The sequence below is a fragment of the Advenella sp. EE-W14 genome (genome assembly GCF_012923605.1).
GTDB lineage: Bacteria > Pseudomonadota > Gammaproteobacteria > Burkholderiales > Burkholderiaceae_B > Advenella > Advenella alkanexedens.
On sequence record NZ_JAAVNG010000010.1, the window covers coordinates 115344 to 164597 of the forward strand.

At 51.4% G+C, this 49254-nt stretch carries 41 protein-coding genes and 2 pseudogenes (1 of these 43 cut by a window edge); 19 read left to right on the top strand and 24 right to left on the bottom strand.

Going from position 1 to position 49254, the window contains the following annotated elements:
• Positions 1-304 carry the beginning of a pirin family protein gene (locus tag HCX92_RS10030; RefSeq protein ID WP_169294829.1) on the bottom strand. Its footprint begins 572 nt before the window's first position, so the window shows 304 of its 876 coding nt (coding positions 1-304); it begins with the start codon at positions 302-304; the stop codon falls past the left edge of the window.
• Between the two features lie 432 nt (positions 305-736).
• On the opposite strand from HCX92_RS10030, the gene HCX92_RS10035 reads away from it, so the two are divergent.
• The 4 genes from HCX92_RS10035 to HCX92_RS10050 all read left to right on the top strand — a co-directional run bounded on the left by HCX92_RS10035 (position 737) and on the right by HCX92_RS10050 (position 4673).
• The gene (locus HCX92_RS10035) at positions 737-1984 is read left to right on the top strand and encodes an MFS transporter (protein ID WP_169294830.1); all 1248 of its coding nucleotides are present in this window, start codon (positions 737-739) and stop codon (positions 1982-1984) included.
• A 34-nt stretch (positions 1985-2018) separates the two neighbouring features.
• Positions 2019-2180, top strand: a complete 162-nt coding sequence (locus HCX92_RS10040) for a hypothetical protein (RefSeq protein ID WP_169294831.1) — start codon at positions 2019-2021, stop codon at positions 2178-2180.
• A 126-nt stretch (positions 2181-2306) separates the two neighbouring features.
• Positions 2307-3521, top strand: coding sequence for a sodium/glutamate symporter (gene gltS / locus HCX92_RS10045; protein WP_169294832.1), 1215 nt, complete (start codon positions 2307-2309; stop codon positions 3519-3521).
• Positions 3522-3617: 96 nt separating this feature from the next.
• Positions 3618-4673 (top strand): AraC family transcriptional regulator, encoded by a 1056-nt coding sequence (locus HCX92_RS10050; RefSeq protein ID WP_169294833.1) that lies wholly within the window; start codon positions 3618-3620, stop codon positions 4671-4673.
• A gap of 46 nt (positions 4674-4719) precedes the next feature.
• Here the strand turns inward: HCX92_RS10050 and HCX92_RS10055 are convergent, their stop codons facing one another.
• Genes HCX92_RS10055 through HCX92_RS10065 form a run of 3 tightly spaced genes read right to left on the bottom strand, consistent with a single transcriptional unit; the run spans position 4720 to position 8163 of the window.
• The gene (locus tag HCX92_RS10055; RefSeq protein ID WP_169294834.1) at positions 4720-5574 is read right to left on the bottom strand and encodes a fumarylacetoacetate hydrolase family protein; all 855 of its coding nucleotides are present in this window, start codon (positions 5572-5574) and stop codon (positions 4720-4722) included.
• An 11-nt stretch (positions 5575-5585) separates the two neighbouring features.
• Entirely contained in the window at positions 5586-6530 is a 945-nt protein-coding gene (locus HCX92_RS10060; RefSeq protein WP_169294835.1) for a VOC family protein, read from the bottom strand.
• 10 nt (positions 6531-6540) lie between these two features.
• Positions 6541-8163, bottom strand: a complete 1623-nt coding sequence (locus HCX92_RS10065) for a bifunctional 3-(3-hydroxy-phenyl)propionate/3-hydroxycinnamic acid hydroxylase (protein WP_169294836.1) — start codon at positions 8161-8163, stop codon at positions 6541-6543.
• 180 nt (positions 8164-8343) lie between these two features.
• Here HCX92_RS10065 and HCX92_RS10070 point away from each other — a divergent pair, with 180 nt between their 5' ends.
• Positions 8344-9630 (top strand): arsenic transporter, encoded by a 1287-nt coding sequence (locus tag HCX92_RS10070; protein ID WP_169294837.1) that lies wholly within the window; start codon positions 8344-8346, stop codon positions 9628-9630.
• A gap of 85 nt (positions 9631-9715) precedes the next feature.
• Here HCX92_RS10070 and HCX92_RS10075 read toward each other — a convergent pair whose 3' ends face one another.
• Positions 9716-10666 carry an aldo/keto reductase gene (locus HCX92_RS10075; RefSeq protein WP_169294838.1) on the bottom strand — a complete coding sequence of 317 codons (951 nt, stop codon included), beginning with the start codon at positions 10664-10666 and terminating at the stop codon, positions 9716-9718.
• 639 nt (positions 10667-11305) lie between these two features.
• Between HCX92_RS10075 and HCX92_RS10080 the strand changes: the two genes are divergently transcribed.
• The 3 genes from HCX92_RS10080 (at position 11306) to HCX92_RS10090 (ending at position 13519) form a co-directional block, all read left to right on the top strand.
• Positions 11306-11854, top strand: a complete 549-nt coding sequence (locus tag HCX92_RS10080; RefSeq protein WP_169294839.1) for a sigma-70 family RNA polymerase sigma factor — start codon at positions 11306-11308, stop codon at positions 11852-11854.
• On the top strand, positions 11851-12564 hold the full coding sequence (locus HCX92_RS10085) for an anti-sigma factor domain-containing protein (protein WP_169294840.1): 714 nt from the start codon (positions 11851-11853) through the stop codon (positions 12562-12564). Before HCX92_RS10080 ends, HCX92_RS10085 begins: the two co-directional genes overlap by 4 nt.
• Before the next feature lie 163 nt (positions 12565-12727).
• Positions 12728-13519: a DUF4394 domain-containing protein gene (locus HCX92_RS10090; RefSeq protein ID WP_169294841.1), complete on the top strand. Its 792-nt coding sequence runs from the start codon at positions 12728-12730 to the stop codon at positions 13517-13519.
• Between the two features lie 81 nt (positions 13520-13600).
• On the opposite strand, the gene HCX92_RS10095 is transcribed toward HCX92_RS10090, so the two are convergent.
• Positions 13601-14485 carry a LysR family transcriptional regulator gene (locus HCX92_RS10095; RefSeq protein ID WP_246587173.1) on the bottom strand — a complete coding sequence of 295 codons (885 nt, stop codon included), beginning with the start codon at positions 14483-14485 and terminating at the stop codon, positions 13601-13603.
• A gap of 123 nt (positions 14486-14608) precedes the next feature.
• Between HCX92_RS10095 and HCX92_RS10100 the strand changes: the two genes are divergently transcribed.
• Positions 14609-15856: an alpha-hydroxy acid oxidase gene (locus HCX92_RS10100; RefSeq protein ID WP_169294843.1), complete on the top strand. Its 1248-nt coding sequence runs from the start codon at positions 14609-14611 to the stop codon at positions 15854-15856.
• On the opposite strand, the gene HCX92_RS10105 is transcribed toward HCX92_RS10100, so the two are convergent.
• From HCX92_RS10105 to HCX92_RS10130, 6 genes are all read right to left on the bottom strand, one after another.
• Positions 15792-17165 carry an LLM class flavin-dependent oxidoreductase gene (locus HCX92_RS10105; RefSeq protein ID WP_169294844.1) on the bottom strand — a complete coding sequence of 458 codons (1374 nt, stop codon included), beginning with the start codon at positions 17163-17165 and terminating at the stop codon, positions 15792-15794. The genes HCX92_RS10100 and HCX92_RS10105 overlap by 65 nt on opposite strands.
• A 30-nt stretch (positions 17166-17195) precedes the next feature.
• A complete protein-coding gene (locus tag HCX92_RS10110) occupies positions 17196-18140 on the bottom strand; it encodes an ABC transporter ATP-binding protein (protein WP_169294845.1) in 945 nt (314 codons plus the stop codon).
• A 36-nt stretch (positions 18141-18176) separates the two neighbouring features.
• A complete protein-coding gene (locus tag HCX92_RS10115; protein WP_169294846.1) occupies positions 18177-18998 on the bottom strand; it encodes an ABC transporter permease in 822 nt (273 codons plus the stop codon).
• Positions 18995-19762: an ABC transporter permease gene (locus HCX92_RS10120; protein ID WP_248290044.1), complete on the bottom strand. Its 768-nt coding sequence runs from the start codon at positions 19760-19762 to the stop codon at positions 18995-18997. Before HCX92_RS10120 ends, HCX92_RS10115 begins: the two co-directional genes overlap by 4 nt.
• Positions 19763-19862: 100 nt before the next feature.
• Positions 19863-20978, bottom strand: coding sequence for an ABC transporter substrate-binding protein (locus HCX92_RS10125; protein ID WP_371808409.1), 1116 nt, complete (start codon positions 20976-20978; stop codon positions 19863-19865).
• 111 nt (positions 20979-21089) lie between these two features.
• Positions 21090-22604, bottom strand: coding sequence for an amidohydrolase family protein (locus HCX92_RS10130; protein WP_169294848.1), 1515 nt, complete (start codon positions 22602-22604; stop codon positions 21090-21092).
• Positions 22605-22989: 385 nt separating this feature from the next.
• Here HCX92_RS10130 and HCX92_RS10135 point away from each other — a divergent pair, with 385 nt between their 5' ends.
• Positions 22990-23205: a molybdopterin-binding protein gene (locus HCX92_RS10135; RefSeq protein ID WP_169294849.1), complete on the top strand. Its 216-nt coding sequence runs from the start codon at positions 22990-22992 to the stop codon at positions 23203-23205.
• A gap of 141 nt (positions 23206-23346) precedes the next feature.
• Here the strand turns inward: HCX92_RS10135 and HCX92_RS10140 are convergent, their stop codons facing one another.
• From HCX92_RS10140 to HCX92_RS10185, 10 genes and pseudogenes are all read right to left on the bottom strand, one after another.
• Positions 23347-23565, bottom strand: a complete 219-nt coding sequence (locus HCX92_RS10140) for a hypothetical protein (RefSeq protein WP_169294850.1) — start codon at positions 23563-23565, stop codon at positions 23347-23349.
• 12 nt (positions 23566-23577) lie between these two features.
• Positions 23578-24711: a cytochrome d ubiquinol oxidase subunit II gene (gene cydB / locus HCX92_RS10145; RefSeq protein WP_169294851.1), complete on the bottom strand. Its 1134-nt coding sequence runs from the start codon at positions 24709-24711 to the stop codon at positions 23578-23580.
• 12 nt (positions 24712-24723) lie between these two features.
• The gene (locus HCX92_RS10150; RefSeq protein WP_169294852.1) at positions 24724-26307 is read right to left on the bottom strand and encodes a cytochrome ubiquinol oxidase subunit I; all 1584 of its coding nucleotides are present in this window, start codon (positions 26305-26307) and stop codon (positions 24724-24726) included.
• Between the two features lie 116 nt (positions 26308-26423).
• A complete protein-coding gene (gene poxB, locus HCX92_RS10155) occupies positions 26424-28157 on the bottom strand; it encodes a ubiquinone-dependent pyruvate dehydrogenase (RefSeq protein ID WP_169294853.1) in 1734 nt (577 codons plus the stop codon).
• A 138-nt stretch (positions 28158-28295) separates the two neighbouring features.
• Positions 28296-29798, bottom strand: a complete 1503-nt coding sequence (mqo, locus tag HCX92_RS10160; RefSeq protein ID WP_169294854.1) for a malate dehydrogenase (quinone) — start codon at positions 29796-29798, stop codon at positions 28296-28298.
• Between the two features lie 15 nt (positions 29799-29813).
• Positions 29814-30191 (bottom strand): hypothetical protein, encoded by a 378-nt coding sequence (locus HCX92_RS10165; RefSeq protein ID WP_371808410.1) that lies wholly within the window; start codon positions 30189-30191, stop codon positions 29814-29816.
• A gap of 126 nt (positions 30192-30317) precedes the next feature.
• Positions 30318-30701, bottom strand: coding sequence for a cupin domain-containing protein (locus HCX92_RS10170; RefSeq protein ID WP_169294856.1), 384 nt, complete (start codon positions 30699-30701; stop codon positions 30318-30320).
• Between the two features lie 177 nt (positions 30702-30878).
• On the bottom strand, positions 30879-31112 hold the full coding sequence (locus tag HCX92_RS15065) for an alpha/beta-hydrolase family protein (protein ID WP_371808411.1): 234 nt from the start codon (positions 31110-31112) through the stop codon (positions 30879-30881).
• Positions 31079-31514: pseudogene (locus HCX92_RS10180) on the bottom strand (alpha/beta-hydrolase N-terminal domain-containing protein); the annotation flags it as partial. The pseudogene HCX92_RS10180 and the gene HCX92_RS15065, both read right to left, overlap by 34 nt.
• A gap of 183 nt (positions 31515-31697) precedes the next feature.
• Positions 31698-33401 (bottom strand): IS1634 family transposase, encoded by a 1704-nt coding sequence (locus tag HCX92_RS10185; protein ID WP_169294859.1) that lies wholly within the window; start codon positions 33399-33401, stop codon positions 31698-31700.
• Between the two features lie 275 nt (positions 33402-33676).
• Here HCX92_RS10185 and HCX92_RS14780 point away from each other — a divergent pair, with 275 nt between their 5' ends.
• From HCX92_RS14780 to HCX92_RS10225, 9 genes are all read left to right on the top strand, one after another.
• Positions 33677-34018 (top strand): hypothetical protein, encoded by a 342-nt coding sequence (locus HCX92_RS14780; RefSeq protein WP_211182356.1) that lies wholly within the window; start codon positions 33677-33679, stop codon positions 34016-34018.
• 20 nt (positions 34019-34038) lie between these two features.
• Positions 34039-34161, top strand: coding sequence for a plasmid mobilization relaxosome protein MobC (gene mobC / locus HCX92_RS15070; RefSeq protein ID WP_211182357.1), 123 nt, complete (start codon positions 34039-34041; stop codon positions 34159-34161).
• A 145-nt stretch (positions 34162-34306) separates the two neighbouring features.
• Entirely contained in the window at positions 34307-35872 is a 1566-nt protein-coding gene (locus HCX92_RS10195) for a class I SAM-dependent DNA methyltransferase (RefSeq protein WP_169294860.1), read from the top strand.
• On the top strand, positions 35862-37196 hold the full coding sequence (locus HCX92_RS10200; RefSeq protein ID WP_169294861.1) for a restriction endonuclease subunit S: 1335 nt from the start codon (positions 35862-35864) through the stop codon (positions 37194-37196). Before HCX92_RS10195 ends, HCX92_RS10200 begins: the two co-directional genes overlap by 11 nt.
• On the top strand, positions 37193-38368 hold the full coding sequence (locus tag HCX92_RS10205) for an SIR2 family protein (RefSeq protein ID WP_169294862.1): 1176 nt from the start codon (positions 37193-37195) through the stop codon (positions 38366-38368). Before HCX92_RS10200 ends, HCX92_RS10205 begins: the two co-directional genes overlap by 4 nt.
• On the top strand, positions 38365-40113 hold the full coding sequence (locus HCX92_RS10210; protein WP_169294863.1) for an ATP-binding protein: 1749 nt from the start codon (positions 38365-38367) through the stop codon (positions 40111-40113). Before HCX92_RS10205 ends, HCX92_RS10210 begins: the two co-directional genes overlap by 4 nt.
• The gene (locus HCX92_RS10215) at positions 40110-41651 is read left to right on the top strand and encodes an RNA-directed DNA polymerase (protein ID WP_169294864.1); all 1542 of its coding nucleotides are present in this window, start codon (positions 40110-40112) and stop codon (positions 41649-41651) included. Before HCX92_RS10210 ends, HCX92_RS10215 begins: the two co-directional genes overlap by 4 nt.
• An 88-nt stretch (positions 41652-41739) precedes the next feature.
• A complete protein-coding gene (locus tag HCX92_RS10220) occupies positions 41740-43842 on the top strand; it encodes a DUF262 domain-containing protein (protein WP_169294865.1) in 2103 nt (700 codons plus the stop codon).
• The gene (locus HCX92_RS10225; RefSeq protein WP_169294866.1) at positions 43842-47039 is read left to right on the top strand and encodes a type I restriction endonuclease subunit R; all 3198 of its coding nucleotides are present in this window, start codon (positions 43842-43844) and stop codon (positions 47037-47039) included. Before HCX92_RS10220 ends, HCX92_RS10225 begins: the two co-directional genes overlap by 1 nt.
• 93 nt (positions 47040-47132) lie before the next feature.
• Here the strand turns inward: HCX92_RS10225 and HCX92_RS10230 are convergent.
• A pseudogene (locus HCX92_RS10230) lies at positions 47133-47279 on the bottom strand (helix-turn-helix domain-containing protein); the annotation flags it as partial.
• A gap of 185 nt (positions 47280-47464) precedes the next feature.
• Positions 47465-48997 carry an IS66 family transposase gene (locus HCX92_RS10235; protein WP_169294867.1) on the bottom strand — a complete coding sequence of 511 codons (1533 nt, stop codon included), beginning with the start codon at positions 48995-48997 and terminating at the stop codon, positions 47465-47467.
• Positions 48998-49254 lie beyond the last annotated feature (257 nt).

The window sequence follows — 49254 nt, forward strand, 5'->3', positions numbered from 1 at the left end:
GGCTAATACCTGCACCCGCTGTCATCCAGTTTAATTCACCAGGCAAGATAAGTTGCTTATAACCAAGACTATCCCGATGCGTCATTTCACCTTCGAACAGATAAGTCACGGTAGATAGACCAATATGGGGGTGAGGCCTAACATCACGCTCAAGTGGAATGGGCGCCACCATATCATGAGGCCCCATTCGATCAAAGAAAACAAAAGGACCTACCGATCGGCACTTGCGAAAAGGCAACACCCTGCCCACCTCAAATCCACCACCAAGATCATGGCGGCGTGTTTCAATTACGATTTCTGGCATGATGGTTTTTCCTGTAAAATCAAGGCATAATTCATGATAAATGAAATCCTTAAGCTTGACTTGTGGTGTTTTTACCCATTAGCCGAAAATCACAACCATTACTTACATATTCATATTTTAAGTATTAAGCAACTGGCATATAATCGCAGCACCTGAAAAGGTGGACGGCCCCGGGTTGATTGCAGCTTGGATACAATCAACCAAAGCAGTTGTCGCAAATTTTCTGGCTGCTTTGCCGTCCTTCATAAAACTGTCTCCCCTAGCCCAAACCATACATTAAAAGAAACTTTCACTTGCCACACCAGGACTTGCCCGGCCAACTTGAGTGTTGCGGCAAAATAACAAAAAAACAACTATCCAAACCGGTTAATTATTAATTATCATTAAACCTGTTACTCTCAAACAATTTTATTATTCATAACAAAAATATCAATGGACAAACAATTAAACCAACAATGGTATTACGGCTGGAATATTGTAGGCGCCGCGACTATTCTGACCTTGCTGACTGTGGGCATGCGATTGGGCATTGGCCCGTTTTTTTTACCCATTATCAATGACTTGCACTTTACCCGCAGTGAACTCTCGGGCGTTATTGCCATCGGCATGCTTTTTTACGGCCTTGGCATGCCCGTTGCCGGCTACCTGGTGGGCACCAAAGGCACCCGTTTTGTACTTTTGCTAGGTACGGCCATTGTCGTTGCGTCTTCCATCTGGACAACCATGGCAAGCAGTTTGACCAATTTTTTCTTTGCCTATGGTATTTTCCTTTCAATTGGATTGGCCTTTACCAGTCAGGTAGCGCTAACACCCGTCATCAGCCGCTGGTTTATCAGGCAAAGAGGCATGGCGCTGTTCTTTTTATCCACGGGTTCCATGGCCGGTATCGCCATCATGACCCCCCTGTTTACGTATACTAATGAAACTTTTGGCTGGAAAGAAACTATCCTTGGTTTTGCCGCCGTGTTTGCCCTTATTACTATTTTCTCTGCCCTGTTCATCATTCGCGAACACCCGCCAGAACATGCCGACCTGTTAAATAGCGCTTCAGCTAAAAAGACAACCGCTGCCAAACCAGCCACTCAAACAGCCCCCATCAGCCTGAAACAGGCCTTGCGCACCGGACCATTCTGGAAAGTAGTACTGGGACTGTTTGCCTGTGGCTATAGCATGAACCTGTTAGGTGCCCACGGTGTTCCCATGCTGATGGATCACGGTTTTGACTCGGCCAGCAGCGCACTGGGAATCGGCCTGATTGGCCTGATTGCCATTTTCAGCACTTTGGTACTGGGCCGTATTTCCGATACCCTGCCCCGACGCTATATGCTGGCCGTTATTTATTTTGTGCGCGGGCTGGGCTTTTTCGGGCTTGTCATGGTTGCCGTTAACTGGCAACTTTTTGGCGTCGCCACCGTGGGTGGTGTGGTCTGGGCTGGCAGCATTGCGCTTTCTTCCGCCATTCTGGCTGATATTTATGGGGTTAAACTGGTGGGCGTTTTATATGGCCTGGCCTATGTGGGGCACCAAGTAGGCGGCATGATCAGCTCATGGCTGGGCGGCTGGGCTTATGAAACGTTCCATACCCACTGGATTTCTTTCGGCTCAGCCGGTGTCTTCTTGCTGCTTGCCGCCATCATCTCATTAACGCTTCCCGATAAAAAGCAATTCCAGTCTGCCTAAAACACAACAGCCTGCCAACCTTACCTTGAAAAAAATGCATAAATATACATTAAAACTCAGCAATGGAAAAACGGTTCAGATCCTTGCCAAAAGCGGGGGTGATGCCATAAAAAAAGCGGTCAAGGCGTATGGCTGCCAGCCTGATGAAATTTTAGTTATTGCGGTGCAAAAAATAGAGGTTTACCGGCCCAAATAGCCACGCTTTGCAAGCCATTGAGCTGGCAAAATAACCTAAAACAAATTCTGAGGGCTATAATTCGTAACAAATTTATCTGGGTATCAAACAACTACCTGCAATTCTTATCTGTTAAAGGCAAATTCGTTGCAACACTCCTTAGAAATTAATGCCATCGCCAGTTTCACGCTGGCTATTCTGCTTTTGTTTATTGGCAAAGGCTTAAGCAATCGTATTACCTGGCTACAGAAATACAGTATTCCAGAACCCGTCATTGGCGGGCTGGTCTGCACCGTTATGGTTTGCATGGCTTATTATCTACTGGATCTGCGGATTTCCTTTACCCTTGGCGTACGCGACATGCTGCTCCTGTATTTCTTTGCGGCCATTGGTCTTAATACTAATATTCAAACGCTAAAACAAGGGGGCCGTGCATTAATTATCCTGGTGATTGTTGCCTCAATTTTCATGGTGCTGCAAAACCTGCTTGGCATGAGTATTGCGCAGTACTTTGACATGGACCCCAGAATTGGTTTAATGGCCGGTTCCATCTCATTAACCGGCGGGGTGGGTACCACTATGGCCTGGGCCTCGCATTTTGTTGACACCCTGGGGCTGGATAATGCCGTTGAGATTGGTATTGCGTCCAATATGGTGGGCATGATTGCAGCATGTATGATTGGCGGTCCGATTGCCAGCCTCCTGATCAAGCGACATCGCATACAAACGTCGGCTGACCCCGAACTTGATATTGGGATGCGCTACCAGGATGAGCCCTACAAGCGGCTTAACTACTACGGCGTACTAATGGCCATTTTCTGGCTAAATATCTGCCTGATCATGGGCCGTGTGATTATTCGCCTGATCGCCTTTACCGGCCTTAACCTGCCCGCCTTTGTGGGTTGTCTGCTGGCAGGCATTATTATCCGTTCGGTAACGGCACTGGTCGTTCCCAAAGGCGGCCGCATCTGGCGCTGGCACAGCATGCAACCTGGCATTGCACTAATCTCTGATTTATGCCTTGGTATTTTCCTGACTATGGCGCTAATGGGCTTGCAACTGTGGGTTTTGCAACCCATGATCACGTTCATTACCATCACCATGGTTCTACAAATTTTACTGGTGATTGCATTCATTCTATTGGTAGTTTTCAAAGTCATGGGACGTGATTATGAAGCCGCCGTCATGTGTTCAGGCTTTGGCGGCATCGCGCTGGGTTCCACGGCCACTGCCATTGCCAATATGAGTGCCGTTACCCGCGTATACGGTAACGCCCCACGCGCCTTTATTGTGGTGCCGCTGGTCTGCGGGTTCTTTATTGACCTGATTAACGCGCTGATTATTGGATTTTTGGCCCGATAAAATCCAGATACTCAACGCGCCTTCATTGGCATTTTTCATGCAATTGGGAGCAGTACCAATTGGAAACCCGGTTTCAACCATGGCATACTGCCCCGCATGAAAATCATCAAGCATTCCGACGAATACACCAAAGAGCGACAAAAAATCCTGCACAGCTATTTCACGGACACCATTGATATTCTGTCAGAGTCTCATACTCCGCAAGAGATTGAGCAGCTATTTGAATCCCTGTCTTTTCCCATTGAAGACATCACCAAAAAATTAACCAGCCTGTCTTTTGATGACTATTTAAGATTAATTGACAAAATCAACGAAGCCTGGGCGGTTCCGGGTTTGGGCTTGAAACTGGGGATCGTTAAATCAATACGGAATTTTGGCATTTATGGCTATGCCCTGATGTCCAGTACCACTTACGAACAATTTACCACTGTGGCCAACCGGATTTTCTATGCCATTTACGAGCCGCTTACCATACAGCACCACATCGTGGGTGACATGCTGGAAATTAGCTATTTACCCAAAGAACCTTTACCACGCAATATCCATACCATTTTGATGGAGCAGGTCGTGACCTGTGGTATTTCATTAATGAGCACGCAGCTTCCTGAAGAAATCAACTGGGAAAATTGCATCATTAACTGCGACTACGCGGCGCCTGACCATGCCCAGCTTTACAACGAATACTTTCCAGGGAAAATCCGCTTCAACCAGCCTGTCATGCAGTTGTGCGTCCCGGCCAGCTGGATGCAGCTGCCTTTAAAGGCAGGTAATCATTACATTTATTCTTTATGTGAAAACAAGATAGAGGATATATTAAACGGCCTTGGCACACAAAGCACCCTTTCAAACCGGATACGCCATATCCTGTTAACCAGTAACCTCAATCATCTGCCCAGTACCCCCCAGATCGCACAAAAATTTCATATTGCTGAAAGAACCCTGCACTTGCGCCTTTCCCGGGAAGGCACCTCCTATCGTACCATTTTAAATGAAGTCAGAAATGAACTGGCACAGCGATATTTGAATGAAAGCAGCCTGACCATACAGGAAATCGCTTTCCTGCTGGGCTATGAACACAGTCAGAATTTTTACCGCGCCTTTCTGAAAAACAACGGGATGACGCCGGCACAATACCGGAAGAACAAGCAATAAGCCATAACATAAACGGCTGCCTGTTCCTCCGTATACCAAACACCTATCAGGCAACGACGGCGTTTTCAATGGCCCCTATCTGGTCAATTTCGCATTTAACAACATCGCCCGGTTGCAGGAAAACAGGTGGTTCCATGGCCACACCCACTCCTTCGGGTGTACCGGTTGCAATAATATCGCCAGGCTCCAGCGTAAACGCTGTTGACAAATAAATTAATTGATCATTAATACCATGAATCATTTGTGACGTATTATTGGACTGGCGCAGCTCCCCGTTCACATAACAGCGCAGATCCAGGTTTTCAGGATTTTCTATTTCATCGGCTGTCACAATCCATGGGCCGATCGGGCCATGCGTATCAAACGATTTACCCATGGTAAACGTGAGCGTATGGAATTGCCAATCACGGGCAGACACGTCATTAACAATGAGATAGCCAAAAATGGCATCGCGCACATTGTCAGCAGTCAGCTTTTTCGAACGCTTGCCAATGACCACACCCAGCTCAACCTCATAATCCAGTTTTTCAGTGACGCCTTTTTCAATCTTGCCAAACGGGTCATTCACGCAGGTAATCTGTTTATTAAACCAGGTTTGGTGCTTGCGCTCATCAACACCCAGTTTACTGGCTTCTTCCACGTGTTTTTTATAGTTCATGCCAATGGCCAGGAATTTTCCGGGGCGAGGAATCGGTGCCAACAAAGTGACATCAGTCAATGGGTAATGGGCTGCGACCCCTTCACAGTGTTCTTTCAGCATGGCCAGGGCCTCTGGGCCTGCCTCAATCAACGACTGCAAATCGTGATGCGGAAAGTCTATTTTTTTAAAATCAATAATGCCGTTATCGGTCACCACACCACATGATATTTCATTATTAAATTCAAATCTTGCAAGTTTCATAATATGTCCTGTTAAATTATATTTTCTGACTCATAGTTATAAACAAAATCCACCGGTGGTTCGGGACCCCAGGAATGCAAAGCATCTTCAGGCGGCCAGTTTTTGGCCTCCCACTGTTCGCTGTCATGGATATAGTCCATGTCCGCATAATATTCCACATAGCTTCCCCAAGGGTCTGCCACGTAATGAAAAAAGTTGGAGCCAATCGAGTGCCGGCCAAATCCCCAACCTTTTTTGTGCCCCTTTTCAGCCATGCGCTGCCCGCCCAAACCCACTTCATCGGGAGAGGCCACCAAAAAACTGGCATGATGAAAGCCGATATGGCTGGATTTTGCAAAAGCAATCACATGATGCTCACTGCCACCGGGAAAGTGTGTGAACATCACGCCCTTACCGGAACGGTCGGACAACTCAAGTCCAATTGCCTTGTGCAGGAATTCGAAAGAACGGTCCACATCAGGGGTAAACATTAACACATGTCCCATACGGCGCGGCCGCACATCCGGCAAGACAGATTTGGGTGGCAAAGCCCCCTGGTTGATCCGGTTCTGATGGCCGGGGGCGTTAATTAAAAAAGGCGCTACCGGATTTTCCCTGTAAGTATCCTGGGCTTGGACAATATGGAATAAAAGACCATGCGGATCACGAATCCACACTCCCTCATTGCCATACCCTTGCGGTGCCTCAACCGAAGCAATCCCGTGTTGCCGCAGATTTTCCCTGATTTTATCCAGCCTCTTGCCAGAAGCCCCGATTTGCACATGGTGCAAGGCTTTTTTAGAGGAACCGGTCTTCAAAGTAATACTGGGGTGATCAATACCATCACAATAAGCCTCTATGGTTTGCGATTTGTCGGTTTCGAGCCGCAAACCGAAATCACCATAAAACTTGATGGCTGCTTCTTTATCCGTATCGGGAATCTCAAGCGCAACATGTTTAATAAACAAATCAGACATGATTTCCTCCTTAAGCGGCAAGCATTGCTTCAATACCAAACTGTTCCAGCTGCCGGGCAAGCAAGTCAAGTGCCTCATCCAATTGCGCTTTATGAACAACACCGGCAAAAACATAATGGTCGGGACGAACCAGCAAGGCATTCACACCATGGGTTTCCATGAACGGAAGAATCTGTCCCTGAGTATCGGCATACTCATTATCCTGGGCATTTATCCTGTCTGCCACCACCACAGTTTCAATATCCAGCAAAGCAAGCCTTTCCTGCGTATTTTCATCCAGACACTGCTCAGCAAAATCACGCGCCAGCAACAGCTTGAATTTATCGCAATCGGTAAACCTGTCCAAACGTGCGGTACGGCGTCGATACCGGACAGTTCCATGCGGCGACAGCATACCGGCGCAAGGCATTAACTGACCCGCTTCCTTCCGGGCAATCAAACCATCGGTCAATTGGGGAAACGGCTGCATTTCAGGTGGGTTATCAGACAGGAACAGCGCATCACGCTGGGCCGCTTTCTCGGGCTCGGGAATACAAATAATATTGCCCAGGAACATGGAAAGCTTGATGATATCCGTGACATGGGGCTTGCGCTCCTGTTCATAGGTATCCAGCAAAGACGCTTCAGCCTGGCCTTTCAGGACACGATCAAGCTTCCAGGTCAGGTTCCAGACATCACGCAGGCCGGCACACATACCCTGCCCCATGAATGGCGGCATTAAATGGGCGGCATCACCAGCCAGCAAAAAGCGGCCTTTGCGCCATTGTTCGGCAACCAGGGAACGGAATGTATACAGTGCATGACGCACCAGCTCACCCTGCTCCGGCTTGATCCAGTCACCCAGCAAGCTATGTACCTTTTCCAAGGTAACCATTTCTTCTTTGGTTTCATGAGGCAGACGCATGAATTCCCAACGGCGGTTTTCACGTCCACCCGCTATCTTACCCCCGGGAACGATGGTCGTTGGCCGCTCCGGGTTGCAATACTGGCCGCATTCAATCAAGCCCAAATCGGTGGCGGTAAGGCCATCGTTCAGCATGTAATCCACCACCAGCCAGTCTGCTTCAAAACCCAAATCGTGTCGCTTGATCTGCAACGATTCACGCACGAAACTATTGGCACCATCAGCACCAATCACATATTTCGCGGTATAGGTATTCTCCTGGAGGGAAACCAGATCCTGAACCGTCACACTGGCGTAATCGCTGTGCTGGCTGATACCGACACACTCGTGCTCAAAAAAGACGGAAATATTATTGCGACGCTTGACCTCCGCATCGAGCTCCCGCTCAAACGATGGTTGGTGAATGAAATTGACTTCACTGGTTCCTGACACCGAACCTGCGGGCCAGTCAAGGTGTAAAAGTTCTTTCCATTCAGCGTTGTACCAACGGTACATCGGTGCCCGCTCCACCACCCGATCCACCTGTGGCCCCAGGCCACCAGCATGTAACAGGCGATAGACCTCGTGATCAATACACACCGCCCTGGGTAAGGGGTACACTTCACCCCATCGCTCAAAAACACCGGTTTTCCAGCCCAGCCTGTCGAGCAATAAAGCGGCTACTTTACTGACAGGACCATAGCCCACCAAAATGACGTCAAAATCCGTATCCTTATAGGTTTTTTTCATATTGTCTCCATATGAATTGATTTTCAGGTTTTACTTACCATTTATTTTTACAATCCAATTATTTAATTGTTTTTATTAATTGGCTTTATTTAAGATAGCAATAAACCCCGAAAGAAAAAATATCATTTTCAGCAAGCTTGGTATCATTATCGGCATTGATTTTATTCAACAGGAAATAACGTGTTTACATCTGTAGTCATTTTTATGATGACCATTGCGTTAGTCATTTGGCAACCCCGTGGCCTGGGTATTGGCTGGAGCGCCTCTTTGGGGGCATTATTGGCACTTTTATTGGGTGTCATACAAATCAGCGACATTCCGGTCGTATGGGATATTGTCTGGAATGCCACCGCCACCTTTATTGCGATTATTATCATCAGCTTGCTGCTGGATGAAGCTGGGTTTTTTGAATGGGCTGCCCTGCATGTCGCCCGCTGGGGCGGTGGTCATGGCAAAGTCTTGTTCGGTCTGATCATTTTGCTGGGTGCGGCTGTTTCCGCCTTTTTTGCCAATGACGGTGCCGCCCTTATTCTTACTCCTATTGTTATGGCCATGCTGCTAGCCCTGGGGTTTGGAACGGGTGCGACCCTGGCGTTTGTCATGGCCGCCGGCTTTATTGCCGATACGGGCAGCTTGCCTTTGATTGTTTCCAATCTCGTCAATATCGTTTCCGCTGATTTTTTTGATATCGGCTTTGCCCGCTATGCCAGTGTCATGGCACCTGTTAACCTCATCTCGGTGGCGGCCACACTCCTGGTGTTGCTGTGGTATTTTCGAACCAGCATTCCCGCTACCTATGATCGCACTCAACTTAAACGCCCAAACGATGCCATTCGTGACCTGACCACCTTTCGGGCTGGCTGGTTTGTGCTGGCACTGCTGCTGATCAGTTTTTTTATTCTTGAAAACATGGGCATTCCGGTTAGCGTGATTGCCGGTATCGGCGCAGCTATCCTGTTAGTGGTGGCTGGTCGCGGACATGTGATTAGTACCCGAAAAGTCATGCGTGAAGCTCCCTGGTCTATTGTGATTTTTTCTTTAGGCATGTACCTGGTTGTTTATGGCATGCGCAATGCCGGGCTAACTGATCATATCGCAACACTTTTGAACTGGCTGGGTGGCCAGGGGCTATGGGTTGCGGCTATAGGAACCGGATTCCTCACGGCCTTACTGTCTTCCATCATGAACAACCTTCCTACCGTGCTGGTGGGAGCCTTATCGATTGAAGCCAGCCAGACGACCGGTACCATTAAGGAAGCCATGATTTACGCCAATGTTATTGGCAGTGATCTTGGACCTAAAATCACTCCTATCGGCAGCCTGGCTACTTTGCTGTGGCTGCATGTTCTGGCCCGGAAAAACCTGACAATCACCTGGGGCTATTACTTCAGGGTGGGCATTGTGATAACGCTACCGGTTTTATTGGCAACCCTGGCGGCCCTGGCCTGGAGGCTGAGCGCAGGGTAACGCAGGCAAGAACAGTTCCCAATGTCAGATCCCGGTATAACGGTCAAATGCGGAATCTGACATTATTCTTGTAGGATCCGGCTTTTTACATGGCACTGCTTTGATTCAGACAGGCCATGTCTTCGTCAGACAGCAGCAATTGCGTTGAACGGATGAGGCTATCCAATTGATCCAGGCTGGTTGCACTGGCGATGGGGGCAGTTACTCCTTCACGCGCCATCAACCAGGCCAGGGCCACTTCTGCCGGCGCCGCTGCATGATTGGCCGCCACCTTATCCAAGGCAGCCAGAATTTTCAAGCCCCGCTCATTAAGATAAGATTTGACACCGCCACCCCGTGCACTCTTTTGCAAATCATGAGTACTGCGATATTTTCCGGTTAAAAAACCACTGGCAAGACTGTAATAGGTAATCACACCCAGGCCTTCGGCAATGGCAAGATCACGCAAGGCACCTTCATAGCTGTCACGGTCATAAAGGTTATACTCGGGTTGCAGGACCTCGTAGCGGGGCAATCCGTTTTCAGCAGCCACTTTCAGGGCATGTGCCAACTGTTCTGCAGAATGGTTGGAAGCGCCAACAGAACGGATCTTGCCGGCGTTAAGCAAACGCTCATACGCGGCCAGCGTTTCTTCCACAGGCACGTCCCCGTCAAAAATATGTGACAGGTAAAGGTCAATATAATCTGTCTGCAAACGACGCAAGGAATTTTCAACGGCACGCTCAATCCATGCTGCAGAAAGGCCTTTCTGCCCTGGCCCCATTTCCAGACCCACCTTGGTAATAAGTATGATCCGGTCACGATTACCTCGCGTTTTCATCCATTCACCAATAATCGTTTCGGACTCTCCACCCTGGTTACCTGGCGCCCAGGTCGAATACATGTCAGCAGTATCTATGGTTTCAAAACCGGCTTCGGTAAAACGGTCAAGCAGCTCGAACGAGCGTGTTTTATCGGCCGTCCAACCAAAAACATTGGCGCCAAAAATCAGCGGTGAAACTGACATACCCGTATTACCCAGTGCTCTTTTATTCATTTTGTCTTCCTTTCCTTATTGATGCGATTGATGCTTTAAATTTTAGTTAAAGAATAAAATTTTTGTCAGAAAAAAACTTAAGATAGGAACAAAGCACGGAATTTTACCATTTGTTATATTTTGCATTTTTTATATACACAATGATGGTTGTGTACGATATAATCAGCCACCTGTTTTAATACTTAACTATTTTTAGAAATACATATGAATCACTTGATTGCTAAAACGTTTGGTGGCTTGTCGCTAACTTATTATTTTCGCCATTTTATTTTTGGACTTATTTTCCCTGCATTATTCCTGTTCATGCAATCCCAAACCACTCAGCCCACCTCAATCGGAATGATGGTTTTTATGGCCATTTCAACCCTGCTTTATCCTTATTCCCGCTTTGTTTATGAAAGCATCATTGACTTCATCATGGGGCAAAATGTTTTTTTCATTAATACCATTGTGATGCTCATTGCAAAATTGATAACGATGCTGTTATGCTGGGTATGCGCAGTTTTCATTGCCCCCGCAGGTCTGGTGTATTTGTATTTCTATCATAGCAAGCAACAAAATAATAGTTAACAATAACCAGACATAACAGGTAGTCAAGTAACATTACCGCCTCACTTCATATTTCAGGGATACCTTTTCATGGCGTCGTCGCTGTTTGATTATGAAAGCCATTTAGAAGCCTGCGCAAAACAGGATGAGCAGGCTTTCAAAACCCTGTATCAGCAGGAATCGGCACAAATGCTGGGGCTGGCCATGAGCCTGCTTGGCGATCGCGCACTGGCCGAAGATTGCCTGCATGACACTTTTGTACAAATCTGGCGGCATGCCCAGCGTTTCCAGCGTGCGCTGGGTAGCGGGCGTGCCTGGATCTACAGCATTTTGCGCTACCGTGCGCTTAACCACTTGCGCAACCATGGCCGCTACACAGAGCTGGATGATGACTTCATTGAACGCATTGCCGACGATAGCCCCCAGGCCAACGAGCTGTTTGAACAGAAAAGTGAAGAAAAACAGCTAAGCCGTTGTTTGCAAGGTATTGACCGTAACCGCAGGCACCCTATTTTACTGGCCTTTTACCATGGGCTAACCCATGAGCAAATTGCCAGCCGCCTGACCACCCCGTTAGGCACCATTAAAAGCCGTATTCGCGCCGGTCTTCGCGCCTTACAGGAGTGTTTGCAAGGATGAATAACCTGCCCACCGATGAACAGCGTACGCTAATTGGCGAATATCTGCTTGGCCTGCTTGATGAAGCACAAGCCAGGGAAATTCACGATCTGATTGAAAACGACAAGGACGCCGCCAAAATGGCCCTGCAATGGCAGCAACATTTCCTTGAACTGAGCGACCAGCTACCGCCCCAAACACCCACGGCACAGTTATGGCCGCGACTGCAAAAAAGCCTTGGCCTGGGCACACCCGTCCAACGGGCAAGCCAGTGGAAAACCTGGTGGCAAAGCCTGGCTACCTGGCGCTTGGCCAGTGCCGTGCTGGCCTTTGCCTTACTGATTGTTATTTTGCCAGAACCGTGGCAAAACGATATATCCGCCAACCGTTATACCGCCGTCTTGCAGCCGCCTGGTGAAGCCGCCCAGCCCGGCTGGGTGGTGCATATTGATCAAACAGGCGCCCTTCTGCTGGAGCCCCTGAATGATCAAGCTATTCCGGCCAACCGCTCTATCCAGTTCTGGACTTTGGTTGATCCTGCCCTTGGCCCCCGCTCTTTGGGTTTGGTTGAACCGGGCAAACCACTGCAACTGCCCGTAGAACAAATTGGGCCCGTACAAGCTGGACAGCTGTTTGAACTGACCCTGGAACCAGAAGGCGGCTCACCTATTAACCGACCAACAGGACAAGTACTTTATATTGGCCGGGCAGTCATGGCGTCCATCAACTAAAGCGGTTTATACAAAAAAAGTCGCGATTTGAAAATTTATTTTTAAATCGCGACATCCAACGCATTCTCTCGCGGGTATATATATCAGGTGCCCTAACAAAGTACCGGCAAGACTGGCATTTTTCAGTCTCGCATTCATATCTGAAAACACTGAGAGAAATTTTATGAACATGCGTAAATCCCTGCTTTCCATGGCATTAACCGCTGCCGCAAGCACCCTTTTGGCTGGTACAGCCAGTGCCGCAACCCTGCTTGCATTAACCGCCGATGGCCAACTTTATAAAATTGACAGCAACAACCAGAAAGTCACCGCCAACATGGCTGCCAGCAGCCCCACCCCCCTGCGTGGCATTGATGTACGTCCGGCCAATGGCAAGCTTTATGCTTTGGGCAACGACCATCAGCTATACAACATTGACCTGTCCAGTGGCGCCGCCAGCAAAGTCGTAAAACTGAACAAGGAATTGCCAGGTAGCGGTCAGGCCGTGGTTGACTTTAACCCCGCCGCTGACAAACTGCGTTTGCTGGCTAACGACGGTACCAGCTTTCGGGTTAATGTAGAGACCGGTGAAGTTGCCGTGGATGGCAGCACCAGCTATGCCGCTGATGGCCCCCATGCCGGTAAAAAGCCCAATATCGCGGCAGGCGCTTACACCAACTCATATGCTGGCACTAAAAGCACTGCCTTGCATACCATTGACTTGGCCAACAATAGCCTGATGTTGCAGAACCCGCCCAACGACGGCATTCAGCAACCTATAGGCAAAATTGCCGATGATCTGAAAACAGTGGCCATCGATATTCAGAGTGATGGCAAAGGTGGCAATACCGCCTATCTGCTAACAGGTTCCACCCTGCATGTACTGGATCTGGGCAATGGTCAACCCAAGACCTTGGGTAAAATAAACGGCCTGCCAGGCAATGTCATTGATATTGCCGTGCTGCCAGGCATGTAATTACCCAATATGTAAGTTTAAAACGGAAACGCCTTCGGGTGTTTCCGTTTACATTTTTCTGTGATCAGGAAAAAACAAATCTTAAAAAAACACGCCGCTTGCCTCAAAGTTTGCCGCCTGTAGACAGCTTTTGACTAATGCAGGAATAAGCGGCCTTGGATCATCATAACGATAATGCAGGCAATAATCCAATTTTTGCAACGCGTGACGGCTTTTGAGTAACACAATTTTTTGTTGATGCACCAACCCGTTTGCCAAGCCTTGAGGTAAAAATCCAATGCCGGCGCCTTCAAGAATAAGCCCTGCCACTACCCCCCACTGATTACACACAACGGTTTGGGCAAATTTTACGCCGGCACGTTCAAGCCAGCCATCCAGAATATGGGTAGCGCCCGAACCACGTGGCAACGTTATTAGCATTTGCTTTTCCAATGAGGCAAGCTCCAGTACCGGCAAATGCCGGGCAATATCGGGCCGGGCGCACCACACAAATGACGAACTGCGCAAAGGGATAGACGCCAGCCCCGAGCGCCTGGCGTGACCCGCAATCACCGCCACGTCCAGCTCTCCTTTTTCAAGCCTTTCGGTCAGCGCCTGGCCAATATCGGTTAACACACTGATAGACAGCGCCGGATGCTGCGTTTGCACTTGGTGCACCCAGGCAGGCAACCAGGTAATAGAGGCCAGTTCGCCTGAACCGATTCGGCAACGACCCTGTAACCCGGCGTTTGCCGAAACGATTTCCTTAAGCGCTTGCGCCTGCTGCAATAAGGCAATGGCCTGCGGCAGCAAACGTTCTCCGGCCTCGGTTAAGCTGGCTTTATGGCCGCTACGGTCAAACAGGGTCTGGCCCAGCGAAACCTCCAGTTCGGCAAGGCGCTTGGACAACGACGACACCGTCAAATTCACCCTTTCTGCCGCCATGGCAAAACTGGGGCTAATGGCCGCCCAATAGAATGCTTCCAATTGTTTTAAGGTCATAGTTGAATAAAAGAAAACAAGTTATTACGATATTATTCGCTTTTTTATTATTAGTAATCCTTTTACAGTCACTCATCGTAAACATATTTGCATTGTTCAGGTGAGCCCATGAAAGAATCAGCCCTTAACACCCACACTCCACAAGCTATCGCACAAAACGCTTCCAGCAATGCATGGACGGCATTTAACGGCGCCAACACCAAAGGCAAACTGGCCAGCATACTTTGCCTGGATGATTTTGAAGCACGGGCACGCGCCTATTTGCCCAAAGCGCTTTACGGCTACATTGCGGGCTCGGTTGAAACCCGTCAAAGCTGGAAAGACAACTTCAATGCCTTTGAACAATGGGAATTTGTACCACGCGTACTGAAAAATGTTGCCCGGCGCAGCCAATCAACCGCCCTTTTCAAGCATGAATGGGATTGCCCTTTTGGCATTGCTCCCATGGGCATTGCGGCCCTTTCCACCCATGACGGCGACCGGGTCATGGCCCGGGCGGCGGCGCAGGCCAATATCCCTTACATTCTAAGCGGCTCTTCGCTTACCCGCCTTGAAAGCATTATGGAGGTTGCCCCCAACAGCTGGTTTCAGGCGTATTTACCTGGTGAGCAACAGCGGATTGATGCACTCATCGCACGGATCAAAGAGGCTGGCGTTCAGACACTGGTTATCACCGTTGACATACCCGTGGCCGGTAACCGGGAAAACAATATCCGTGCCGGGTTCTCCACCCCTTTGCGCCCCAATGGCCGATTGATATGGGATGGCATGACACACCCACGCTGGTTGCTGGGCACGTTTTTGCGCACCTTGATGGATGGCATTCCTCATTTTGAAAACTCCTTCGCCGAACGCGGTGCCCCCATTATTTCAAGCAATGTAGAGCGGGATTTTTCCAACCGGGAACACCTGGACTGGCGCCATATCGAAAAAATCCGTGCGCTGTGGCCTGGAAACCTGATCATCAAAGGCATTTTAAGTGCACCCGATGCCAGCATGGCCAAAACCATAGGCGCTGACGGCATCATTATTTCCAATCACGGCGGTCGCCAGCTTGATGGTGCCGTTTCACCGTTGCGGGTCTTGCCCGATATTATCCAGGCTGTCGGCAACCTGCCCGTTATGCTCGATGGTGGCATTCGCAGGGGTAGCGATGTGCTCAAAGCCCTTGCATTAGGGGCTAGGTTTGTATTTCTTGGCCGCCCTTTCAATTTTGCCGCGGCCACGGCCTCACAGGCAGGCGTTAGCCATGCGATTGCGCTACTGAAAGCCGAAATTGACCGCAATATGGCTATGCTGGGTGTGAATCGACTTGAAGAACTGGGGAAGGAACATCTTTTGAAATTAAGGGTTTAGGCTGTTTCAAACCCAGATTCTCCCGCAAGGTGGTGCCCTCATACTCCGTACGGAACAAACCACGCCGGCGCAGTTCAGGCACAACACCTTCAATGAAGTCGTCCAAGCCACCCGGCAACCAGGGAGACATGATATTGAAACCATCCGCCCCGCCTTCTTCAAACCACTGTTGTAACTGATCGGCAACCCGGGCTGGCGTGCCGACAATCTGCTGGTGTCCCCTTGCACCGGAAATTCGCAGGTAAAGCTGGCGAATGTTCAGGTTTTCCCGTCGTGCCAAATCCACCAAAAGCTGCTGGCGGCTTTGACCACCATTGGTTTCAGGCAAATCGGGCAAAGGCCCGTCTACCGGGTAGCCGGATAAGTCCGCACCAATCATGTTGGATAGCAGGGAAACACCAACTTCAGGATGAATCAGATTTTGCAACTGTTCAAATTTTTCTTCTGCCTCTGCCTGGGTACGCCCGATGACCGGGAAAATACCGGGCATGATTTTGACATCATCGGGAGAACGGCCATAACGCTTTACACGTTCCTTGATATCGGCATAAAACGACTTTGCCTCGCCCAAGGTCTGATGCGCAACAAAAATCACTTCAGCCGTGCGTGCTGCCAGTTCGCGTCCTGTTTCGGAAGCGCCTGCCTGCACCACCACGGGCCGTCCCTGTGGTGAACGGGCAACGTTAAGCGGGCCACGTACTGAAAAATGTTTTCCCTTGTGATTCAACACATGCAATTTGTTCACATCATAAAAAACACCTGATTCTTTATTACGCACCAAAGCATTGTCTTCCCAGGTATCCCATAAACCCACCACCACATCATGGAACTCACCGGCACGCTCATAACGTTGCTCATGTTCTAGCTGCTTTTCATAATTAAAGTTTTTGGCTTCAAAATCACTATTGGAAGTGACCAGATTCCATCCGGCCCTGCCACCACTAATCAAATCCAGCGTGGCAAATTTACGTGCCAGATTATAAGGCTCGTTAAATGTTGTGGAAGCCGTACCAATCAAGCCGATCCGCTCGGTAACCGCAGCCAGTGCAGGCAATAAGGTTAAAGGCTCCAGTGTGTCCGCTCGTGCGGTACGTGCCAGCGTGGCAGGGTCAGAGGTTTTAACGCCAACACTATCGGCAAAGAAAATGGCATCAAACTTGGCAGCCTCGGCACGACAGGCAAGTTCTGCATAATGGGCAAAATTGGCACCGGCATCGGCCTGTGCCTGCGGGTGACGCCAGGCGGCGATATGGTGCCCGGTCTGCATCAGAAAAGCACCCAATTTGATTTGTTTTAACGGTTTACTCATAAATCAACTCTTTAACATTAAATGAAATATTTACCAGGACATTCTCAAGTCTGCAAAAGAACGGGGCAAGGATGATGGATTAAGCGCTTGTGTATCAATCTGGTTAACATCAATATCCAGGAAATCACTCAACACATCATCGCGCAAGCGAATGAAATCCGGGTCACTACGATTACGTTCACGTGGCAAATCAATTTCTACCGTACGCTTGATACGTCCCGGATGGGGTTCCATCACCACCACCCTGTCCCCCAGAAATACAGCCTCATCAACATCATGGGTGACCAGCAGCATAGTGATTTTTTCTTTTTCCCAAATACGCTGCAACTCAACCTGCAAACGTGATCGTGTCAGGGCATCAAGCGCACCCAAAGGTTCATCCAGCAATAACATGCTTGGGCGATTAACCAGACCGCGGGCAATCGCGACCCGTTGCGCCATACCACCCGAAATCTGATGCGGGTAAGATTGTTCAAACCCTTCCAAACCAACCAGGGCAATATGCTCTGCGATAAGATCGCGTTTCTGAGCCGCATTAAATGGGGAATTACGTAAAGCCACACCAACATTCTGCGCGACCGTCAACCACGGAAACAGACGATGATCCTGAAAAACAATGCCACGATCACGACCCGTCCCTGATATGGGCTGGCCACCAATAAGAATCTGTCCTTCATACTCGCTATCCAGGCCCAGCACCAGACGTAACAGGGTGGATTTACCGCAGCCACTGGCCCCCACAATACTAACGAACTGCCCTGCCTGCACATTCAAATTAATATTTTCCAGAACCTGCAAAACACCATCACTGGACTGCTGGCTGGCATAGCGTTTGCCCAGTCCGACAATTTCCAGATTATTGGATTGCCGCGGTGTTCTTGGATTCTGATCTGACAGTACCTGTACTAATGGGCCCGAACTACCCCCTGACCCAAGTGCGTGATCGGCACGATCCCTGAATTGATATTGCGTCATTATTTATTCTCCTTATTCCATACCTTTGATAAAGGGTCAAGAGCGGCCATAACCAAGACTGATACGGCGCTCAACAAGCCGTGCCAAGGCATTCATCAGCCACCCCACCAACCCGATAACCACCATCCCGAAAATCACCAGATCCATTTGAAAATGCTCACTGCCATCAACCAGCGTATTGCCAATACCCGTACCGGCAGCCAGCAAATACTCTGCCCCGATCGTTGCCAGCCACGAATAAATCAGGGCCAGATAAACACCGGTAAAAATGGATGGTATGGCGGCAGGCAAAATAACACCCGTAATGGTTTGCCAGCGCGTATATCCGTACACCTGCGCTACTTCAAGCAGTTTGGGTGGCGTGTTTTTGATGCCATCAGCAGTATTAACCACTACCGGCAGCAAAGCGGCCAGCGACAGAAACACCACCTTGGCCACCTCTCCCAAACCAAACCACACAGAAAGCAGTGGAATCCAGGCAAACAGGGAAATTTGTTTAAACGTATTAAAACTGGGTCCTACAATACGGTTGAATAAAGGCACAAAACCCAACAGTCCCCCCAAAACCAGACCGGCAAACGTTCCAATTGCAAAACCGGCCATTTCCCGTCCCAGACTGGCACCCAGGGCCACCCAGATCTTGCCCGAGGAAAACTGGTCAATGGCGGTTTCCAATACTTTTAGTGGCGACACCAGCAAAGCGGAGTTAACCAGGCCCAGCTCTGAGCTTGCCCACCACAGGACAAGGGCAAAAACCGGCAACACAAAACCTTTCCAGCGCCCGTTAGACCGGACACGTAAAGGTGCCGTGGTTTCAGCAGCCGCAACATCAGAAGATAACGCAGCAAATTTACTCATTGAACTCTCCTGAATGCAGGTAAATGACGTTTGCCCATCAACCTGGATTCAATAAAATCCAGAAACCGGTCAATCAGATAACCAATCGCCCCCACCACAATGACCGCCGCCATCACCAGATCCAGCTGGAATAACTGACGCCCATAAACAATCAAAAACCCAAGTCCTTCACTGGAAGCCACCAGTTCCACAACCACCAGTGATAACCAGGCCTTGGTGAAACCCAGTCGCAAACCGGTAAAAATCGTGGGTGCCGCCAGTGGCAGGATCACCTCAAATACTTCCTGCCGGCGGGTATAACCGTAAACGCTGGCCACCTCACGAAAGGAAGGAGGCACCTGATGAAAACCTTGTAGGGTATTAAGCGTTGCCGGCACCAAAGCCGCCTTGGCAATCAGGATATATTTAAGTGGCTCACCAATACCCACCAGCAATAAAACAAATGGCATCCAGGCCAAAACCGGAATCTGCACCAGTGCATTAAAAGTGGGCAACAGATATGACTCGATCTGGCGTGATAAGCCCAGCACGCAACCCAGCAACACGCCTAACAGCGACCCGGCCAGAAAGCCCAGCAATACCCGCTGCAGACTGACCGAGACGTTCAGCCACAGATCACCACTCTTAACAAGATCCACCAGCGTTTCAAGCACAAAGGCGGGCGATGGCAGAACCTGAGGAGAAATCCATCCCTGATCCACGCCGGTCTGCCATAAAACCAGCAGGACCGCAGGCAACAGCCAGGGTAAGAGTCGATCACCCATGCGCAACAGAAACAGGCTGCCAAACTTTCGGACAGAATCCTTCTCATCCGTGTCAACCGGAATCACGGCCAGACTACTTTGTGTCATAACGTCCCCCTGTTTAGCCGCCACTGGCGACAGTGGCAACCTTGGCTTGCTGCTGAGGCTTGCCAGTCACATCAAAGCGGGTCCAGCGATGGGTCAAGCCCTGCGTTTCAAGTGCTTTTTGCAGAAAACGGGTATCAAACCAATCATCTACCGACACATCACGTCGAATCAGTTTCAACTCGAGCGCGTCACTGACCACTTCCTTATAGCGACCCACGATAAAATCATCAATCAGTGGAGAATTACGCACGGCCAGATCCTGATTCTCGAACTCAGCCACATAGGACTCATAGGGCGTGCCGCTACGGGCCCACAACCTGAACAAGGCCTCACGATTTTTCTCATCCGAAGCCCAATCTGCAGCCCTGACAAAGGTATCAACCACTTTCTGGACAGCTTCGGGATGCGCATTGGCAAACTCATCCCTCACGTGTAGATGTGCCTGGCGGGTAAAAACGGGTTCTTTGCCCTGAGTCGAATGAACAATGTCAATCAACCCTTGATTACGCAGTTTAAACAGCTCTTGCCCGCCAAAAGCGGCGTCTACACTTTTGGATGCCAGTGCCGCCTGTGCACTGCCCGAATCCAGATTTATCCCTTTTATATCGCGCTCTTTCAGGCCATGTGCCGCCAGCAGATTATTGGCAACAAGATGACCGTTGGTACCACGAAAAATGGAAACCCGTTTGCCTTTCAGATCGTTAATTGACTTGATATCGGAACCGACCGGTGTCACAAGATATAGATTATTACGAGCCCCACTAATTAGCAGAACACGTGTTTTAAGACCATTGGAACGGCCCACTACCGAGGGCAAGTCACCATGGTAGGCAAAGTCAATCTGTTTATTGGACAAGGCTTCGTTAACGGCCGGGCCCGCCCCTTTAAAAAACACCCATTCAACCTCAACCCCATCACCCTTGAAGGCCTCTTCAACCCAGCCATTAATTCGCGCGACGGCACCGGGTGAGCCACCCCAGGTAATCGGTTCGCCACCGCCTGCAGTGGCAACACCAATCCGTACTTTTGACAGTTTTTCTGCATATACCGGTGTAACGGCAAAAGCCAGCACCAATCCACCCAGCATGGTTTTCAATAAAGACCGGCGTATTTTTTTATATTTCATCATAAATATTCCTGCATGAATCCGTTTGGTTAAAAAATCGGGCGGACCCTTTCACACCCTGGCACACCCGAGCCAGTTAAAATAAGGTATGTGTGAAATAGCCCGCGTTACCGATTAAGCCGCCTTTTTATCCAAAGAAAGCTTTTTCTCTATGGTTGTGCCGGCAAAAAAGTTCGGATTAGCTTCCGTATAAAAGCGGTAAGGGTTTCCAAAAACCAGCGCTTTAAAATCGTCTTCACTAATCACACCCTGCTCTACCAGGTCCCAGCTTTCTGCCAACGGTTCCGTTAAATCGGGCACATCCCAGTGACCAATATCGGAAGACCAGATCGCTTTGGTTTTAACGCCAAGCGGATTAAGTTTTTCATTGAAAGCAACCGCAACCGTACGGTCGTCCGACTCGGCACCAAAGTAGAAACTGTCTGCCCATTGTTTTTTAATATCTTCTGGTGACTCAATGCCTGCCAATGCAAAATCATCCAGCTCTTCGGCATTCGGTTCACGGCTGTGCGGGAAAGCCGATACGCCCAGGCTATCAAGCAACAAGGTGTTCTTATCAAGCTTGCGTCCCTTGATAAAGTCTTGGCCATAACGCTGGAACAGGTTTTCCAGCAAGTCCAGATCGGCATTGGCCGGGTTGTAATTCTGTACCGCCACGCGATTGCGCTTTTCCCAGCGATCAATCAAGTGCGTAAACACATTGGCTCCCCAGTCTGCGCCCCCTTCAAGTAAGGCCACACGCAGCCCCGGAAAACGTTTGGTCACGCCACCAAAGAAAAGCGCCTTGGCAAATGCCTCGGAACCATCTGCAAAGTGCCCAATATGGTTGAACATGTAATTACTGACGGAATGGCGCCCGGTCCAGCCCTGACTGCCATAATGAGTAGTGACAGGCACACCCAGCTCCACCACTTTGGCCCAGAACGGGTCATAGTCATAGTCACTGTCAATGCCATAAAAATCGGTGTAATGCGCATATTTGGCCACATCCGGATGATGAGCCGGCGGATACTTGTCGGCAACTGCAGGCACAGGACGGCGCACCCCACCGGCAATGTTGATCACCTTCAATCCCAAAGTCTTGACGGCAAACTCCAGCTCTTCTATTCCTTCTTCTGGTGTATGCAGTGGAATACCGGCTACAGGTGTCAGGCGGTCACTGTATTTGCCGTACAAATCCGCATGAAAGTGGTTAATGGCGCGATGCAAAGCCTGGCGATGCTTGCCCGCCCCCAGCGGTGCCAGCACATCATTGGGAAACAGTACCGAGTAATCAGCACCCTGTTCTGACAGGCGTTCTGCCAGTAGCTCGGGCAAGGTATACGTGGCCAGATCAAGCGTATTACGGGTAACCCGTGCCCACCATGGGGAGCGTAAGGTACGGTAATAACGACGTTCTTCCTGTGTCTGCTGATACCAGTCCTTGCCATTGCTGCGTGTATTGAAACGGGAGCCAAGGACTTTGCGCAAGGCATCCACCAGCTCACCGCCCCCGTATTGCTGCACATACTCTTCCAGCGCGGGGTTATAGTCGTTTACATGGACATCAGTATCAATAACCGGGTAATCCAGACCGGCCTTGACGGCGAGTGAGCGGGATGCCTGAGCAGGGGTAAGACGTGCGTTCATAAAATCTCCAGATAAAAGGTGACATTGATGAAAATTCCGATGAGTTATACCGCGGAATTTTTAAATTGAAAGCAAAGTATAGGCAGACCCGGATTCATTTCTAAACAATTTTTTTAATATTTCCATATGCCTTATTCTTATTTTTTATCTTGCCAATAAAGGTTTATTTACGCGTATGTACTTATATTATTTAAGGAAATATGATTATTGAAAAACATTAAATTTATTTTTAATTTGAAATAAAATAAGATTTAATTTCCTGAGGTGATATCAATAAGATAAAAATGTCTTTGGAAATTGAACCCAGGTTTCTTATGATGAAAAGAACAGCAGCACGCAATCATTACCCGTTTTTATTATTTATTTTCCATCAAAGGAAATCATCATGTCTATCAAATCAATCAACGCACGCAACCAGTTTCATGGAAAAATCGTTGAAATCGTTACCGGACCGGTTGTGTCCGAAGTGGATATTGAAACGCCAACCGGTCTTATCACCTCAATTATCAGCACCCGCTCTATTGCCAAGCTTGAACTGAAAACTGGCTCGGAAGTTATTGCGTTTGTAAAATCCACAGATATCGCGCTGGCAAAGCTTTAAGATGTCATTGTCCAGCTGAACAGAAACCCAAAACAAAACCCCAAAAACTGGACATACCAAATTTTTGGGGTTTTGTTAATGCAAACGGACCGTCAATCATTGATGGTCCGCAGCAAAGATCAGGCTAACTGCTTACACGCTTTACCGTGCTTTATGGCCCTGTGCATTTTTTTCCTGCTCCAGCAACCTTTCTTCCTGATCTTCATACAGCACACCGCCCATGGCTGCCACAAGAATCATAAAACCAGTACCTATCAGCCATGAGAAGTACCAGGGCCCATAGTCACCCAAAATGACCGCTGCCAAGATGGCGACCACGGACAGGATCATCAAAATAATAATGCGAGACAGTAATGACATTGCCGCGACTCCTTAATACGATTCTTCGCTTTCAACGGTTTGGGTATTCACCTTACCGCGCATGATATAAAACGCCCAGCTGGTGTATGACACAATGATAGGCATAAAAAGCACCGTAAAACCCAGCATCCAGCTCATGGTCAGGGTACTGGCCCCTGAATTCCATACGGTAAGGCTGTGCGAAGGATTAGAGATGGACGGCATGACAAAGGGGAACATGGCCGCACCCACCATACCAATCACAGCAATCCAGGTGATGACCCCGGACCACCAGGCAAACACGGCCCGCTCTGCCCGAATAGCCAGAATACCGGCAATCAGGCTGACATACGCCAAGGCAGGCAAGACCCAAAGTACCGGATACTGACGGTAGTTTTTCAGCAGGCCACCGGCCTCAACCGTAACCGTTTGATGCAGCGGCGTCTGGGGCACACCCGGTGCTGGCGATTCAACAAGATTGAAACCGTGTAAGTTGGCAGACCAGATTCCCCCAATGGTAAGCAGCACCAGGGCAAGAATACCACTGAATACCGCCACCTTTTTGGCACGCTGACTGATTTGTTGCTCGCCACTGCCAATCAGCACCATGCATGCACCCATATGGGTCGCCAAAGAGACCGACACCACACCGCAAAGAATGGCATAGGGGTTAAACAGGCCGATAAAGCTGCCCGTGTAATACGACACCATCCGGTCATCAAAATGGAATGGCACCCCAATTAACACATTACCCACTGCGGCGCCAAAAACAAGCATGGGAATAAAACCTGACACAAACAGGCTCCAATCCCAGACATTGCGCCAGGTATCGTTTTTGATTTGGCTGCGGTACTCAAAACCCAACGGCCTGACAATCATGCTCCAAAGCAAAACAAGCATGACAATGTAAAAGCCTGAAAAGGCGGTTGCATAAACCAGTGGCCAGGCGGCAAAAATCGCACCGCCCCCTAAAATGAACCAGACCTGGTTACCGTCCCAATGGGGGCCAACAATGTTGATGGCCACCCTGCGTTCGGCATCGGTACGCCCGACATAGCGCAGGATAGTACCCACCCCCATATCCGTGCCTACCATGGCGCCCAAACCCATCAGCAGGACACCCAACAATAGCCACCAAATGATAATCAGATAAAAATAAATATCCATGGTGTTCACTCCTTATGCTGTAGCAGGCTGTGTTTGTGGAAGCTGACCACGCTGTTTAAGCTCGATCTCATCCGGTTCCTCCGGACCTTTCTTAATGCTGCGTATCATCAGATACATTTCTACAATGGCAAAGGTCGTATACAGCAAGACAAAGCCGGTCAGTGACACCACCATATAGGTAACCGAGTGCGTGGAGACTGACAACCAGGTCGGCAAGATCTCGTAAACCGTCCATGGCTGGCGCCCCATCTCGGCGACAATCCAGCCCATTTCACAAGCGATAAAGGGGACCGGAATCATCCATACCGAAAAGCGCAGGAACCTGCGCGACTGCTTGAGCTTGTTGCTTAACGTCAGCACGATGGCCACCACAAAATAACCCAACATTAACAGCCCCAGCGCAACCATAATGCGGAAGGTCCAGAAAATAATCCAGACTTCGGGAATGCTGTCTTTGGCCGCCAGCTCAATATCCGTCTCGGTAATTTGGGTCAAATCACCGCCAGGGGCATAGCGCTGCACCAGGAAGCCATAACCGACGTCCGCTTTATGTGCCTCGAACGTATCCAGTGCTTCCTGGTCGGTCGGGTCTTTACCCAGGCGCTCCATGGCCTGCACGGCAGGTATGCCATTGCGTATCCGCATCTTGGCCTCTTCCTTGATTTCACTGATAGAAGGCACCGTACCATCCAGTGAGTGCGTGACCAGAATCGACAGGAAGCCGGGCAACTGCACTTCAAACAAGTTACGCTCCTCTTCCTGCGAAGGAAGGGCAACCACATTGAAAGCCATTGGTGCTTTTTCAGGTTCCCACAGGGCTTCCATGGCAGCCAGTTTGCTGGGCTGGGCATGTCCACCGATAAAACCCAGGGCATCTCCAAGAGTAATTACCCCTGCCGTACCCAAAACCCCAAACAGGGCGGCAATACGGAAAGAGCGCTGGGCCACATCCTCATGCCGGCGGCGTAACAGATAAAACGCACTAATACCGCAAACAAAAATAGCCGCGGTGACGTAACCTGCCAACACGGTATGCACGAATTTGGCCTGGGCATCCGGGTTAAAGAACAGCGCATGAAAGCTGGACAGCTCCATGCGCATGGTGACCGGATTAAACTCGGCGCCCAACGGATGCTGCATGAAACTATTGGCCACCAGAATCCACAACGCGGACAGGTTCGAACCCAAGGCCACCAAATAAGTAATGACCAGGTGCTTGCCTTTGGATAGACGATCCCAACCAAAAACCATCAAGCCGACAAAGGTGGATTCCATGAAAAAGGCCATGAGCCCTTCAACGGCCAACAGGGTTCCAAAAGTATCACCCACAAAACTGGAATAATACGACCAGTTCATGCCAAACTGCAGCTCCATGGTAATACCGGTCGCCACACCCAGGGCAAAGTTAATCATGAACAGCCGCAGCCAGAATTTGGTTATCCGCTTATAAATCTCACGGCCGGTCACTACATAAACCGTTTCCATCACCGCCAGTAATACCGATAGCCCCAAAGTAAGCGGGACAAATAAAAAGTGGTACAAGGCGGTAGCTGCAAACTGCCAACGCGAAAGGTCAACTACAGTTTCACTTACCATTTTTATTACTCACTAAAAAATTGCCAGAATCCCTGCCATGCACGCCGACCAACAACACGTAAAAACTCCGACAAGAGACTTGCCGGCATGACAGGCCTTTACAAAACACGAAAAAACTAACGGTTAAAAAGGTTGACTTCGGCCAGATCAATCACATTTTTCATATGGCCGTCCATGACTGCACGCAGCCCCCAAAGACCGAACCCCTTGGCCTGCCCAAGATTAATACTGGGCGGCAAAATCAGTTCCTGGCTGGCCGTCACCACATCCAGTACGGCAGGACCCTCATGAGCCAGGAACTGCTCTACGGCCTGTGGCAATTCGGCAGGGTCTTCTACACGCTGCCCATAAATACCGGCGGCCTGTGCAATTTGGGCAAAATCCGGATTTTCCAGATTAACACCCGTATTCACAAAACCGGCCACCTTCATTTCAAGTGCCACAAAACCCAGCACGCCATTATTAAACACCACCACTTTGACAGGAACATTATGTTGCTTCAAGCTGATGATATCCCCCATCAGCATCGAAAAACCGCCGTCCCCTGAAAGCGTGACCACCTGGCGTTCGGGCATGGCCATCTTAATACCAATGCCCTGGGGCATGGCATTCGCCATTGAACCATGCGTCATGGAGCCGATCAGGCGCCTTTGTCCATTCATGCGCAGGTAACGGGCAGCCCACACAGTAGGTGTGCCAACATCAGCAGTAAATATGGCATCGGGCTCGGCTTTTTCACTGAGCACACTGGCCAGATACTGGGGATGGATAATCTTGTGTTCCCCTGGCCGTGCCAACATATCCAGATCCTTGCGCGCTTTCTCATAATCCTTGCGAGCCTCGTCAAGGAAAGCCTGACTGGTTCGTTGTTTCAATTTGGGCACAAGCAGTTTCAGGGTTTCTTTAACATCGCCCACCACCCCAAGCTGCAATCTTGCCCGCCGGCCCAGATTTTCCGCACGAATATCCACTTGGGCGATCTTGACGTGGGACGGCATGAATTGCTTATAGGGAAAATCGGTGCCCAGCATTAACAAGGTATCACAGGAATGCATGGCCTTATACCCCGAGGAAAAACCAATGAATCCGGTCATTCCCACATCATAAGGGTTGTCATATTCCACATGCTCCTTACCCCCCAGGGCATGCACGATCGGGCTTTTCAATGCCTCGGCCAGGGTAATCAACTCGGCATGTGCGCCCGCACAGCCACGGCCGACAAACAGAGCGACACGCTCTGAACCGTTTAATAAGTCAGCCAATGCCTGAACCTGCGGCTCATCGGGCAATACTTTGGGCGCGCGAGGCACCAGGCTTGCCCGGGGAGAAACCGACGTTACCGGTGAGGCCTGCAAGGCAATATCGCCCGGCAATACCACTACCGCGACACCACGCTGGCCCACTGCCGCACGAATCGCATTTTCAATCACATAAGGCAACTGGTCAGGATGCGAAACCAGTTCGCAATAATGACTGCATTCCTTAAACAACTGTTCGGGGTGCGTTTCCTGAAAATAACCACTACCAATTTCAGACGATGGAATATGCGCCGCAATGGCCAATACCGGCGTGCGAGTACGATGCGCATCAAACAGGCCGTTAATTAAATGTAAATTGCCCGGTCCGCATGAGCCGGCGCAAACGGCAAGCTCTCCGGTAACTTGGGATTCACCACTGGCGGCAAACGCTGCCACCTCTTCGTGGCGCGTTCCCACCCACTGGATGCCTCCGTGCACCCGCAAGGCTTCCGTCACGCCATTCAGGCTATCACCAACAACACCGTAAATGCGTTTTACCCCGACTTCAGCCAAGGTATGCACTAACAAATCCGCTACATTTTGTATTTTCATCATCCCCTCTTTTAAGATGAACGTTATGCTTTGGACTGCATGCCCCTTTTTAAAAACATTTAATAAAAAATCTTAAAAAGAAGCCCCTGAAAAATCGCCCCCGACAACAGAAAGGGGCTGCGTTGACAAGACTGCTTGTTAAATATTATCCAGCTTGAGTACTTTTGCGGTTTGCTGGCGGATATTGTTGCAGGCGTCAGCATCAAGCTTTAAATCAATCCCGTAAGTGGGAATCATGCGTTGCAGATTGGGAAGCCAGTCATTGGCATTGAGCCTGTCTGCAAAGCATTTTTGCAAAAGCTCCAGCGCAATAAATACCGCCGTGGATGCCCCGGGAGAAGCCCCCAACAAGGCTGCCATGGAATGATCCTGAGACGCAATCAGTTCGGTACCGAACTCCAGGCGCCCCCCATGATGCTCATGAGTAGGCTTGATAATCTGCACCCGTTGACCTGCAACAACATGCTGCCAATTTCCCCTTGTCGCCAATGGATAAAACTGGCGCAACATTTCAAACTGGTGCTCACCGCTTTGCAACACCTGGGTAATCAGGTATTCGGTCAAGTCCCAGTTGTCTTTGGCCACATCCAGCATGGGGATCACATTGGCGGGTCGCACGGTCCGGAATAAGTCCGTGAGCGATCCGTGTTTCAGGAAACGCGTGGAAAAACCGGCATACGGGCCAAACAGAATGGAACGCTTGCCGTTTACGATTCGGGTATCCAGGTGCGGTACCGACATGGGCGGGGAACCGGTAGGCGCCATGCCATAAACTTTGGCATGATGCCTTTGGCTGAGCTCATCAACATCACAGCGCAGCCAAATGCCCCCAACAGGAAAGCCGCCGTAGCCCTGCCCCTCTGGGATATCCGCTTTTTGCAGCAGTTCCAGGGCTCCGCCACCCGCCCCCACAAAGACGAAAGATGCCCGGTAATCCCGCTTCTCACGGGTTATTGAACAATGGGCACTGACCTCCCATTGACCGTCTGCATTACGTGTCAGGTCTGACACGGTGGTGTTGTAATGCACCTGTACACCGGGAGTCTTTTCAAGATGCCCAAAAAGCGTGTGCGTCAGGGTGCCGTAATCCACATCGGTGCCCGTGATCATGCGGGTGGCCGCCACCGGTTCATTACCTGTACGCCCCTCCATGATGAGCGGGGCCCAGTTGCCGATCTCGGCAGGGTCGGTACTGAACTGCATGCCGTGATAACAATGATGGGCGGACATGGCTTCGTAGCGGGCGCGTAAAAACCTGACGTTACCTTCTCCCCAGACAAAACTCATATGCGGGCAGGAACGGATAAAACTGGCAGGATCGTCAATCACGCCACGCCCAACCAGGTACGACCAGAATTGCCGCGACAGGTCAAACTCGGTATTGACTTCCAGTGCTTTGCTGATATCCACCGTACCATCGCTTTTTTGCGGTGTGTAATTCAGCTCACAATTGGCCGCATGGCCAGTGCCCGCATTATTCCAGCCATTAGAGCTTTCCTGCGCGCAATCATTCAGCTTTTCCAGAATAATAATTTTGGCATCAGGCATTAACTCTTTGAGCATCGTGCCTACCGTGGCACTCATGATGCCTGCACCAACCAATATAAAATCCGCCTGTTCGGATACCGGATTGATACTCATAAAATTAACCTCTCATCAATGTGAGTCAGGAATGAAAAGAACGTTAGTATCGGGGGACAGGGCCACATAAGCCCTGAACCAGGGTTCATCATTGACCAAATGCCAACGGTGTCCTCCGCCCGTTGTGTCCTCGGCCCATAAAACATCGCCAGGGTGCAGAACAAAACGCTTTCCCGTACGCGATTCGAACGCCAGTATTCCTCGCAGGGTGATCACAAATTGATCGGTCGGCGCATTATGCCAATCAAAACTGCCCCCGCTTTGTGTTTCCCGGAAAGAAACAAATCTGGCTGAAGCCATCAGGGTACTCGTGTCCTGGCCTTGTTTCATATCCATTTGCAACCGGCCTTCCTCAAAATCGGACTGCCCCGTTTCATCCGTAAATAAACGCACACAACGAATCATTGCTTGAACTCCATTTTTTTTTGATTATTTTTTATTAACCAGTTCTGCCAGCAAAATGGCGCACCGGTGAATTACCTGAAAAGCAAACAGACAAAAAATTTCAGCACAACAAAATCAATTTTCCATAAACGGTACAACCGCGTCCTGGGGCAAAGTGATATAAACCCTTACCCAGGGTTCGTCGCCAATCATCCGCCAGCGATGTCCTTTCCCACCTGTTTCTTCGGTAAAAAGCACATCTCCTGCCCTGATCTCGAAATGCTGACCTGCCTCGGTTTCAAAAGCCAGATGTCCTTTCAGGGTCACCACCAATTGCCGGTTGGGATCCGGGTGCCACGCTGAGGCCAAGCCCGCCGGCGTATGCCTGAAAAAAACCTTGTTTGCGCTCATTTGAGCAGTTGTGAAATCACCCCGTTCAGCCTCATCGTATTTCAATGTGCCTTCCTGTGCCTGTACCTGCCCCCTGGAATCGGTATATACGCGTACGCACCGCAACATGTTTTCTCCTTTTTCTTATATCAGTCAGCCAACCATAACCTACTTTATATTTCCTTGATGTTAATGTATACGATGGCTGTCTGTTAGAAACACTGAATCTCAATTAATAATGCGATATGTGGTTTAATTGTCACATAATTATTCAGTTCTATACTATTTATTGCCGGGCAAGCAAAGTTACGCCTGTGCGGATTCCAGCCCGCTTTCTGGCTGAAAAACCAGTGACATCGGGCTATTCAAATAAGAGTACTGTAAAGCCACACTGGCCACATCACCATGAAGCAAGTACTCCAGCCCATCCATGGCCGAAGGATCCACCCAGCCCGTTCCGCGATAAGCGGTTGGGGACGATCGGGCTCTAATAGTGCATCGTATTGCTGAAACGAACGATCCAACACCCGGAATGTATATTCAACCAAAACACCATTGGTTAACGTGATGATGAGAAATACCGCCAGCACTACACCTGCCACCGTGGAAACCCGACGCGGAAAGCGTTGATACAGCTTGCCAGTAAGCATTTTGCCAGGTTTTGACATGATAAGGGGCTGTTGCCATTAAACCCAGACAAGCCACAATGGCAACCGGTCTTACCACCCTTAAACTGGCTGAAGACAGGCCTGGCAGTTCAAGGTAACGATAAACACTGCGTAACACAACGCCAATGCCATAACCTGCCCCAAAAGCAAAACCGGAAAGCACCCCCTGCACCACCTGGTTTCGTGGAATCAGGCTGGGAGTTAAGGATGCGGCAAACAGCAATGCACCCAATATGAGTCCAAATCCACATATAGATCTGAAGAAATTTCGCATTTTATTTAATGTCTCTGTAAGTGATATATGTTCAGTCTTATGAGATGCAAGACTGAAGACTATTTTCTGCCCTGACTGGCGCAGTGACTACCTGGTATTTTGTAACGAAAACCATAACTCCCGAGTTCGACAGTTAAAATTTTAAGTTATTGATTTATAAAGGATTATGTTATAAACGCTCCATTACAAATTCACATATTCAACATCAGTGGTCGGTTTTTTAACCTTCAGGCTGGCTAACACAGCCGCTTGTTCCGCATCAATGGCGGAGATGCCGGTAACGGGTGCCTGACCATCGAAGGTGACTTTATGCGTCTGAATCCGGCGTAATATTGACAAGGCTCGTTCCGGTGAGCAGATGTCGGGCACCGGATTCTGGTACAGCCGTTCGCGCATGACACGCGCAAGCACCAAGTCAATAAAACAGATATACGCATGCGCCCGGATACGATCGGGCAAGCGATGATAGACTGGTCCGATTTCGATATCTGACTTGAGCATCTTGAATCCGCGTTCGATATCGGCCAGGGATTTATAACGGGCGATGACTTCGCTCGCCTTCAGATCCTGCGTATTGGTGACCAGTAGTAGTTTGCCATCCATGGCACGGGCCAGCGCTAATGCCTTTTCGTCAATATCATAGGTGAACAGTTCACTTTTCAGATCCACCCGGATAATGCGCCGTAGCCGTTGCTCACATACTTCGTGGTAAAACCGGGCGCGAACGCCACCGTCCGATAACCCACGACCCCGGCTTCGTTGGCCTTCGTCCTGCGAGTCAAGTTTTCCTACCCACTGTGCCGCTTGGGCTTCCAATTGGGCGATGGTGGCATCACGTTGCGCGGTTTGCTCAGCGGCTCGGTGCCGGTCGTGCGCGACGACCAACCGCAGGTTGTTCCACTGTTCCTCACCCACGATCTCGGATTCGTCAGCGGTTTGCGCACGCTGATTAAATGGTGCCAGCAGATCGGCAAATTCGTTGTAACGGCGGCCTGGTACCGCCAGAATAAATTCCAGCGGTGCGCCCGATGGCAGCACGATTTTTTGCAAGGTTTCCAGGTTATCTAACGACAGCAAGCCCCGGTCGGCAACAGCAATGACCCGTTTGATCGGGAAGCGTTCCAGTACCTTGAGTAAAGAAGACTTCAAGGTACCCACTTCGGCGGTATTGCCCGGGAAGACCTCGTGATAAAGGGGAATGCCTTCAGCGGTTTGCACCAGCCCCAGCATGAATTGACGGGCCAGGCCACCTTCCTTGGACTTACCAAACTGGCGGATCTCTTCGTCTGCTTCAGACAGGCCCTCGGCCCGTATAGTGGTCATATCGTAAAAGACAACAGAGAGGTCTTCACTGACAAGGGGCCGTACGGCATCGGCCAAGATCTTGTCAATGACGTCCTGGTGTTCAAGCAGTGCGTCCATGGTGCGCAACAGTTGTTGGTGATTGACGGACTCCAGGCTCGTATCAGGCAGGCTGACGGTCTTGAGCCATCGTAAGGTGCCTAGCTTGGAATCTGCATCGCATAAACGATTGATGACCATTACACGCAACAACGCTTCCAGATCAATGCGATGACGCGTTCGTTGCTTCAAGACCTGACGCAAACGGTCCAGCCCCAGTTGCTTCCAGATTTGGGTAAGGACCCAGACATCGCCCAACGCACGGGATGATTCAAACTGCGGTGTGCCGCTACCCGCGGCAGACGCGCCGTCCACACCGAGAATACGAGACAATCCCTCATGCATGGATTTGATTGAGTCACCCAGTTGATCCAACCGCCCAAGCGTCGCCACCGTGCGCTGCTTGGGGCGCCCAGTGTCGTCGCGGTAGGCCTCGACCAGCTGTACATAGCGCCTGGGGCCCGATTTGGTGACTTTGATAAACATGCCACTACTATATCACTATTTTAATATTTAATACAATGTTTTTTTATTAAAACGTGCCATTACAAATAATTGCATTAAATTAATTGAAAACCCGCATGAATAAAGGCGTTCGTGTCAAAAGCACAGGATTAAAGTGTCGAACTCAGGTGATCAAGGAAATTTCGTCATGACGAAAAATTGTAGGTGGGTGTGGACTAATGCAGGATAGGCACTTGGTGCCGGTGTGTGCTACACTACGTTTGCACTTTTCCCCCCCATTGTTGATAGGAGCGTCTATGCTGCGTGTGGCCGAGATTGGAGCTACTAGAGATAGCTATATCTATCGTCTCCGGATGCCTGCACCTTTGAGGGCGCAGTGGGACGAGTATTGCGAGAAGAAAGGCAAGAAATCAGCAGCGACATTAAGGACGCTGATTCGCTACATGATTCAGGACGATATACCGCCAGAGGTTCGGCATTGGATTTCCGAGCAGACGGAAGGAAAAGCGGATTCTGGCCCAAAAGAAAGGGTGGTTGTTCGTCTTACGCCGACCGAATATCAGGCCATTACTACAAGGGCCGTGTCGGAAGGCTGTTCACCTCAGCGCTGGGTATCAACTGCGTTCGGGCCAGCTTGATCCATGAGCCGCAGTTCACAATGGAAACGACGAAAGCGCTATGGCAGTCATCCCATCAGCTACGAGCCATTGGCCGGAATCTGAACCAGATAGCCAAACAATTAAATGAAGGCAAAAGCAGCGCCTCGAGCCTGAGTAACTAGAGAGGCTAGCCAGCTTTATTTATAAACATACAGACAAAGTGGCGGCAGTTCAGGATGCCAGCTTTAGCCGCTGGAAACTCGTCACAAGTCAGAATTGAATTCGCTTAACCCAAAGCCGCTGCGGAACAGACCCAACAGGAAGCATATGACAAAGCAAAAAACCAACAATGGCAATGCCGCTCACTTGGGCTTCGAAGCCGAACTCTTCAAGGCGGCGGACAAACTACGCGGCAACATGGAGCCCAGCGACTACAAGCACGTTGCCCTGGGCCTTATTTTCCTCAAGTACATCTCTGATGCCTTCGAGGCGCGCCACGCAGAACTCCTGGCCGAAGACCTGCAAGCCGCCGAGGACAAGGACGAATACCTCGCCGACAACATCTTCTGGGTACCCAAGGAAGGCCGTTGGTCGCACCTTAAGGCCAATGCCAAGCGTCCTGAAATCGGCACCCTGATCGACGACGCCATGCGCGCCATCGAGAAGGACAACGAATCCCTCAAAGGCGTGCTGCCCAAGGACTACGCCCGCCCGGCGTTGAACAAGGTGATGCTGGGTGAGCTGATCGACCTGATCTCCGGCATCGCCATGAACGAGAGTGGCGACAAATCAAAAGACGTGCTCGGCCGCGTCTACGAATACTTCCTCAGCCAGTTCGCTGGTGCCGAAGGCAAGCGCGGCGGCGAGTTCTATACCCCGCGCTCGGTGGTACAGGTACTGGTGCAGATGCTCGAGCCCTATCAGGGGCGTGTCTACGACCCCTGCTGCGGCAGCGGCGGCATGTTCGTGCAGAGCGAGAAGTTCGTGCTGGAGCATGGCGGGCGCATCGGCGACATCGCCATCTATGGTCAAGAGAGCAACTACACCACCTGGCGCCTGGCCAAGATGAACCTCGCTGTGCGAGGCATCGACTCCGATATCCGCTGGAATAACGAAGGCAGCTTCCACAAGGACGAGCTGCGCGACCTGCGCTTCGATCACATTCTCGCCAATCCGCCTTTTAATATCTCCGACTGGGGCGGTGACCGCCTGCGTGAAGACTCGCGCTGGCAATTCGGCGTGCCACCGGTAGGCAACGCCAACTACGCCTGGCTGCAACACATCTACTGGCACCTCGCGCCCTTCGGCACTGCCGGGGTGGTACTGGCCAACGGCTCCATGAGCTCCAATCAGAGTGGCGAAGGCGAGATCCGCAAGGCCATGGTCGAGGCCGACGCGGTGGATTGCATGGTGGCCCTGCCCGGCCAGTTGTTCTACTCCACGCAAATACCCGCCTGCCTGTGGTTCCTGGCGCGCGACAAGTCCAACGGCAAGCGCGGCAAAGAGACCCTGCGCGACCGGCGCGGCGAGGTACTGTTTATCGACGCCCGTAACATGGGCGTATTGGTGGACCGCACCCGGCGCGAACTCAGCGAGGCCGACATCCAGAAAATTGCCGATACCTACCATGCCTGGCGGGGCGAGAAGGACGCCGGGAAATACACGGACATCCCCGGCTTTTGCAAGGCTGCCACGCTGGACGAGATCCGCAAGCACGATTACGTGCTGACGCCAGGGCGCTACGTGGGCGCGGCGGAGCAGGAAGACGACGGCGAGCCGTTCACCGAAAAGATGGCGCGACTAGCGGCGCTGTGGCGCGAGCAGCAGCAGGAAGCCGTGCGGCTGGATGCGGCGATCGAGGCCAACCTGAAGGAGCTTGGGTATGGCGGGTGAATGGAAGACAGCCGCTCTGGATTCGCTCTGTGAATTGATTGCCGACTGCCCGCACTCGACGCCAGTGTGGACCGCCGGAGGTGTAGTCGTGTTGAGGAGCCAGAATATTCGCGGCGGTCGTCTTGATCTGTCGAGCCCAAGCTACACAGACGAAGAGCACTTCCAAGATCGTATTCGCCGAGCAGAACCTACTGCTGGGGATCTCGTGATTACTCGAGAAGCTCCAATGGGTGAGGTATGCCAGATACCCCCTGGCCTCCGCTGTTGTCTCGGTCAACGCATGGTATTACTGAGGCCGAATCGCTTGCAGGCTGATAGCCGTTATTTGCTTTTCGCCCTCCAGTCTCGCGCAGTGCAGACACAAATCATGTGGGCGGAAGGAACTGGGTCGACGGTCAGCAATCTGCGAATTCCAGACCTAAAGAAGCTCAAGATCCCCTCGCCACCCATTAATGAACAACGCGCCATCGCCCATATCCTCGGCTCACTGGACGACAAAATCGAACTCAACCGCCGCCGCAACCAGACCCTGGAGGCCATGGCCCGCGCCCTGTTCAAGGACTGGTTCGTCGACTTCGGCCCCGTCCGTGCAAAGATGGAAGGCCGCGAACCCTACCTCCCCGCCGACCTCTGGCAACTCTTCCCCGACCGCCTCGATGATGAGGGCAAGCCGGAGGGGTGGAAGGATGACTGCTTGGGATCGTTTACGAACATTAAAAATGGGTACGCATTCAAGAGTAAAGACTGGTGTGAAGCGGGCGTTCCAGTTGTAAAGATCGGCTCTGTGAAGCCATCTTTCGTAGACATTAGCCAGGTAAGTTTTATTGACGTGACACTAGCCAGGGAGAAGGAGTCTTTTAGGCTAAATGTTGGAGATATGTTGGTGGGTTTGACAGGGTATGTGGGCGAAACTGGCCGCATACCTCCGACCGATAATCGTCCCATGCTGAACCAGAGAGTTGGAAAGCTTGAACCATTTGATAGTCTCGAACCCTTTGTCTTTGCTTGCGTTCGAATGCCTGATTTCAAAGTGTTCGCCGAATCTAAGGCGCACGGGTCAGCGCAAGCAAATGTGAGCACAACCGAACTTCTGAAGTATCCAGTCGTAAATCCTGGAAGAGAGTTGCTAGAAGCTTTCTGCAGAATGTTGGAACCGTTGTTCTTGAAATCACTCGCGAACGAGGGAGAGCAAGCAACTCTATCTCGTCTCCGCGACACCCTGCTGCCCAAACTGATCTCCGGCGAGCTACGTATTCCCGGTGCTGAGCAATTCCTGGAGCGCGCCGAAGATAACGTGCCAAACAAGAAGAGGAGCCTGCCATGACCACCCATGATGAAGAGAAGCCCATAAAGGCATTCAAGGCTCCCCGAGAGGTCGAATGGCGACCACTTGAGGCAAAACCAGACGATGACGATCAGCAGAGGCGAGCCAGGAATAATCAGGAAGAGCTGCACAACATGTTACTGGGCTCACTCCAGATGCAGCATGTGGTCGTTCTGGCTGGTTCTGGCTGTTCGCTGGCAGCGGGCGCGCCCTCCATGTCTGACTTGTGGGATGCCGTAGTAGGTAAACCGGCAACTGAAGAGGCTAAGACGGCAGCCACAACGGTCAACCATGACATCAACACCAAGAACATCGAAGCGCTGTTATCCCGTATTGAAGCCTCTCTCCAACTGAATGAGGAGGCGGCGCTCCGAACGTTTCTGAATAACAGCAAGACAATCATTCTGGAAAAATGCTCGGGTTTTCTGGACGAGGAAAAGCTCGCAGCTCACCGCCGATTTCTGCACCGACTCTCTCGCCGCAGGGCCCGCGATCAGCGCCTGAAAATCTTTACCACTAATTATGACCTCTGCTTTGAGCGAGCCGCGAGCGCGCTGGGAGGCATCGCCATTGATGGTTTCTCGTTCACTGCACCACGCCGATATGACCCGCGTTATTTCAACTACGACTTGGTGCGCCGCCCTCGCAGTGGCGAGGAAGCCAGCTATCTTGAAGGCGTGTTCTTGCTTTACAAGCTGCATGGCTCGGTCAGTTGGGCCAAAAAGTCAGACGGAACATTGCTCGAAGAGATGAAGCCGACCCCGGATGAGGCCTGTTTGATTTACCCAGCAGCGGGAAAGTATCAACAAAGCTTCAGCCAGCCGCATCTGGAGTCGATGGCGCAGTATCTGTCAGCAGTTCGTGAACCTAACACGTGTGTCGTGGTTGCAGGATTTGGGTTCAATGATGATCACCTTTCAGAGCCTCTTCTTGCCGCTGTGCAGTCGAACCCTCATTTACGTCTGATCATTGTTGATCCTTATGCTGAACAGCAGACTACTGGCGAGAACAAGTATTGGCAGGCATTCAACTCTTTGGCATGTAAGGGAGAAGACATTTGGTTTGTTGCTGCGGACTTTGAAGCGTTCAGTGAAATGGTGCCCGATCTTAAATCGCTGACGCCGGCCGACACGTTGATGAAAGCAGTTCAGGGAGTGATTAAGCCGTCATGAAGCCAGCCGACATTGATACCGAGTTTCCTCGCGGATTGCTGCGACCTGAGCTGTTCTTGGGCGTTGCGGCATCGATCACTGCCCGAGCGGTGGGTGTGAATCTTTCCGAAGCTGGTAGGCCCAGCGGAGCGCACTTCTCGGGCGGGCGCTATGGGCGCGGCGAAGTCGGGGAATTCGTTCTGATTGAAGGTCAACAGAGCCTGATATTGGGTAGAATTTCGGAGATCAAAGTACGTGAACCGGAACGGCGCGGTATCACGCGGGATTTTGCGGGTAACACCGATCTGGACGCCCTTGGCCAGATTCAGCTGCTGGGCTGTGTGGCCACAGACAGCTTGCGGGTAACAGCAGGTGTCGATGCCTACCCCAGGCTGGGCGATCGAATTTACGCTGCACCACATCGTTTTATCGCCTTGCTTCCGCAGCTCATGGAGGTAGGCGGCGCGGAATCTCCCAGCGTCAGTCTGGAACTGGGCACGATTGATACCGCTCACGAGAGTGTAGTCTCGGTAAAGCCAGAGCGTCTTTTCGGCCGTCACTGCGCCATTTTGGGCGCTACAGGTGGCGGCAAAAGCTGGACCACCGCCCGCATCATAGAAGAATGCCTCCAACATCGAGCCAAGTTAATCCTGATTGACGCAACAGGTGAGTATCGGGACTTCCAGGGTGAGCATGTTACGCATCTTCATCTCGGCAACCCGGTCGCTACTGCTACGTGTTCGATAGCCTCCTCCTTACCGCCTACCGCCTTTCTGGAATCCGATTTCCTAGCGTTATTTGAACCGGCAGGCAAAGTGCAAGGCCCAAAACTGCGCGCAGCAATACGCAGCTTGCGTCTGGCGAATGTCAAGCCAGAGCTCGCACCCAAAGGTTTTATCGAAAAGGTCAATCAATCGAAGACCGCCATTGAAGCTGCCGAACAGGAGCCGGGCATTGCCAGCCAGTTGGATGATCCCAGCCAAGCCTTTGATGTGAACCAACTAGTCGCACAGATCGAACAGGAATGCGTCTACCCAGAAGGATTTGGCCAGCAAAGGGGACAGAAAGACTCAAGCAAATGGGGCGGCGAAGACGGTAACTTTTCTCATTGCCTGTCGCTGGTTGCAAGGATCAATGGTGTACTCACATCCCCGGCATTCTCATGCGTCTTCAAGGCTGAGCAGAAACCATCGGTCAGTGAAGCTATAAGCGCGTTCGCCAGTGATGACAAACGACTGCTAAGAATCTGTCTCAGCGGAGTTGCCTATGAGTATCGCGCTCGCGAAATTATCGCCAATGTGATAGGTCGCTTGCTGCTGGGAAAAGCCAGAAATGGCGACTTCAAAGAGCGCCCGCTGGTGGTTATAGTGGATGAGGCGCATAACTTTCTTGGGCGCCATTTAGGCAGTGACGATTATCAAGCGAAACTTGATGCCTTTGAGATCATAGCCAAGGAGGGCCGAAAGTACGGACTCACGGTATGCCTTGCCAGCCAGCGTCCACGCGACATTACTGAAGGCGTGCTAAGCCAAATGGGCACCTTGATTGTACACCGCCTAACCAATGAGCGGGACAGGGAGGTGGTCGAACGCGCCTGTGGTGAAATTGACCGGGCAGCTTCTGCATTCCTGCCAAACCTTCGGCCAGGTGAGGCCGCGATTATTGGCACCGACTTTCCAATACCAATGACTATCCAGATCAAGGAACCTGACACCAAGCCACTGTCAGACGGGCCAAGGTATCAAGAGTGCTGGGGTGCTCCATGAAAAGCACCGAGGCAAAATACTCAACCAGAAAGTCGGCAAGCCGACAGTCGATCCTTGAGCTTTCTGCGGAGGAGGCCCGGGCATTTTTTCTCAAAGCAGAGAGCTATTGTAGTCTCGATTTGCCGCACTATATTCGCTTTGACGCATTGATTGAGAATACACATAAAGCTCTTGAAGGGAAGGCACTATCTGGCTTGTCCTGTAAGCCACGAGACCATGATGATGTGAATTACACTGTCCTTAACAACAAGGATGGCAAGTATGCATGGCGGCCGTTTCAGCTTATCCACCCAGCTCTGTATGTATCCCTTGTCCACCAGTTAACTACGAACCCCAATTGGGAGTTGGTGAAGGAGCGCTTCGCTACATTCTCTGCGAACAGCAAGATTCACTGCCTGAGTTTGCCGGTTGTTTCTCTGTCAGAGGAAAAAGACAAAGCAGAACAAGTGTCTCAATGGTGGCACTCAGTGGAACAGCGCTCCATTGAGCTTTCACTTGAGTATGAGTATTTAGTTGAGACTGATATTACTGATTGCTACGGCGCTATCTATACCCACTCGATAGCGTGGGCATTGCACACCAAGCAGGAGGCGAAGGCAAAGCGAACTAATAAAAGCCTGCTCGGAAACGTTATAGACGCCCATATCCAAGACATGCGCCATGGCCAGACCAACGGCATTCCACAAGGCTCTGTGCTGATGGACTTTATTGCCGAGCTAGTGCTTGGCTTTGCTGATCTGGCACTATCAGAGAAAATACAAAGTCTGGAAATCGAGGATTATTGTATCCTGCGCTACCGTGACGATTACCGCGTATTCATAAATAACCCACAAGACGGCGAGCGAATCATCAAGCTTCTCACCGAGGTTACGATTGGCCTTGGCTTGAAGCTTAATCCTGGGAAAACCAGAGCAAGCGACGATGTCGTGCGCGCGTCAATCAAGAGCGATAAGCTGGCTTGGATCTTCCGCAAACATAGAGAAAAAAGTCTGCAAAAGCACCTGCTCATCATTCACGACCATGCTACCCGGTTTCCCAATGCTGGCAGTCTCGTGGTGGCACTAAATGAATTCCACAAGCGTATTTCACGCTTGAAGCGCCTACTCGAACAGCCGATGCCTATGATCGCAATTGTTGTGGATTTTGCGTACCGCAACCCCCGGACCTATGCAATCTGTGCAGCGATCCTCAGTAAGCTGATGAGTTTTCTCGATTCTGAGGATGAGAAGAAAGACGTAGCCGAGAAGATCAAGACTCGGTTTGCCAAGATTCCGAATACTGGTCATATGCAGATATGGATACAGCGAGCCACCCTGCCCATTGCCAAAGAAATATCGTATCAGGAACCAATATGCAGGCTGGTATCAGGAGAAGATGTGTCGCTGTGGAGCACCCGATGGATAACCAGCGCAGATTTAAAAAGAGCAATTACTACACCAGTTATTGACCAACCCGCACTTGAAACACTGGAACCAGTGATCCCGATTGACGAGGTGGAACTATTTCTCTCGAAGGAAACGGGGGGTTACTATCAATGATCCCCATCATCGACAACTTCAAGGTGCCAAGAAGGCAGCACACGCTAGTGCAAATAGAGCCAGTGAAATCTGTGCTGGGAGGAGCCCCATGAAAGCCACCGAAGCCAAACTGCTGGACTTTTTGAAAAAATCTCCGCAGTTCATTATTCCCATCTATCAACGCACCTACTCCTGGAATGAACCTCAGTGCCAGCAACTGTGGGACGACATTCTACGTGCTGGCAGTGACGATAACATTGGTGGGCACTTCATCGGCTCAGTGGTCTATATCGAACAGGGTTTATATCAGGTTTCCAGCCAATCACCCTTGCTGGTGATCGACGGGCAGCAACGCCTGACCACGGCCATGCTGATTATCGAGGCGCTGTGCCGACACTTGGGCGATGACGAGCCCATCGACGGCTTCTCGGCTAGAAAGCTGCGCAACTATTACTTGCTCAACCCGCTGGAAGACGGCGAGCGTGGCTTCAAGCTACTGCTGACACAGACCGACAAGGACAGCCTGTTGGCGCTGCTGCGGCAAAAGCCCTGGCCGGCCCAGCCTTCTCTGCGCATTCAGGAGAACTTCGCGTTTTTCGAGCAGAAGGTGAAGACGCTAACTGACCTCAAGCCGCTGTGCCAAGGGTTGGCTAAGCTGATCATTGTGGATATTGCGCTCAGCCGCGACCAAGATAACCCTCAACTGATCTTCGAAAGCATGAACTCCACCGGGCGGGCGCTAAGCCAGGCCGACCTAATCCGCAACTTTGTTTTGATGGGGCTAGAGCCCGAGCACCAGACCCGGCTTTACGAGGATCACTGGCGACCGATGGAGGTCGCATTTGGGCAGGAAGGCTATGGCGAGCATTTCGACTGGTTCATGCGCCATTACCTGACAGTCCGCACGGGCGAGCTGCCCAAAATCGGCGATGTATACGAAGCCTTCAAGGCCTTTGCCCGAACCCCGGAACAGTCGGCAGCAGGGGTAGATGCGCTAGTGGCCGATATCCACACGTTTGGTGGTTATTACTGCGCCATGGCGCTGGGACAAGAAACCGACAAGAGGCTGGCCGAGGCGTTTCAGGATCTGCGCGAGTTAAAGGTCGATGTGGCCTACCCTTTCCTACTGCAACTCTATGATGACTATGCCAGGGCTCAGCTGAGTAGCGATGATTTCATCGCAGCTGTGCGCTTGGTGGAGGCCTATGTATTCCGGCGTGCAGTGTGCGCTATCCCCACCAACTCTCTGAACAAAACCTTCGCCAACTTCGGCCGAGCCTTGAAAAAGGACAGATATCTGGAAAGCATTCAGGCGCATTTCCTTGGTTTGCCCTCTTATAGGCGCTTTCCCAATGACGAGGAGTTCAAGCGTGAGCTGAGCGTGCGCGACTTGTATAACTTCCGCAGCCGCAGCTATTGGCTGCGCCGACTGGAGAACCACGGTCGCAAGGAGCGGGTGCCGGTGGATGAATACACCATCGAACATATCCTGCCACAGAACGAGAACCTTTCAGCCAAATGGCGTGAGGCGCTCGGCTCCGACTGGCAGCGGGTGCAGGAGAGTTGGTTGCACACACTTGGCAACCTGACACTCACGGGTTACAACACCGAATACAGTGATCGCCCCTTTGCCGAGAAGCGCGACATGCAGGGAGGCTTCAAGCAGAGCCCGCTGCGCTTGAATGAGGGTTTGGGTGCGTTGGATACCTGGAACGAAGAAGCGATTCAAACCCGCGCCCAGCGCCTGGCCGCTCAGGCGGTGACCGTTTGGCAAGCCCCCGCTCTGTCAGCGGAGACGCTTGCTACCTATCGGCAGGCGTCACCTGCCAGTGTCAGCTACGACCTGAGCGACCACCCGCAACTGGCAACCGGCAGCCCCATGAGGGCATTGTTCGACGCGCTGCGCAAGGAAGTAATGGCTTTAGACCCCGGTGTAACCGAAGAAGTGCTCAAGCTTTATATTGCCTTCAAGGCCGAGACCAACTTCGTGGATGTAGTGCCACAAAAAAGCCGTCTGCGCCTTTCCCTGAACATGGCCTTCCATGAGCTGCATGATCCAAAGGGTGAAGCGAAGGATGTGACGAACCTGGGCCGCTGGGGTAACGGGGATGTCGAAGTGGGGCTCACCTCGCTGGATGAGCTGCCCTATGTCATGGGGCTGGTGCGGCAAGCGTTTGAGAAACAGATGGATAACGGCGGAGGGAATACGTGATGGCCTTTCTCTCCGAAGCCCAATTGGAAACCGCACTGCTAGATCAACTGACCTCGCTCGGTTTTGCCAGCGCAACAGATGAGATCATAGGCCCGGACGGCAGTCAGCCGGAGCGTGATGCCTATGATGAAGTCGTGCTGAAAGGCCGGCTGGGTGATGCGGTGGCGCGCCTGAACCCAACGCTGCCGTCCGAAGCACAGGCAGACGCCATACGCCGCCTGACACAATCGGAATTGCCGAACCTGCTGGAAGAGAACCGCCGAATCCATCGCCTGCTGATCGATGGCGCGGAGGTTGAATATTATGGTGATGACGGCGTGCTCACAGCAGGCAGCGTGCGGCTGATCGACTTCGAGCAGCCGGACAACAACGACTGGCTGGCAGTGCAGCAATTCACGGTAGTTGCCGGACAGGTGAAGCGACGACCAGACGTTGTGTTATTCGTCAACGGCCTGCCGCTGGCCGTTATTGAGCTCAAGGCCCCTGGCGGCGAGAACGCCACCCTGACAGGCGCTTTCAATCAACTTCAAACCTACAAGCAACAAATCCCGACACTGTTTCGCAGCAACGCACTGCTGGTGACCTCTGATGGTTTGTCGGCGCGGGTCGGCTCGTTGTCGGCGGACCAAGAGCGCTTCATGCCTTGGCGAACTACGGACGGTCAGCATATTGAGCCCAAGGGTTCGCCTGAGATGGCCACCCTGATCGAGGGCGTGTTCGAGCGGGGGCGTTTTCTCGACTTGCTGCGTCACTTCACGGTATTCGGGGAAAGCCCGTCTGGACTGATCAAGATCATCGCCGGTTATCACCAGTTTCACGCCGTTAAGAAGGCTGTGATTTCCACGCTAAGGGCCAGTCAGGTCGCGGTTGCTGAAGACCCCGCAGTCTATGGCTTGCCTAGTGTGAAGGACCAACCGCCCGGCGACCGGAAGGCCGGAGTTATTTGGCATACCCAGGGCTCCGGCAAGAGTTTGTTGATGGCCTTCTATGCGGGGCTACTGGTGTTCGAGCAGCGCATGGAGAATCCCACTTTGGTGGTGCTCACTGATCGTAATGATCTCGACGATCAGCTTTTTGCCACCTTCGCTATGTGCAAGGACCTTATTCGACAGACACCTGTTCAGGCGGAGGACAGGGAGCACCTGCGTACCTTACTGTCTCGCGCTTCCGGTGGTGTTATCTTCACCACGTTACAGAAGTTTTCGCCAGCCGCCGATGAAACGGATTTCCCGGTGCTGACTGATCGCGCCAATGTGGTGGTGATCGCAGATGAAGCACACCGAAGCCAGTATGGCTTCAAAGCCAAAGTCGCCAGCCAGACCGGTGAGATTGCTTATGGCTTCGCCAAATACTTGCGCGATGGCCTGCCCAACGCCTCATTCATCGGCTTTACGGGCACCCCCATCGAAGCGACTGACGTCAACACACCTGCGGTGTTTGGTCATTACATCGACATCTATGACATCAGCCGTGCCGTAGAAGATGGGGCGACCGTACCCATTTATTACGAATCTCGCCTGGCGCGCATTGAGCTTGATGACGATGAAAAGCCACGTATTGATGCGGAAATTGAAGCACTACTGGAAGACCAGGACGAGTCCAGCGCCGAACGTACCAAACAGAAATGGAGCACGGTCGAAGCTCTGGTAGGCAGCGATAAGCGCTTGGCATTGATCGCGAGCGATCTAGTGCAGCATTTTGAGGACAGGGTCGCGGCGCTGGATGGCAAAGCGATGGTGGTATGCATGAGCCGGCGCATTTGCGTGGCCCTTTACGATGAGATCATCAAGCTACGACCGGACTGGCACAGCAGCGATGATACCGCGGGCAGCGTCAAGATCGTGATGACCGGCGCTGCCAGCGACCCTGTTGAGTGGCAGCAGCATATCGGCAACAAGGCACGACGTGACTTGTTGGCCAAGCGAGCTCGCGACCCTAAAGACCCGCTCAAGCTGGTGATTGTGCGCGATATGTGGCTGACCGGCTTTGATGCGCCCAGCATGCATACTATGTACATCGATAAACCGATGCGCGGCCATGGCCTGATGCAGGCTATTGCTCGCGTTAACCGCGTATTCCGTGACAAGCCGGCGGGCTTGATAGTGGATTACATTGGCATTGCCCAAAACCTGAAAGCAGCACTGGCGCAGTACTCCAAGCCAGACCAAGACAAGACCGGCATCGACGAAGCCGAAGCCGTGGCGGTGATGCTGGAGAAGTACGAAATCGTGCGCGATATGTTCCACGGCTTCGACTACCGCAGTGCTCTGGATGGCACACCCGGCGAGCGACTGACGATGATGGCCGGGGCCATCGAATGGATACTCGACAAGCAGCAACAATGGGCGGCTGCCGAGCAAACGCCAGAGTCCAAGAAGCAGGCCCAGCGCCGCTTTGCCGACGGAGTATTGGCTTTGTCCAAAGCCTTTGCCCTGGCTTCGAGTTCTGATGAAGCACGCACGATCCGCGAAGAGGTGGGATTCTTTCAGGCCATCCGGGCCGCTTTATCGAAGACCGCAAGCGGTAGCGGTGGAACGCGTCAGGACCGCGAGTTGGCTATTCAGCAAATAGTAAGTCGAGCTGTAGTGTCGACGGAAATTGTCGACATCCTGGCTGCGGCTGGCATCCAAACCCCTGACATCTCCATCCTCTCTGACGAGTTCCTGCTCGAAGTGCAGCAGATGGAGAAGAAGAACCTCGGCCTGGAAGCACTACGCAAGCTGCTGAACGATGACATCCGCTCACGCACCCGTACTAACGTTGTGGAAAGTCGTGCCTTTACTGAAAGACTAGAGGACGCTATTGCGCGGTACCACGCCAATGCCATCACCACAGCCGAGGTGCTGCAAGAGCTAATACAACTGGCCAAGGACCTGCGAGCAGCCCGAGAACGTGGTGAAGCCAACGGGATGACCAATGAGGAAATCGCTTTCTACGATGCGCTTGCCGAAAACGAGTCCGCCATGGAAGTTATGGGTGATGAGCAGTTACGTGTGATAGCCCATGAACTACTCATGAGCCTGCGGGATAATGTCACCGTGGACTGGGCGCACCGCCAGTCAGCTCGTGCCAGGTTACGGGTGCTGGTGAAGCGCATTCTGCGCAAGTATGGCTATCCGCCGGACTTGCAGGATGCAGCCGTGCAGACGGTGCTCCAGCAGGCCGAGGCTCTGACGGAGCTGTGGCAGTTAGCTTGATGTTTCGCACAGTGCCGAGCTGGCCGCCAACTGACAAGAATTCCTTGTCAGTTGGGCTTGCCGGTGTAGAGAACTAGCAGTCAAGCTCAGCCGTTAAATCACCGCTTCAAGACCTTTGCGCTCTATCAGGTTCAACAGTTTGAGTGACGGCCCGCTCGGCTTCTTGTCACCGACTTCCCACTTTTGAACCGTTGACACACTGGTATTCAGCACGGCGGCAAAAACCGCCTGACTGACGTTCGACTGTATAGCTGTTCCGATCGGTACAGTAGCGGTACATACATCAGTTTTGGCCACCTGCGCATAAATACGCTAAACTACTGACGCATAAGTACTTTCTACTTATTTTGATTACGCTCGTATACGCTTGATTTGTAAGCATCCGCCCCATACCGTATTGACAGCTTAAAACTTGTTTTTTACAGCTACACTCGCCAGGGCAATAACTCGTCTACGCGATTAACCGGATAGTCGGCAATCACCGACAGCACATGACACAGGTACGCCTCGGGATTGATATCGTTCAGTTTGGCCGTGCCCAGCAAACTGTAAAGCGTTGCCGCCCGCTCACCACCCGCATCCGAACCCAGGAATAAGTAATTCTTGCGTCCAACAGACACGCCGCGCAAGGCTCGTTCTGCCGCGTTATTATCGATTTCGATTTCCCCATCATCCAGATAGCGTGTCAAGGCCTGCCACTGGTTAAGGGCATACTGGATGACGGATTTACGTGACAGAGTCGGTAACTGCTGCATGAACCACTCATGCAAGGCAAGCACAATGGGCAATGACTTGTCCTGGCGCTCGGCCTGACGAGTTTGTGGTGGACTGCCCCGGATGCCGGCCTCAATCTCATATAAACGGCCAATTTGAGTGAGCACATGATGGGTAATATCAGAGGGCCGATGGACATGAATATCATGGAACTTGCGCTGGGCATGGGCCCAGCAACCTGCTTGGGTAACCTTGCCGGTTCGGTATACCTCGTTGTAACCGGCATAGGCATCAGCCTGTAAAATACCCTCGAAGTTTTTAAGGTGGGTTTGCGGATGGATGCCCTTGCGATCGGGGGAGTAGCGGAACCAGACCGCCGGTGGCTGGGTGCCGCCACTGGGGCGATCATCACGGGCATACACCCATAAGCGGGCTTGCCGGGTTTTACCGCTACCCGGTGCCAGCACCGCAATCGGGGTATCATCGGCATGTAGCTTGCGGGCGCTAAAAACATGCTGGTGCAAGGCGTTGATCAATGGGCGCAGTAATTGATGCACGCCACCTACCCAGTCACCCAGCGTGCTCTGGCTCAAGGAAACATGCTCCCGCTCCCACATCTGGCTTTGGCGGTACAAGGGTAAATGATCCAGATATTTGGAGACCATGATATGGCTGAGCAATCCTGCTCCGGCATAACTGCGCGCCAAGGGACGGCTGGGTGCCGGTGCCTGTGCCATGCGATCGCACTGGCGGCAACTGAAGCGGGGACGCACATGGCGGATCACACGCAAGCTGGCGGGGACATAGTCCAGTACTTCACTCACATCTTCGCCAATACGTCGCCAGGCGCCACCACAATCGGGGCAGCAGCACGCCTGCGGCAGGTGCTCCTGGATATCGCGAGGCAGATGTTCGGGTAATGGTTTGCGCACCGGAGCGGTGCGCGTTGGCAGTGTAACAGGTTCTGGCTGAACGGGATGATCTCCCTGCTTGATGTGCAGTTCTTCCAGCTCCAGTTCCAGCTGTTCTATCTGGCGCACCAGTTTCTCAGACTTCTGGCCAAACAGCAGGCGCTGTAATTTGGCCAGTAATAAAGTCAAGCGTTCGATTTCCTGTTTATCGTTCAGGCGTCCTGATTTCAGGGTGTCACGCTCCAGCCGAACCGCTTCCATGTCGGCTTGCATGGCAAGCACCAAATGCTGTAAATTTTCAATGGAATCGGGAAGCGGTGGCGGTGTAGGCATAGCCGTTATTTTACCAAACAACCACCCTGACAGCATTAAATAAAAAGCCGGAACGCCAGTCAATACGCCATTCTGTCGTTTTTAGGGCGTCTATACGCGACTCGGTTTATGTGTTCTGGCGGGACGTCGCCAATCAATCCCTTCCAGCAACATCGACAGTTGTGCGGGCGTTAAATGCGTAAGCTTACCGTCAAGCGCACAGTTCATAACTAGAGACTTCTGCTGCTAACTGTCGTTTAAATTCACTGGGTGGTAAG

Excerpts from the sequence above, each read along its gene's own strand:
- HCX92_RS10035 (WP_169294830.1), top strand. The coding sequence starts at position 737 with ATGGACAAACAATTAAACCAACAATGGTATTACGGCTGGAATATTGTA.
- HCX92_RS10040 (WP_169294831.1), top strand. The coding sequence starts at position 2,019 with ATGCATAAATATACATTAAAACTCAGCAATGGAAAAACGGTTCAGATC.
- HCX92_RS10050 (WP_169294833.1), top strand. The coding sequence starts at position 3,618 with ATGAAAATCATCAAGCATTCCGACGAATACACCAAAGAGCGACAAAAA.
- HCX92_RS10055 (WP_169294834.1), bottom strand. The coding sequence starts at position 5,574 with ATGAAACTTGCAAGATTTGAATTTAATAATGAAATATCATGTGGTGTG.
- HCX92_RS10060 (WP_169294835.1), bottom strand. The coding sequence starts at position 6,530 with ATGTCTGATTTGTTTATTAAACATGTTGCGCTTGAGATTCCCGATACG.
- HCX92_RS10065 (WP_169294836.1), bottom strand. The coding sequence starts at position 8,163 with ATGAAAAAAACCTATAAGGATACGGATTTTGACGTCATTTTGGTGGGC.
- HCX92_RS10075 (WP_169294838.1), bottom strand. The coding sequence starts at position 10,666 with ATGAATAAAAGAGCACTGGGTAATACGGGTATGTCAGTTTCACCGCTG.
- HCX92_RS10080 (WP_169294839.1), top strand. The coding sequence starts at position 11,306 with ATGGCGTCGTCGCTGTTTGATTATGAAAGCCATTTAGAAGCCTGCGCA.
- HCX92_RS10085 (WP_169294840.1), top strand. The coding sequence starts at position 11,851 with ATGAATAACCTGCCCACCGATGAACAGCGTACGCTAATTGGCGAATAT.
- HCX92_RS10090 (WP_169294841.1), top strand. The coding sequence starts at position 12,728 with ATGAACATGCGTAAATCCCTGCTTTCCATGGCATTAACCGCTGCCGCA.
- HCX92_RS10100 (WP_169294843.1), top strand. The coding sequence starts at position 14,609 with ATGAAAGAATCAGCCCTTAACACCCACACTCCACAAGCTATCGCACAA.
- HCX92_RS10105 (WP_169294844.1), bottom strand. The coding sequence starts at position 17,165 with ATGAGTAAACCGTTAAAACAAATCAAATTGGGTGCTTTTCTGATGCAG.
- HCX92_RS10110 (WP_169294845.1), bottom strand. The coding sequence starts at position 18,140 with ATGACGCAATATCAATTCAGGGATCGTGCCGATCACGCACTTGGGTCA.
- HCX92_RS10115 (WP_169294846.1), bottom strand. The coding sequence starts at position 18,998 with ATGAGTAAATTTGCTGCGTTATCTTCTGATGTTGCGGCTGCTGAAACC.
- HCX92_RS10120 (WP_248290044.1), bottom strand. The coding sequence starts at position 19,762 with ATGGGTGATCGACTCTTACCCTGGCTGTTGCCTGCGGTCCTGCTGGTT.
- HCX92_RS10125 (WP_371808409.1), bottom strand. The coding sequence starts at position 20,978 with ATGATGAAATATAAAAAAATACGCCGGTCTTTATTGAAAACCATGCTG.
- HCX92_RS10130 (WP_169294848.1), bottom strand. The coding sequence starts at position 22,604 with ATGAACGCACGTCTTACCCCTGCTCAGGCATCCCGCTCACTCGCCGTC.
- HCX92_RS10135 (WP_169294849.1), top strand. The coding sequence starts at position 22,990 with ATGTCTATCAAATCAATCAACGCACGCAACCAGTTTCATGGAAAAATC.
- HCX92_RS10140 (WP_169294850.1), bottom strand. The coding sequence starts at position 23,565 with ATGTCATTACTGTCTCGCATTATTATTTTGATGATCCTGTCCGTGGTC.
- cydB (WP_169294851.1), bottom strand. The coding sequence starts at position 24,711 with ATGGATATTTATTTTTATCTGATTATCATTTGGTGGCTATTGTTGGGT.
- HCX92_RS10150 (WP_169294852.1), bottom strand. The coding sequence starts at position 26,307 with ATGGTAAGTGAAACTGTAGTTGACCTTTCGCGTTGGCAGTTTGCAGCT.
- poxB (WP_169294853.1), bottom strand. The coding sequence starts at position 28,157 with ATGAAAATACAAAATGTAGCGGATTTGTTAGTGCATACCTTGGCTGAA.
- mqo (WP_169294854.1), bottom strand. The coding sequence starts at position 29,798 with ATGAGTATCAATCCGGTATCCGAACAGGCGGATTTTATATTGGTTGGT.
- HCX92_RS10170 (WP_169294856.1), bottom strand. The coding sequence starts at position 30,701 with ATGTTGCGGTGCGTACGCGTATATACCGATTCCAGGGGGCAGGTACAG.
- HCX92_RS10185 (WP_169294859.1), bottom strand. The coding sequence starts at position 33,401 with ATGTTTATCAAAGTCACCAAATCGGGCCCCAGGCGCTATGTACAGCTG.
- HCX92_RS14780 (WP_211182356.1), top strand. The coding sequence starts at position 33,677 with ATGCTGCGTGTGGCCGAGATTGGAGCTACTAGAGATAGCTATATCTAT.
- mobC (WP_211182357.1), top strand. The coding sequence starts at position 34,039 with ATGGAAACGACGAAAGCGCTATGGCAGTCATCCCATCAGCTACGAGCC.
- HCX92_RS10195 (WP_169294860.1), top strand. The coding sequence starts at position 34,307 with ATGACAAAGCAAAAAACCAACAATGGCAATGCCGCTCACTTGGGCTTC.
- HCX92_RS10200 (WP_169294861.1), top strand. The coding sequence starts at position 35,862 with ATGGCGGGTGAATGGAAGACAGCCGCTCTGGATTCGCTCTGTGAATTG.
- HCX92_RS10205 (WP_169294862.1), top strand. The coding sequence starts at position 37,193 with ATGACCACCCATGATGAAGAGAAGCCCATAAAGGCATTCAAGGCTCCC.
- HCX92_RS10210 (WP_169294863.1), top strand. The coding sequence starts at position 38,365 with ATGAAGCCAGCCGACATTGATACCGAGTTTCCTCGCGGATTGCTGCGA.
- HCX92_RS10215 (WP_169294864.1), top strand. The coding sequence starts at position 40,110 with ATGAAAAGCACCGAGGCAAAATACTCAACCAGAAAGTCGGCAAGCCGA.
- HCX92_RS10220 (WP_169294865.1), top strand. The coding sequence starts at position 41,740 with ATGAAAGCCACCGAAGCCAAACTGCTGGACTTTTTGAAAAAATCTCCG.
- HCX92_RS10225 (WP_169294866.1), top strand. The coding sequence starts at position 43,842 with ATGGCCTTTCTCTCCGAAGCCCAATTGGAAACCGCACTGCTAGATCAA.
- HCX92_RS10235 (WP_169294867.1), bottom strand. The coding sequence starts at position 48,997 with ATGCCTACACCGCCACCGCTTCCCGATTCCATTGAAAATTTACAGCAT.